This window comes from Agrobacterium tumefaciens str. B6, assembly GCF_001541315.1.
GTDB lineage: Bacteria > Pseudomonadota > Alphaproteobacteria > Rhizobiales > Rhizobiaceae > Agrobacterium > Agrobacterium radiobacter.
Genome location: NZ_LMVK01000034.1, coordinates 1 through 57,671 on the forward strand (window position 1 = coordinate 1; position 57,671 = coordinate 57,671).

The 57,671-nt window shown below is 60.1% G+C and carries 48 protein-coding genes, 1 other RNA gene and 3 pseudogenes (1 of these 52 running past the window's edge); 17 read left to right on the forward strand and 35 right to left on the reverse strand.

All coding sequences use genetic code 11. The features are described from left to right. Positions 1-137: 137 nt before the first annotated feature. The 7 genes and pseudogenes from ASB65_RS19145 to ASB65_RS19175 all read right to left on the reverse strand — a co-directional run. Positions 138-884, reverse strand: a pseudogene (locus tag ASB65_RS19145) (SDR family oxidoreductase); the annotation flags it as partial. Between the two features lie 89 nt (positions 885-973). Then, the gene (locus ASB65_RS19150) at positions 974-2,518 is read right to left on the reverse strand and encodes a Do family serine endopeptidase (RefSeq protein WP_003507542.1); all 1,545 of its coding nucleotides are present in this window, start codon (positions 2,516-2,518) and stop codon (positions 974-976) included. A gap of 192 nt (positions 2,519-2,710) precedes the next feature. Continuing rightward, a complete protein-coding gene (gene hflC / locus ASB65_RS19155; protein ID WP_003507540.1) occupies positions 2,711-3,634 on the reverse strand; it encodes a protease modulator HflC in 924 nt (307 codons plus the stop codon). Position 3,635: 1 nt separating this feature from the next. After that, positions 3,636-4,754 (reverse strand): FtsH protease activity modulator HflK, encoded by a 1,119-nt coding sequence (hflK, locus tag ASB65_RS19160; RefSeq protein ID WP_003507538.1) that lies wholly within the window; start codon positions 4,752-4,754, stop codon positions 3,636-3,638. 143 nt (positions 4,755-4,897) lie between these two features. Then, a complete protein-coding gene (locus ASB65_RS19165; protein WP_003507536.1) occupies positions 4,898-5,425 on the reverse strand; it encodes a dihydrofolate reductase in 528 nt (175 codons plus the stop codon). Next, a complete protein-coding gene (locus ASB65_RS19170) occupies positions 5,422-6,216 on the reverse strand; it encodes a thymidylate synthase (RefSeq protein WP_003507534.1) in 795 nt (264 codons plus the stop codon). The genes ASB65_RS19165 and ASB65_RS19170 overlap by 4 nt, the downstream gene beginning before the upstream one ends. A 92-nt stretch (positions 6,217-6,308) precedes the next feature. Beyond that, positions 6,309-6,617 (reverse strand): DUF2853 family protein, encoded by a 309-nt coding sequence (locus tag ASB65_RS19175; RefSeq protein ID WP_003507532.1) that lies wholly within the window; start codon positions 6,615-6,617, stop codon positions 6,309-6,311. A 142-nt stretch (positions 6,618-6,759) separates the two neighbouring features. Between ASB65_RS19175 and ssrA the strand changes: the two genes are divergently transcribed. From ssrA to ASB65_RS19195, 4 genes are all read left to right on the forward strand, one after another. Next, positions 6,760-7,132: a transfer-messenger RNA gene (ssrA, locus tag ASB65_RS19180) on the forward strand. A gap of 229 nt (positions 7,133-7,361) precedes the next feature. After that, positions 7,362-7,874 carry an SspB family protein gene (locus tag ASB65_RS19185; protein ID WP_060725078.1) on the forward strand — a complete coding sequence of 171 codons (513 nt, stop codon included), beginning with the start codon at positions 7,362-7,364 and terminating at the stop codon, positions 7,872-7,874. A 42-nt stretch (positions 7,875-7,916) separates the two neighbouring features. Next, positions 7,917-8,120 (forward strand): DUF4169 family protein, encoded by a 204-nt coding sequence (locus ASB65_RS19190; protein ID WP_003507529.1) that lies wholly within the window; start codon positions 7,917-7,919, stop codon positions 8,118-8,120. A 113-nt stretch (positions 8,121-8,233) separates the two neighbouring features. Next, positions 8,234-8,443, forward strand: coding sequence for a ribbon-helix-helix domain-containing protein (locus tag ASB65_RS19195; RefSeq protein WP_003507527.1), 210 nt, complete (start codon positions 8,234-8,236; stop codon positions 8,441-8,443). Positions 8,444-8,800: 357 nt separating this feature from the next. Here ASB65_RS19195 and ASB65_RS19200 read toward each other — a convergent pair whose 3' ends face one another. The 4 genes from ASB65_RS19200 to ASB65_RS19215 all read right to left on the reverse strand — a co-directional run bounded on the left by ASB65_RS19200 (position 8,801) and on the right by ASB65_RS19215 (position 18,444). Beyond that, on the reverse strand, positions 8,801-12,514 hold the full coding sequence (locus ASB65_RS19200; RefSeq protein WP_060725079.1) for an AsmA-like C-terminal region-containing protein: 3,714 nt from the start codon (positions 12,512-12,514) through the stop codon (positions 8,801-8,803). Positions 12,515-12,605: 91 nt separating this feature from the next. Beyond that, positions 12,606-14,018 carry an FAD-binding oxidoreductase gene (locus ASB65_RS19205; protein WP_060725080.1) on the reverse strand — a complete coding sequence of 471 codons (1,413 nt, stop codon included), beginning with the start codon at positions 14,016-14,018 and terminating at the stop codon, positions 12,606-12,608. Between the two features lie 134 nt (positions 14,019-14,152). Continuing rightward, the gene (locus ASB65_RS19210; protein ID WP_060725081.1) at positions 14,153-17,299 is read right to left on the reverse strand and encodes an efflux RND transporter permease subunit; all 3,147 of its coding nucleotides are present in this window, start codon (positions 17,297-17,299) and stop codon (positions 14,153-14,155) included. After that, positions 17,296-18,444, reverse strand: coding sequence for an efflux RND transporter periplasmic adaptor subunit (locus ASB65_RS19215; protein WP_060725082.1), 1,149 nt, complete (start codon positions 18,442-18,444; stop codon positions 17,296-17,298). The genes ASB65_RS19210 and ASB65_RS19215 overlap by 4 nt, the downstream gene beginning before the upstream one ends. Positions 18,445-18,668: 224 nt before the next feature. On the opposite strand from ASB65_RS19215, the gene ASB65_RS19220 reads away from it, so the two are divergent. The 5 genes and pseudogenes from ASB65_RS19220 to ASB65_RS19240 all read left to right on the forward strand — a co-directional run bounded on the left by ASB65_RS19220 (position 18,669) and on the right by ASB65_RS19240 (position 23,746). Next, the gene (locus tag ASB65_RS19220; RefSeq protein WP_003507518.1) at positions 18,669-19,079 is read left to right on the forward strand and encodes a carboxymuconolactone decarboxylase family protein; all 411 of its coding nucleotides are present in this window, start codon (positions 18,669-18,671) and stop codon (positions 19,077-19,079) included. 100 nt (positions 19,080-19,179) lie between these two features. Continuing rightward, complete coding sequence (locus ASB65_RS19225; RefSeq protein WP_060725253.1) at positions 19,180-21,654, forward strand: ATP-dependent helicase; 2,475 nt, start codon at positions 19,180-19,182, stop codon at positions 21,652-21,654. Positions 21,655-21,758: 104 nt separating this feature from the next. After that, a pseudogene (locus tag ASB65_RS19230) lies at positions 21,759-22,570 on the forward strand (glycosyltransferase family 25 protein). A gap of 271 nt (positions 22,571-22,841) precedes the next feature. After that, positions 22,842-23,324: a DMT family transporter gene (locus tag ASB65_RS19235; RefSeq protein ID WP_004430816.1), complete on the forward strand. Its 483-nt coding sequence runs from the start codon at positions 22,842-22,844 to the stop codon at positions 23,322-23,324. Beyond that, complete coding sequence (locus ASB65_RS19240) at positions 23,321-23,746, forward strand: DMT family transporter (protein WP_060725083.1); 426 nt, start codon at positions 23,321-23,323, stop codon at positions 23,744-23,746. The genes ASB65_RS19235 and ASB65_RS19240 overlap by 4 nt, the downstream gene beginning before the upstream one ends. 63 nt (positions 23,747-23,809) lie before the next feature. Here the strand turns inward: ASB65_RS19240 and ASB65_RS19245 are convergent, their stop codons facing one another. Further along, a complete protein-coding gene (locus ASB65_RS19245) occupies positions 23,810-25,081 on the reverse strand; it encodes a DUF2778 domain-containing protein (RefSeq protein ID WP_060725084.1) in 1,272 nt (423 codons plus the stop codon). A 456-nt stretch (positions 25,082-25,537) separates the two neighbouring features. Here ASB65_RS19245 and pncA point away from each other — a divergent pair, with 456 nt between their 5' ends. Then, positions 25,538-26,164, forward strand: coding sequence for a bifunctional nicotinamidase/pyrazinamidase (pncA, locus tag ASB65_RS19250; protein ID WP_004430808.1), 627 nt, complete (start codon positions 25,538-25,540; stop codon positions 26,162-26,164). 151 nt (positions 26,165-26,315) lie between these two features. On the opposite strand, the gene ASB65_RS19255 is transcribed toward pncA, so the two are convergent. Beyond that, positions 26,316-26,552 (reverse strand): DUF2164 domain-containing protein, encoded by a 237-nt coding sequence (locus tag ASB65_RS19255; RefSeq protein ID WP_060725085.1) that lies wholly within the window; start codon positions 26,550-26,552, stop codon positions 26,316-26,318. A 179-nt stretch (positions 26,553-26,731) separates the two neighbouring features. On the opposite strand from ASB65_RS19255, the gene ASB65_RS19260 reads away from it, so the two are divergent. Together ASB65_RS19260 and ASB65_RS19265 are read left to right on the forward strand one after the other, a co-directional pair. After that, complete coding sequence (locus ASB65_RS19260; RefSeq protein ID WP_060725086.1) at positions 26,732-27,451, forward strand: AzlC family ABC transporter permease; 720 nt, start codon at positions 26,732-26,734, stop codon at positions 27,449-27,451. Further along, the gene (locus ASB65_RS19265) at positions 27,448-27,762 is read left to right on the forward strand and encodes an AzlD family protein (protein ID WP_060725087.1); all 315 of its coding nucleotides are present in this window, start codon (positions 27,448-27,450) and stop codon (positions 27,760-27,762) included. The genes ASB65_RS19260 and ASB65_RS19265 overlap by 4 nt, the downstream gene beginning before the upstream one ends. On the opposite strand, the gene ASB65_RS19270 is transcribed toward ASB65_RS19265, so the two are convergent. Next, a complete protein-coding gene (locus ASB65_RS19270; protein WP_060725088.1) occupies positions 27,759-29,600 on the reverse strand; it encodes an aminopeptidase P family protein in 1,842 nt (613 codons plus the stop codon). The two genes, ASB65_RS19265 and ASB65_RS19270, sit on opposite strands and share 4 nt — an antisense overlap. A gap of 293 nt (positions 29,601-29,893) precedes the next feature. On the opposite strand from ASB65_RS19270, the gene ASB65_RS28765 reads away from it, so the two are divergent. Beyond that, positions 29,894-30,067, forward strand: coding sequence for a hypothetical protein (locus ASB65_RS28765; RefSeq protein ID WP_003522343.1), 174 nt, complete (start codon positions 29,894-29,896; stop codon positions 30,065-30,067). Positions 30,068-30,216: 149 nt separating this feature from the next. Here the strand turns inward: ASB65_RS28765 and ASB65_RS19280 are convergent, their stop codons facing one another. The 3 genes from ASB65_RS19280 to ASB65_RS19290 all read right to left on the reverse strand — a co-directional run bounded on the left by ASB65_RS19280 (position 30,217) and on the right by ASB65_RS19290 (position 32,221). Next, on the reverse strand, positions 30,217-31,095 hold the full coding sequence (locus tag ASB65_RS19280) for a 50S ribosomal protein L11 methyltransferase (RefSeq protein ID WP_004430796.1): 879 nt from the start codon (positions 31,093-31,095) through the stop codon (positions 30,217-30,219). A gap of 80 nt (positions 31,096-31,175) precedes the next feature. Next, positions 31,176-31,784: a cytochrome oxidase assembly protein Sco gene (sco, locus tag ASB65_RS19285; RefSeq protein ID WP_004430794.1), complete on the reverse strand. Its 609-nt coding sequence runs from the start codon at positions 31,782-31,784 to the stop codon at positions 31,176-31,178. Between the two features lie 140 nt (positions 31,785-31,924). Continuing rightward, the gene (locus ASB65_RS19290; RefSeq protein WP_223564867.1) at positions 31,925-32,221 is read right to left on the reverse strand and encodes a hypothetical protein; all 297 of its coding nucleotides are present in this window, start codon (positions 32,219-32,221) and stop codon (positions 31,925-31,927) included. 87 nt (positions 32,222-32,308) lie between these two features. On the opposite strand from ASB65_RS19290, the gene ASB65_RS19295 reads away from it, so the two are divergent. Then, the gene (locus tag ASB65_RS19295) at positions 32,309-32,776 is read left to right on the forward strand and encodes a chemotaxis protein CheW (protein ID WP_004430791.1); all 468 of its coding nucleotides are present in this window, start codon (positions 32,309-32,311) and stop codon (positions 32,774-32,776) included. Positions 32,777-32,812: 36 nt separating this feature from the next. On the opposite strand, the gene ASB65_RS19300 is transcribed toward ASB65_RS19295, so the two are convergent. The 3 genes from ASB65_RS19300 to gcvA are packed head-to-tail and all read right to left on the reverse strand — an operon-like array spanning position 32,813 to position 34,905. Next, positions 32,813-33,304, reverse strand: a complete 492-nt coding sequence (locus ASB65_RS19300) for a CreA family protein (RefSeq protein ID WP_020809653.1) — start codon at positions 33,302-33,304, stop codon at positions 32,813-32,815. A 46-nt stretch (positions 33,305-33,350) separates the two neighbouring features. Beyond that, positions 33,351-33,959: a 3'-5' exonuclease gene (locus ASB65_RS19305; RefSeq protein WP_004430786.1), complete on the reverse strand. Its 609-nt coding sequence runs from the start codon at positions 33,957-33,959 to the stop codon at positions 33,351-33,353. Between the two features lie 43 nt (positions 33,960-34,002). Continuing rightward, the gene (gcvA, locus tag ASB65_RS19310; protein WP_060725089.1) at positions 34,003-34,905 is read right to left on the reverse strand and encodes a transcriptional regulator GcvA; all 903 of its coding nucleotides are present in this window, start codon (positions 34,903-34,905) and stop codon (positions 34,003-34,005) included. A 197-nt stretch (positions 34,906-35,102) separates the two neighbouring features. Here gcvA and ASB65_RS19315 point away from each other — a divergent pair, with 197 nt between their 5' ends. Both ASB65_RS19315 and ASB65_RS19320 read left to right on the forward strand, forming a co-directional pair. Beyond that, positions 35,103-36,032 carry a DMT family transporter gene (locus ASB65_RS19315; protein ID WP_060725254.1) on the forward strand — a complete coding sequence of 310 codons (930 nt, stop codon included), beginning with the start codon at positions 35,103-35,105 and terminating at the stop codon, positions 36,030-36,032. A 180-nt stretch (positions 36,033-36,212) separates the two neighbouring features. Further along, positions 36,213-36,746 (forward strand): GNAT family N-acetyltransferase, encoded by a 534-nt coding sequence (locus ASB65_RS19320; protein WP_060725090.1) that lies wholly within the window; start codon positions 36,213-36,215, stop codon positions 36,744-36,746. 6 nt (positions 36,747-36,752) lie between these two features. Here ASB65_RS19320 and ASB65_RS19325 read toward each other — a convergent pair whose 3' ends face one another. The 9 genes and pseudogenes from ASB65_RS19325 to ASB65_RS19365 form a co-directional block, all read right to left on the reverse strand. Continuing rightward, positions 36,753-37,646, reverse strand: coding sequence for an aminoglycoside phosphotransferase family protein (locus ASB65_RS19325; RefSeq protein WP_060725091.1), 894 nt, complete (start codon positions 37,644-37,646; stop codon positions 36,753-36,755). A 64-nt stretch (positions 37,647-37,710) separates the two neighbouring features. After that, positions 37,711-39,884, reverse strand: a pseudogene (gene ligA / locus ASB65_RS19330) (NAD-dependent DNA ligase LigA). 116 nt (positions 39,885-40,000) lie between these two features. Then, complete coding sequence (gene recN / locus ASB65_RS19335) at positions 40,001-41,674, reverse strand: DNA repair protein RecN (RefSeq protein WP_020809660.1); 1,674 nt, start codon at positions 41,672-41,674, stop codon at positions 40,001-40,003. A gap of 16 nt (positions 41,675-41,690) precedes the next feature. After that, the gene (locus ASB65_RS19340) at positions 41,691-42,557 is read right to left on the reverse strand and encodes an outer membrane protein assembly factor BamD (protein WP_060725092.1); all 867 of its coding nucleotides are present in this window, start codon (positions 42,555-42,557) and stop codon (positions 41,691-41,693) included. 233 nt (positions 42,558-42,790) lie between these two features. Continuing rightward, positions 42,791-43,750, reverse strand: coding sequence for a UDP-3-O-acyl-N-acetylglucosamine deacetylase (lpxC, locus tag ASB65_RS19345; RefSeq protein ID WP_004430769.1), 960 nt, complete (start codon positions 43,748-43,750; stop codon positions 42,791-42,793). 271 nt (positions 43,751-44,021) lie between these two features. Further along, on the reverse strand, positions 44,022-45,779 hold the full coding sequence (gene ftsZ / locus ASB65_RS19350; RefSeq protein ID WP_060725093.1) for a cell division protein FtsZ: 1,758 nt from the start codon (positions 45,777-45,779) through the stop codon (positions 44,022-44,024). A 91-nt stretch (positions 45,780-45,870) separates the two neighbouring features. After that, the gene (gene ftsA / locus ASB65_RS19355) at positions 45,871-47,202 is read right to left on the reverse strand and encodes a cell division protein FtsA (RefSeq protein WP_004442783.1); all 1,332 of its coding nucleotides are present in this window, start codon (positions 47,200-47,202) and stop codon (positions 45,871-45,873) included. Then, the gene (locus ASB65_RS19360; protein WP_004430763.1) at positions 47,199-48,131 is read right to left on the reverse strand and encodes a cell division protein FtsQ/DivIB; all 933 of its coding nucleotides are present in this window, start codon (positions 48,129-48,131) and stop codon (positions 47,199-47,201) included. Before ASB65_RS19360 ends, ftsA begins: the two co-directional genes overlap by 4 nt. After that, positions 48,119-49,045: a D-alanine--D-alanine ligase gene (locus ASB65_RS19365; protein WP_004430761.1), complete on the reverse strand. Its 927-nt coding sequence runs from the start codon at positions 49,043-49,045 to the stop codon at positions 48,119-48,121. The genes ASB65_RS19360 and ASB65_RS19365 overlap by 13 nt, the downstream gene beginning before the upstream one ends. A 544-nt stretch (positions 49,046-49,589) precedes the next feature. On the opposite strand from ASB65_RS19365, the gene ASB65_RS19370 reads away from it, so the two are divergent. Then, complete coding sequence (locus tag ASB65_RS19370; RefSeq protein WP_060725094.1) at positions 49,590-50,894, forward strand: MFS transporter; 1,305 nt, start codon at positions 49,590-49,592, stop codon at positions 50,892-50,894. Positions 50,895-50,966: 72 nt separating this feature from the next. On the opposite strand, the gene ASB65_RS19375 is transcribed toward ASB65_RS19370, so the two are convergent. The 6 genes from ASB65_RS19375 to murD form a co-directional block, all read right to left on the reverse strand. Next, positions 50,967-51,770 carry a GGDEF domain-containing protein gene (locus tag ASB65_RS19375; RefSeq protein WP_060725095.1) on the reverse strand — a complete coding sequence of 268 codons (804 nt, stop codon included), beginning with the start codon at positions 51,768-51,770 and terminating at the stop codon, positions 50,967-50,969. Between the two features lie 151 nt (positions 51,771-51,921). After that, entirely contained in the window at positions 51,922-52,887 is a 966-nt protein-coding gene (gene murB / locus ASB65_RS19380; RefSeq protein ID WP_004430753.1) for a UDP-N-acetylmuramate dehydrogenase, read from the reverse strand. After that, positions 52,884-54,299: a UDP-N-acetylmuramate--L-alanine ligase gene (gene murC / locus ASB65_RS19385; protein WP_004430751.1), complete on the reverse strand. Its 1,416-nt coding sequence runs from the start codon at positions 54,297-54,299 to the stop codon at positions 52,884-52,886. The genes murB and murC overlap by 4 nt, the downstream gene beginning before the upstream one ends. Next, positions 54,296-55,432, reverse strand: coding sequence for an undecaprenyldiphospho-muramoylpentapeptide beta-N-acetylglucosaminyltransferase (gene murG, locus ASB65_RS19390; protein WP_004430750.1), 1,137 nt, complete (start codon positions 55,430-55,432; stop codon positions 54,296-54,298). Before murG ends, murC begins: the two co-directional genes overlap by 4 nt. Positions 55,433-55,438: 6 nt before the next feature. Further along, positions 55,439-56,593: a putative lipid II flippase FtsW gene (ftsW, locus tag ASB65_RS19395; protein ID WP_004430748.1), complete on the reverse strand. Its 1,155-nt coding sequence runs from the start codon at positions 56,591-56,593 to the stop codon at positions 55,439-55,441. Positions 56,594-56,598: 5 nt separating this feature from the next. Beyond that, positions 56,599-57,671: the 3' portion of a UDP-N-acetylmuramoyl-L-alanine--D-glutamate ligase gene (gene murD, locus ASB65_RS19400; RefSeq protein ID WP_060725096.1), read on the reverse strand. 337 nt of this gene lie beyond the right edge of the window; the window shows 1,073 of its 1,410 coding nt (coding positions 338-1,410); its start codon lies off the right edge, out of view; it ends in the stop codon at positions 56,599-56,601.

The following is a 57,671-nucleotide window of genomic DNA, read 5'->3' on the forward strand; positions in this document are numbered from 1 at the left end:
GGTTCCCCTCCCCGCGTTCTGCACCCCCCGCTGCTCAGGTGAGGCACGCAGCCGCTTCGCCCCCCCTAGGGCACAGACACCAGGCCGGTGGGGAGGGGGCGGCGCAAAAAGCCCCCCCCCCGCCAGCCCGAACATCCCTTCACCGCCGCATTACCGCCATCGGCAAACAACGCCGCTCCGGCGACGAAGCTCGCCATGGGGCTCGCGAGGAAAAGCGCTGCCTGCGCGATTTCCTGCGGCTCAGCGATACGTTTCATCGCATGCAGGCCAGCGGCCCATTCCTTCTGCGCCGCATCGCCGGCGGCCGGTGTATCGACCCCGCCGGGCAGCAGCGCATTGGCACGAATACCGCTGATGGCATAATCGGCGGTAATGCCTTTCACCAGCCCCATCAACGCCGCCTTCGCCGCGCCGTAAGCCGCCATGCCCGGTATGCCGACGCTGGTGCCGACGAAGCTTGAGGTGAAGACGATGGACCCGCCACCGCGCGTCACCATCAAGGGTATCTGGTAACGCGCTCCCAGAAAAGCGGAGGTAAGATTGACGTTGAGTACATCATCCCATTCCGCAGGCGAAATCTCCGCCAGCGGCTTCATGGCCCCCACCGCACCGGCATTATTGACGGCGATATCGAGGCCACCGAACACGCTCACGGCCGCCTCTGCCAGCCGGGAATGGGTTTCGGCAAGACCGGCATCACCCGCAACCGCGTGGACGCGGCCGCCGGTCTCACGAATGTCGGCGGCAACCTCCTGCAGCGCCTTTTCGCCGCGCGCATTGAGAACGACCGCCGCGCCGTGAGCGGCAAACAGCATCGCCGTCGCCCGGCCGATGCCGGATGACGCACCGGTGATGATGGCAACCTTGTTTTCAAGCAATTTCATATCCTTGGCCTCCGTTTGATGGAGCCCAAGGATTAGAGAGCGGCCGAAATGACAGCCACCCGATTCCTGACGGATCGGACGAAAAGCGTTTATTCCAGCGGCAGCGCCACAACGCGCAGATTGCCCTGGGCATCGGCCACCATCATATGCGCATTCTTGCGGCCTTCGGATTTCAGGCCGTTGACGCGCACCAGCACATCGCCCGGAACCTCCATGAAGTCCTGCCCGACCTCGACGATGATATCGCCGGCCTTCATGCCCTTCTGTTCGGCGGGCGAGCCCGGATCGACGCTGGCGACAAGCACGCCTTCCACGCTTTCGGCGATGCCCTTTTCGGTGCGCAGCTCGTTGCTCAGCACCACGAGATTCATGCCGAGCACGCTCTGCGGTGCTTCACGCACTTCCGGCGTCTGGTCCTGCGCCTGATCGTCGGTGCCGCCATCATCTTCCGGTGCGACCACGCCGCCATCGCCGTCTTCGCTCTGTTGGTCCTCGGCCGAGGCCTTCTCATCCGTCGCATCCTGCAACTGGCCGAGCTTGACCTTGACGGTCTCCTCCTTGCCATCACGCAGGATCACCACATCGACGTCCTTGCCGACAGGGCTTTCCGCCACGATCCGCAAAAGGTCGCGCATCTCGTGAATATCCTTGCCGTCGAATTTCAGCACGACATCGCCGGCCTGGATCGGGCCATTTTCCACCGGTCCGCCCTTGGCGACGCCGGAGATAAGCGCACCCTTGGCGCTGTCCATGCCGAGGCTTGCCGCCACATCGTCGGTGACGGGCTGGACACGAACACCGAGCCAGCCGCGGCGCGTCTCACCGAATTCGATGAGCTGCTGGACGATATTCTGGGCAAGCTCCGTCGGCACGGCGAATCCGATACCGATCGAACCGCCGCTCGGCGAAATGATCGCCGTATTGATGCCGATCACCTCACCCTTCATGTTGAAGAGCGGACCGCCGGAATTACCCTTGTTGATGGCCGCATCCGTCTGGATGAAATTGTCATAGGGACCGGCATTGATATTACGCCCGCGCGCGGAAATGACACCGACCGTCAGCGATCCGCCAAGGCCGAAGGGATTGCCGATGGCCATCACCCAGTCGCCGATGCGCATGCTGCGCGAATCGCCGAACTTGACGGCCTTCAACGGCGTTTTCGGCTCCACCTTCAAGACGGAAAGATCGGTTTTCGTATCGGTGCCGACCAGCGTCGCCTTGAGCTTCGAACCGTTAGGGAAAATCACCTCGATGGCGTCGGCGCCCTCGATGACGTGGTTGTTGGTGACGACGTAACCGGCCGGATCGATCACGAAACCGGACCCCAGCGAATTAACCTTTTCACCGCCTTCCGGCTTCTGGCTGTCGAAATAATCCTTGAAGAATTCCTGGAAGGGCGAACCCTCCGGCAGTTTCGGCGGAACCGGGCCCTTGCCGTCGGTCTTGACGTTCTGCGAGGTGGAAATATTCACCACCGCGTCGAGAAGCGGCTCAGCAAGATCAGCCACCGATTCCGGCCCATGGCTCTGCGCCAATGCCGCAACCGGTGCCGTAAGGCTACCCGCCACAAGCGCGATGCCCGCGATTGCGGCGATGCTGCTGCGAAAAGGCGAAAGAAGGGTCACGGCCATAAGCGTCCTCGCGTTTCAAATAGTCCTGCCCTGCATATATCGGCAAAGCATAAGGCGGAATGATGAAGTGTAAAAATACCTTTTCGTGAACAGGCGGGGGACGCCTTGCCCGTAGTCACAGCTTTGGCACGAAAACGGACCAAAAAGAAAGGGCCGGTAAAAACCGGCCCTCCAAAATCATTTTATCCGTTATCAGTTCGCCGGTGCCGGCGCAGGTGCGGCAGGCGCCGTGGACGGAGCACCGTCGATGTTGTTGAAATAACGGAAGAAGGTAGAGTCCGGAGACAGAACCAGCGTCGTGCCTGTTCCGCTCAGTGAGCTGGAATAGGCGGCCATCGAGCGATAGAACTCGAAGAAGCTCGGGTCGCGCTGGAAAGCTTCACCGAACACCTTGTTACGCTCCGCATCGCCTTCACCGCGCAGCACTTCGGACTGACGACGCGCGTCGGATTCGAATTCCACGACCTGACGGTCGGCGATAGCGCGGCGACGCTGCGCTTCTTCGTTACCACGGGCGCGGATCAGTTCGGCTTCGGCCAGACGTTCCGACTTCATGCGCTCGAAGGTCTGCTGCGAGACTTCCTGCGTCAGGTCGGTACGACGAATGCGCACGTCAACGATGCTGATGCCGAGCGATTCCGCATCGGGCCGCAGATCGTCACGCACTTCCTGCATCATCGATGCACGTGCATCCGAGAGCGCGGATTCGAAGCCACGCAGACCGTAGACCCGGCGCAGCGATGCGTCGAGACGGGTGCGCAGGCGCGATTCCGCCGACATCTGGTCACCCGAGACCGTCTGCCGGAAGCGGCGTGCATCCGTGATGCGATAGACCACGAAGGCATCAACCTCGTAGAACTTGCCGCCGGAGACCTGAACACGGATATTGTCGTGATCAAAGCGCAGCGCGCGGTTTTCGACATATTGTACGCGGTCGGCGTCCATGAAGGCGAAGGGCAGCTTGAAATAGAGGCCCGGCGCGGTTTTGACATCCTGGATTTCACCGAAGCGAACGACGATGGCCTGCTGGCGCTCGTTGACGACGAAGATCGACGAATAACCGAGGAAAAGCACGACGGCGAGGCCGACGAGAATGGCCGTAAGACGGTTGCCCATATTAGTTGCCTCCCTGCTGTGCCGCGCCCGGATTGCCGCGCATGATCTCGTTCAGAGGCAGATAAGGCACCACACCCTGTTTTTCGTCGATGATGACCTTGTTGGAGCCCTTCAGGACCTGTTCCATCGTTTCCAGGAACATGCGCTGACGGGTTACATCAGGCGCGGTGCGATACTGGTCGTAGATGGAGATGAAACGCTGCGCTTCACCCTGTGCCTCGTTGACGACACGCGACTTGTAGGCGTTCGCTTCTTCGAGGATCTGCGCGGCCTGACCGCGGGCGGCACCGAGCTTCTGGTTGGCGTATTGGTTGGCTTCCTGAACGAAGCGGTCTTCGTCCTGTTCGGCGCGCTGCACTTCATCGAAGGCGTCGGCCACTTCGCGCGGCGGTGCCGCGTCTTCAATAGCCACCGCATTGATGGAGATGCCGGCGCCATAACCGTCCATCGTGGACTGGATGATGGTGCGCACATCCGCTGCGATCGCCTGACGGTTATCGCGGAAGATGTCCTGTGCCGGACGACGGCCGACGACTTCGCGCATGGCGCTTTCGGAAACCTGCTGCAGGGTTTCAGCCGGGCTGTCGACGTTGAAGAGGTAGGATTTCGGATCGGAGACCGTATAGAGCACCGAGAACTGCACGTTGACGATGTTCTGGTCGCCGGTCAGCATCACGCCGCTCGCTGAAGACGACGAAGCGCGCGAACCGATATTCTGCTGCTGCTCGGTCACCTTGACAATTTCCACCGTCTCGATCGGCCACAGATGGAAATGCAGGCCCGGCATCGAAATTTCATCCTTCGGACGCCCGAAACGCAGCTCCACGCCGCGCTCGTCCGGCTGGACGGTGTAGATGGACTGGATGCCGAGGAAAACCAGAACGACGAGAACAACGATCGCAACCGCGCCGCCGTTGAAGCCGCCCGGCAGGACATTCCTGAAACGGTCCTGACTGCGCCGGATGATCTCTTCCAGATCGGGCGGGCCGCCATTACCGCCGCCACCGCCGCGAGGCCGGTTAGGCCCCTGCCCCCATGGGCCGCCACCGCCGCCCTGGTTGTTTCCGCCACCGCCGCCGCCCCAAGGGCCGCCGCCGCCATTCTGATTGCTCCAGGGCATCAATACCTCTTTATAAAAGCCTCTCCCGATTCCGTTCGAAAGCGATTGCTCGCGTGCGGCGGGAATATCGACCCGTTATAAGAAGGAGAAGCGTCCGTTTCAACGCAGAGGTGGTAACTAAATACCCAATCGGGGTAAATAGTTCACTTTGACGCGGCTCTGCGCACATAAGTGGTGAACAGAACGGGATAATTGTCCCTTTCCCCTGCGGGAGCGGGGGTTTCCTCGGTTTTCTCAAAAACGCCGGGATCGATTTCCGGAAAAAAAGTGTCTCCATCCAGCTTTACCGCCACATGGGTGACGGAAAGTTGATCGGCAAAGGGCATGGCCTGACGGTAAATCTCGCCGCCGCCGGCCACGAAAACCTCATCCACACCCAGTTCCGCAGCCTTGGTTTTTGCAAGCTTCATGGCCTCGTCCAGCGACGAGACGACATCAACGCCTGCAGGCCGATAGTCGGCATTGCGGCTGACGATGATATGCGGACGGCCCGGCAGGGGGCGCTCGCCGACGGATAAAAATGTCTTGCGGCCCATGATGAGCGGCTTGCCCATTGTCATCGCCTTGAAGCGCTTGAGGTCAGTGGAAAGCTTCCACGGCATGTCGAGGTCGCGGCCGATGACGCCGTTTTCGGACACCGCGACGATGATGGTGACGCGCGGCTCACTCATACCGCGATCGGCGCCTTGATGCTTGAATCGGCCTCGTAATTCTCAAGCGTAAAGTCTTCGAACTTAAAGCCGAAAAGGTCCTTCACATCAGGGTTGAGGCGCATCGTCGGCAAGGCCTTGGGTGTGCGCGTCATCTGCAGCTGCGCCTGTTCGAAATGGTTGGCATAGATATGCGCATCGCCGAGCGTATGGACGAAATCCCCCGGCTTCAGCCCCGTCACCTGCGCCACCATCAGCGTCAGGAGCGCATAGGAGGCGATATTGAACGGCACGCCGAGGAAAATATCCGCCGAGCGCTGGTAAAGCTGGCAGGAGAGCTTGCCGTCGGAAACATAGAACTGGAACAGGCAATGGCAGGGCGGCAGCGCCATCTCGTCCACCAGCGCGGGGTTCCAGGCCGAAACGATGTGGCGGCGAGAATTGGGATTGGTTTTCAGGGCCTCGATCAGAAGCGCGATCTGGTCGATATGGCGTCCGTCAGGCGCCGGCCAGGAGCGCCACTGTGCACCATAGACGGGGCCGAGATCGCCATTCTCGTCAGCCCATTCATCCCAGATGGAAACGCCGTTTTCCTTGAGATAGGCAATATTGGTATCGCCCTTCAGGAACCACAGGAGTTCATGGATGATCGAGCGCAGATGCAGCTTCTTGGTGGTGAGAACCGGAAAACCTTGCGCAAGGTCGAAACGCATCTGGTAACCGAAAACCGAGCGCGTGCCCGTGCCGGTGCGGTCTCCACGGTCGGAGCCGGTTTCCATCACATGCCGGAGAAGATCGAGATATTGTTTCATGCGTTCTGCCGCCGATTCCCTGATATCGAGGGAATATAATAGCACAGGGCGGCAGAACCAATCACCTAATGCGGGCTTATCCCCGGATCAAATCAAAGCGACTGAAGCTTACCCAGTTCCTTGGCGACCAGGTAATAGAAAGTCACGCGCGACTTGGAGCGGTCGGCGGCCATGGCCTTGGCGACGGCATCGATCGCCTGATCGGCCGCACCGTCGGTAACGCCGAGCTTCTTGCCGCACCAGCTCGCCTTCACGCGCGCAAGCTCTTCCGGATCGGAAGCGGACACCAGCGAGGAATCCCGGTTGCGCAGGGCAATGCCGAGATGCTTGACGATCTTGCCGACAATGGCTTCGTCGGCTGCTGCGTCGTATTTCTTCACATCTGCGAGATAGTCAGTCATGTCCACTCCTTCGTGTGTCCCCGGCCCGGTGTTGCTTCTGGTGACCGGTTGCAGGGAGAATGGGACAGCAATCCCTCGTCGTCAAGAATTGTCTAAAGTGCGGGCCGCAATCACGAAACCTTTTCATGGAATTGTCATCACCCCCCTTTTCTCGGGCGGGCGAAACGCCTATATGAGCCTTGCTGGGGCAACCCGGCTATGGCGATAAACGGTCGGTGTAATAAACCTATTGGACCCGGGGGCGGTACCCGGCGCCTCCACCAAAAACCGGCGGGCTTTTCAAGATGAAGGCCGGCTTTTGATGGGGGCGAAATAGGATCGACAAGGGCGTAAAGATCGAACTTTTGCTCGGCATGATACCGCCGTTATCGGGTCACAAGTGTAGTTGCAAATGACAACAACGCTAAGGAATATGCTCTCGCTGCCTAATGGCGGTGCGGGAATTCCGCTCTAAGTCCTCACGGTTAGCCCCGTGAGGCGGGGTTCGGAGGTACCTGGCAACAGAAACCTCCACCTTCTCCATTTTGCCTGAATTGATTATATGATAGCTGACTTGCGAACGGCGTAGGCTTTTCCGTTGCTGCCGTTCAGGACATTGCGTATACTTGGGCAACGCGTGAGCGTCAGGATCGGAAATGATCCCGGCTCAAGGATTACGCGAAGATTCAAAGTGTTACAGCGTCCTTGGCGCGCGAGCCGCGCCGCACATGAAAAGACGTTCGAATAAGGGAAAGACAGGACCGCATGGGGCAGGATCATATCCGTTACGACATTCTCGCACAGGATGCCCTTCGCGGCGTTATTCGTAAGGTTTTGGGTGAAGTGGCCGCAACCAGCCGCCTGCCCGGCGACCACCATTTCTTCATTACATTCCTGACCGGCGCGCCGGGCGTGCGGATTTCCCAGCACCTCAAGGCGAAATATGCCGAACAGATGACCATCGTCATCCAGCACCAGTTCTGGGACCTCAAAGTAACCGAAACCGGCTTTGAAATCGGCCTCTCCTTCTCCGATACGCCGGAAAAGCTGGTCATTCCCTATAATGCCATCAGAGGTTTCTACGATCCTTCCGTCAATTTCGAACTCGAATTCGACGTGCCTCTGGCCGAAGAAGAAGAATTGGAAGAAGCCGAAATCACCGCTTATCCCGTTTCCCACGAGGCAAAGCCGGCTGCTGCTTCCGAAACGCCCAAGGCCGGCGAGGAAAAGAAGGAAGGCTCTGTCGTTTCGCTGGATGCCTTCCGCAAGAAGCAATAACGGCTTACCCCGAGCGTACGAAACCCGAGGAGACATATCCCCATGGCGGCCGATATCGTCAATCTACGTCAGTTTCGGAAACAGAAAGCCCGTAGCGAAAAAGAAAAGCAGGCGGAGCAGAACCGCCTGTCCTTCGGCCGCGCCAAGGCGGAAAAAAATCTCACATCAGCCCTGAACGAAAAAGCCGAAAAGGCGCTCGATCAGGGGCGGCTCGAAAAACCCGATGACGGGGTCGGCAAAGACTGACAAGCCGACGGACCGCCGCGGATTTCGGGACTATCGGAAAAGAATCGCAAAACAGGGACTTGCCGGGGAGATATGATTCAGACCTCCAACCGGATCCACCGGAGACCGATCTGATGATCCGCAAGCACTCCGCGACGTTGCACGGCCACCGCACCAGCATTTCACTCGAGGATGCCTTCTGGGACGAGTTGAAAATCATTGCGGACAGACGCAAGATCAGTTTCGCGGCCCTGCTTGCCGAAATAGATGACAACCGCGCCGCCGACAGCAATCTGTCCTCGTCGCTGCGGGTTTATGTGCTGAACTGGCTGAAAAACCGCTGAGATTTTCCGGCGTTCAGTAAAGACACGCAATCGATCACGACCTGCGACGCCTCTATCCGGACTTGTCCCCCGGACTACAAAAAATACTGCCGAAAACTCGTAACGCCGTGAAAGCATTCATTAAACATTGGCGGCCTAGTCTGCGCTGCAAGGCATTTCCCGTATTGCGTAGCCTTGCTTTCAAATACTGTTTCCAGACCTTTCCCATCCACCACGAGGCGTTCCGGGGCTCCCCCCGTTAGGGAACGAGTTTGCCGTGAGATTCTCGGCTCATGCTCGAGGATGATGCAACGTTCCGGGACAGGTTTCCGCACTTTCGCAATATGAAGGCCGATCAGCCTTACCCTGCCCGCAAGCTTACGGCGTGGCAGGAGCGTTTTCCGGCGCCAGTTGCCGGATGGCGTTTTCCGTCGGAGGCACCACCAGAACCGGCGCGGATTGCCGCTCGGGTACCGGCTGTTGCCCCTGTTCCTGCTGCTGTTGTTGCAACCGCTCCTGCTGTTCCTTTTCCTGGCGCAGACGTTCTTCGGCTGCCGCCTTCAGACGCGCCTCTTCGTCAGCCCTGGCCTTGGCTTCCGCCTCCGCCCGCTCCTTCTCGGCCTGCCGCTCGGCCGCCTGAGAGCGATAAAGCGCGACTTCGCGGCGCAGGCGCTGCTTTTCAAGAACACTCGCCTGCATGGCCTCCACCCGGCGGCGTTCCTTTTCGAAAGCCCTGAGCGAAAGGTAATTGCTGAGCGCTGAAACATCGGTCGTCAAAGCCGGCGCGGCAAGCGGACCGTTATAGTTGAGACGCACCGATGGCTCGGCCCCTGCGACCGTTTCGGTACCGGGATTGAACAGAAGATCGAGGTCGCCATTCACGGTCGAAGCCGCAAGATCAACCGTCGCGTCGGCCGTCAGCGTTACGGGATCGATCCCCGCACGCAGATTCTGGAAATGAAGCGCGCCGCCATTCAGCGAGAACGGCAAGGCCACATCGCCAAGCCCGATTTCACCCTGCCACAGGCTCTGGTCCACCAGCGGCCGCACCTTGGGCGCGTCGATCGGCTGCTGCAAACCATCAGCCGCCTGCAGGATCGGCGGGAAGGCGCCGGGATTAAGCCCCTTCAGCACAAGCCCGCTGGCCCTAATTTCACCCGATCCACCCGCTGATTTCAGCATTTCACCGACACTTTTGCCCGTCGATTCGGCCGTGAGGTCAACGGCCACCCGGCCTGTCGCAACCGGCCCGTTGGCATTGGCCCAAAGGATCGGCTCCGGATTGGCATCGGTCACCGCGATCTTGGTGCGGAAAATGCCCGCACCTTCGCCAGTCGACATGGCAAGCCGCCCCGTCAGCTTACCGCCCATGAAGGTGCCGGCAACATCATCGAGCGACAGACTGCCCGCATCATGCGTGACCCTTGCCGAAACACCGGTGACTGTACCAAAGGGACCGGCCTCGAAGCTTTCCGCTTTCAAGGCGAGCGAAGCCTTAAGCTGCGGGAAGGCTGGCATGGCCAGAGGCTTGGCATTGAGCGCTCCGGTTTCCGGATCAATCACCGGCCCATAGATCGCATCCCCCAGCCAGGCGAGATCGACGGTTCTGACGGAGAGATCACCGTCTACAGGATGGGGGGCGGCACGCTGGAATGTCAGATTGCCCGAGAAAGGATTTCCGCCCGCCTGCCCGCCGATCGAGGAGAGTGCGATCTTTTGCCCGTCCACCGCCACTTTCGCATTGGCCTTCAGCGCCATGCCGCCGCCAAGCTGCGGCAGGCCGACAGCGTTCATGATGAGGTATGGCTCGATGTCAGCGCTTTCGAGCGCCACATCGGCGCTGCCCTCGCCGAAATTGGCGGCCGAGACAGCAAAGGAACCGTTCATCGAAAAATGCGTCCGTTCCGTCGAGAAGCGCAGTTCCGTCTGGGCGGGCGAGCCGAGGGTGCCGTTGAGCTTGACCGAGAGAAGTCCTTCGCCATCCGCATCAAAGGGCAGCGGATCGAGCCCCGCCTGCCCGAACAGGATTGCGGTCGACTGGTTCTTCAGGACGGCTTCCAGCGACATGGCCGTATCATCGGTGATCGACAGGAAATCCGGCATCTTGGCAACGGCCGAGAGCCGGCTGCCATTGACGGTGCCGGAGACGGCGACGTTGGCCCCGCCGTTTTCGCTATTGACCGAAACATCCATGGCAAGGTCGGAATTGGCGTACCATGGCGCACTCGCCGCCAGACGGCTGAGGAATGGATGGTTTGGCAATTTCTGCTGCAGCATGGTGAAGAACGGCTGCATATCCGCGGCATGCAGGTTCACCGTGCCCTTGCCGGCATATTTCAGCAGCGAACCCTGCAATTGCCCTCTGGCCTTCACCTCCGCGCCCGCAATATCGCCGGCCGTCATGTTTTCAAGCGAGAGAATCCCGCCGGCCATGGTGAAGGCGGTTTCGACGTGATTGGCGGTCACACCGGCCATGTTGAACCGGTCGGCCTTGAATTTTGCGGTAATGCGGTGGTCGAGGACGGAACTGCCGACCTGATCGCCAAGCGCCAGACTGCCGAGCGCCCTCAGCGCATCGAGATCGATTTCGTTGCCCGACAGATCAATGGAGAGATTGGAAGTCTTGCCGTCGGAACGCCGCTCCAGCTCGCCCTTCAGCGAGGCATCGCCGATCGCAAGCTCCAGATTGTCGAAACGCTGATTGAGCGTCGTCAGTGAAACATCGGCGGAAAAACCGGCGGCATTGAGCTGGCGGATCGCCGGATCGACGGAACCGGAAAGCCAGTTCGCCAGCCCCGAAGGCTGGTTGGAGGCGAGCAGCAGATTGCCGTTGAAAGCGGGGCCGCCAAGCAGCGTCAGCGATCCCTTGGCTTCAAGCTGGGTCCTGCCCGGCAGCGTCGCCACGGCATTCACCACCTGCCAGCCACTGCCTTCCGGGCGCACATCCAGCCGGATGTCGCGGATGGTCGTATCGTCGGAAACGAGTGCGGGAAGGCTGATGCTCGCTTTGCCCGGCACCGGCGGAACCGGGATGCGGGCCACCATGGCCGCAAAGGCTTCAATGCGCTGGCGAACCGAGGCGGTGGGCTGGCGTGAGGTCTTGCCCGTTTGCACGACAGGCGGCGCGAAGCGGGCGACATCTATCTGCTGGCCGTCGGCCGTCAGCAGGAACTCTGGCTTGGCGCCGGTATCGAGCGTCGCCTCGCCCGTCACGACATAAGGATTTTCGCTGCCACCGAGTTCCATGCGGTAACTCGGGATACGCACGCTTTCATTGGTCAGTTCAAAACTGCCGCGGGTGCGCGGCGAAGAAAACAGCGATTGGCCCGCCTGCTGCTTCTGCTTTTCATCCTCACGGAAACTGAAGGAGAAAGAACCGCTATAAGCGGGCTTTCCCGCCGTTGCAGCAATCGCACCATCGAGATCGACCTCAACCGGATGCTCATCCGGCACCACGCGGACCCTGAGGCCCATGCGGCCGGCGGCATAATCCGGCTCGCTGCTGGAGAGCGAGAACGACCCCGGATGCCCGTCAATGGCGGCGCGCCCTTCGGCCTTCCACGGCCCGGCCAGCGAATTAGCGGACATGTCGGCGTTGAGACCGGTCACCACGCGATTGCGGCCGGATTGCTCGTCGATGAATTCGATCTGCCCGCCTTCGATCTGCACGCTTTCCAGAACCACGGTGCGGGCGGGAATTTCCGCCCGGCTGCCGCGCATCCAGTCCAGCGTGCCATCTTTCAGCAGCCTGATCTTCGCCTTGGGCTCCTCGATGCGCATGTCGAAGATGCGGGCCTCGCCCGAAAGGAAAGGCGCAAGCTCGGCATCCATGGAAAAACGCGCGACCTGAATGAGCGGCGATCCATCCGCATCCGTTCCGGCGCGCACATCATGCAGCGTTACCGAGGGGAAAGGCAGGATGCGGGCCTCAACGCGGCCATGCACAACCACCTTCTTGCCGAGAATACGGCTTGCCTGATCTTCAAAATCGCGGCGAAAATCCGTCCAGTCGACGAAATAGGGAATAAGCAGCGCCGAGAACAGCACCACGGCCAGCAGTCCGCCCAGAAAAACCAGAATACGCCCGAGCACTGACCTGCATCTCCCTTCGCGAACGCTGCAAACCTATTCTTTTCTGCCTTAACGGCAAGCAGCCTTTTGTACCAATCAATTGTGAGGATGATCAGACAAGCCGGAACAACTTGCCCGGATTGAAGATATTATCCGGATCGAGCGACGTTTTGATGGCGCGCATCACATCCAGTGCATTGCCGGCCTCTTCGGCAAGAAAACTCATCTTGCCCTGGCCGATGCCGTGTTCGCCGGTGCAGGTGCCGTCCATGGCAATGGCGCGGCGGTTGAGACGGGCGACAAAGGCTTCGGTTTTCGCGACGCTTTCGGCATCCTTGCCATCAAACAGAATAAGGACGTGGAAGTTCCCGTCGCCCGCATGACCGACGATCGGCGCGAGAAAACCGTTCTCCTCAATATCCCGCTGCGTTTCCACCACGCAGTCAGCGAGGCGCGAAATCGGCACGCAGACATCGGTGGACAGCCCATCGAGATGCGGTGCGAGCGCCCGCGACGCCCAATAGGCGTCATGACGCGCTTTCCAGAGCTTGTTGCGCTCGGCGGCATCGCTCGTCCAGCGGAAGTCGACGCCGCCGCATTCCGCCGCGATCTCGGCAAACTGCTGCGATTGCAGCGCCGCCGTCTCCTCGGTGCCATGGAACTCCACGAAAAGCGTCGGCTTCTCCGCGTAGTTCAGGCCGGAATAGGCGTTGCAAGCCCGCACCTGCACCTCGTCAAGCAATTCGATGCGGGCAACCGGAACGCCCATCTGGATCGTCATGATGACGGCATCGCAGGCCGCCTTGATCGTGTCGAAGATGCAGACACCGCCGGCGATCTTTTCCGGAATGCCCTGAAGCCGCAGCGTCACGGACGTGATGACGCCGAGCGTCCCCTCGGCCCCCACGAAAAGCCGCGTCAGGTCGTAACCGGCGGAGGACTTGCGGGCGCGGCGAGCGGTGCGGATTTCCTCGCCATTGGCGACAACAGCCGTAACGGCAAGCACATTGTCTTTCATCGTGCCATAACGAACGGCATTGGTGCCTGAGGCCCGCGTCGAGGCCATGCCGCCGATCGAGGCATTGGCGCCCGGATCGATCGGGAAGAACAGGCCGGTATCGCGCAGATAGACGTTGAGGTCCTCACGCGTCACGCCCGGCTCCACCGTCACGTCAAGATCTTCGGCATTCACCTCAATGATGCGATTCATCCGGCTGAAATCGATGCAGATTCCGCCGTTGGGCGCATTGACCTGCCCTTCAAGTGAAGACCCCGTTCCGAAGGGAATGACCGGCACCTTGTATTGGGCGCAAGCCTTCACCACAGCCTTCACATCATCGGCGCTTTCGGCAAAAACCACGCCATCCGGCGCCTGCAGGGTCAAATAGGTGGTGGTGTGGCCATGCTGCTCGCGGAACGCCTGGCCCGTCTGGACCTTGTCACCCAACTGCTGCTTCAGCACCGCGAGCGCAGACGCAATGCCCTCTTCATTCCGCTCACCCGCCACAACGTCTTTCAGCGCCATCATCCGTCTCCACCGCAACATCTGCCCGTAACGGATTCGAGCCGTTACGAAATTCCGTCAGGTGGTATGGGATAAGGTTAACGCTTTGTCCAGCATCGCGATTGCGCCGCATGCGGTTTGGCGACAACCCCACCTTATTCCGCTGCGAGCAACGGCTTGTCCTCCTCCAGCGCCTTGCGGCGGGCGGCAAGTTCAAGCTCGCGATGGAGGAGGATTTCCTCATCCGCCTGCGGCTTGGCAAAGCGGGCGATGAGCAGATAGGAGACCGGCGTGATATAAAGCGTCACCAGCGTCGCAAAGCCAAGACCGCCGACAATGACCCAGCCGAGCGCAATGCGTGCTTCCGCACCTGCCCCCTGCGCCAGCACCAGCGGCACGCCGCCCAGAATTGTGGCGATCATCGTCATCATGACAGGGCGCAGGCGGATGCTGGTGGCCTTTTCAATGGCTTCCCGAACGGTCGCGCCCTGATCGCGCAGATGATTGGCGAATTCCACGATCAGGATGCCGTTCTTGGCCATCACGCCAACAAGCAGCACAAGACCGATCTGACTATAGACGTTGAGGCTCGATCCGGTGACCAGCAGCGCGATGACGGCGCAGGCAAGGCCGAGCGGCACCGTCGTCATGATGATAACCGAACTCAACACGCTTTCGAACTGCGCGGCCAGCACGAGGAAGATGATGGCGATGGCGAAACCGAAGGTCAGCAACATGCCGCTGGAGTTCTCCTCAAGCGTCGCCGCCTCGCCGAGCGGCAGCAGACGGGCGCCGGGCGGCAGGACGGATTGCGAAAGCTCGTTCACCTTCTCCAGCGCCTGACCGAGCGAAACACCGTCCTTCAGATTGGCCGTGAAGCCGACGGAGGGAAGCTGCTGCTCGCGATTGAGCTGCGGCGCGACCGCATTTTCCTTCAGCGAAGCAATGACCGACATCGGCACGATCTTGCCGTCGCCCGTTTTCAGGAAGACATTTTCAAGATCGGTCGGATCATTGATCGGCCGGGTGGAAGACAGGAGCCGCACCGGGATTGCATCGCCATCCACGAAAACGTCAACGACCGAGCGTCCTTCCAGCAGCGACTGCATGGCGCGTGACAGCCCGGTGATATCGATGCCGAGATCGGAAGCGCGCTCGCGGTCGATGGAAACGGAAAGCTGCGCCTGATTGGGCTCATTGTCGAAACGCGGCGTATCGAACAGGCCGCTTTCCTCCATGGAAAGCAGCAGTTTCTGCGTCGCCGCCGTCAGCGCCGCATAGTTGCTGCCAACCATCGCCATCTGCAAACCGTTACCGGCGCCACGAATACGCAGGCTGTTCGGCTGCATCGCACTGCCGCGCAGCGCCGGCACCTTGTTGGCGGCGGACGTGACGTCAGCGGCGATCTGATTCTGGGTGCGCTCGCGGTCGGCCCAAGGGGCGAGCGTCAGCACCATGAAACCGGTATTGGACGAACCGTTCATGCCCGTGATGGAATAGATATTGCGGATTTCCCCGCTGTCGCGCAGCGGTTGCAGATTTTCCTCGATGCGCTGCAGCTGGTCGCGGGTATATTCAAGGCTGACGCCCTGCGGCGCGGTAACCCGCATCATGATCGAGGCACGGTCCTCGCGCGGCGTCAGCTCGTTCTGGATCATGCCGAAGGCAATCCACGACAGACCCGAAAAGATCAGCGCCACGATAATGACGATCAGCGGATTGTTCAGGCAGGCGGAAAGCGTCGACTTGTAGGTGGAGGCAAAGACATTGCCAAACCAGGCGAGCGGTCCCGTCTGTTCCTTCAACCCCTCCTTCAGCATGCGGGAAGCCAGCATCGGGCAGAGCGTCAGCGCCACGATGGAGGACAAGCCCACGGCGAAGGCCAGCACGAAACCGAATTCGCGGAACAGGCCGCCAAGCTGGCCCGGCAGGAAGGAGAGCGGAATGAAGACGGCGGCTAGCGTTGCCGTCGTTGCGATGACCGCGAAGAAGACTTCCTGCGTGCCGAGAACGGCAGCGGCGCGCGGCCCCATGCCTTCCGCCCGGCGGCGCACGATATTTTCCAGCACCACGATGGCGTCATCGACCACCAGGCCGGTCGCCAGAACGATGGCGAGCAGCGTCAGAATATTCACCGAGAAGCCGACCATGTAGATGGCGACAATGGTGCCGATCAGCGCCACCGGCATGGTGATCGCCGGAATGAGGGTGGCCCGCCAGTCGCGCAGGAAGAGATAAAGCACGACGACGACGATGATCGCCGAAAGACCGAGCGCCAGCTCGACCTCGTGCAGCGCGCCTTCGATGAAGACCGCGTCATCGCTGGTGACGACGATGCGTGTGCCTTCTGGCAGATTGGCCGACATGGCATCGACGGCGGCCTTCACGCCGGTGGAAATATTGAGCGTGTTGGACTGCGCCTGACGGATGACGCCAAGACCGACACCCTGCACGCCATTGGAGCGCAGCGAGGTGGATTCGTCATCCGCACCGAGCATGACGGTTGCTACGTCGCGAAGGCGGATATTGTTCTTGATGAGAAGGTTGGAAAAATCCTCGGGCTTCGTCAGGCTCGCCGTGGCGCGCACGACGATGTCCTGCGTCGTGCTTTTCAGCGATCCTGCCGGCACGTCGAGTGCCGCGCTGGCCAGCGCGTTGGAAACATCGGTCACGGTCAGACCACGGCTGGCGAGTGCTGCCTGATTGAGATCGACGCGAAAAACCTTTTCCTGATCGCCATAAAGCTCGACATCGGCAACGCCGTCGACAGCAGCCAGGCGGTCGATGATCTCGTCATCCACCAGCTTGGTCAGATCTTCCATGCTGAGCGTCGACGAGGTGACGGCAAGGCGCATGATCGGCTGGCTGTCGGAATCCGCCTTGATGATCTGCGGCTCGTCGGCATCGTCGGGCAGCTGATTGGTGACGCGGCCAATGGCGTCACGCACATCGTTGGCCGCAACGGCCATGTCGACATTGTCGCCAAATTCCATCGTCACGCGGCTGGTGCCGAATTGCGAGTTGGAAGCGATGGATTTGATGCCGCTGACACGCGCCACCGCACCTTCGATGGTCTGCGTCACTTCCTGGTCGATCGTCTCAGGCGCAGCACCTTCATAGGTGGTCCTGACGCTGACCGACGGCCGGTCGACGTCAGGCAATTCGCGCACCTCGACGCCAACCAGAGCGGCGAGGCCAGCCACGACCAGCAGCGTGTTGAGGACCGCCGCCAGGATAGGCCGGCGCACGAACAATGCGGTGAAAGCGAGCTTGGAATCCTGACCGGAAGGCGACTGCGTCATTGGCTGGCGACCTCCTCCGGCTTCGGCTGTTCGCCGACGCGGACGGCACCGCCTTCACGCACGCGCTGAAGGCCCTCGATCACGACTGGCTCGCCTTCCGCCAGTTCCGCCTTGACGAGAACCGCATCAGGGTTGCGCTGCACGATCTGCACCCGCACCTTGTTCGATTTGTTGTCGGTGACGCGCCAGACATAGGAGCCTTCCGCATCCCACTGCACGGCCAGAGGATCGACCGAAGCATAGGTCTCCCCGGCAAAACGCATGGTAACGCCGAAGGACATGCCGGCCCTCAGTTCGTCCTTCTCGTTACCGAACTTCGCCCGGATGCGGATCGTGCGGCTTGCTTCATCGACACGGTTGTCTACAGCTTCGATTTCACCCTTGAAGGTTTCGCCGGGACGCGAAATGGAGGTCGCCTCCACCGGCATTCCGACCTTGATCACGGTTGCAAACCGCTCGGGTGCCCAGAAATTGACGAGAATTTCCGACCGGTCGTCGATGCTGACGATGGTTGACTGCGTGGTGACGTTGTCGCCAATATTGGCGGCGACGATACCGGCCACACCCTCAATCGGCGCGACGATGTCGCGGCGCCTGAGATTGAGTTCGGCAGTGCTGAGCGCCAGCTTGGCGGATTCTTCGGCAATCTGCGCATCCATCACATCGAGGCGGGAAACGGATTTCAGGTTCTTGTAGGAACTGGATTTTTCAATCGCGCTGCGCAGCGCGACCTGCGCCTTGTCGCGTTCGATCACCTGCTCTTCGTCATCAAGCCGCGCAAGCACCTGCCCCTTCACGACACGCGCGCCGGCGGCCGTGCGGATTTCTGAAAGCGTGCCCGATGTCTGCGGCATGACGACGACTGACTGGATCGCCTGGCCGTTGCCGATGGCGTTCAGCCGATCATTGACCGTGCCCTTTTTCACCGGAGCCGTCACCACCAGGGTGGCGTTGCCGTTGCGCCGCGAACCACCATTCTGGCCTGTGGGCGAACCGGCCGCTGCGACCTCTATCGCGCCTGCCGGCGTTTTGCCGAGCCCCATGCTGGCGAGCACATTGCGGGCTTCGGGCGAATAAAAGCCCCAGAGACAGAGCCCTGCCCCCACCACGGCCAGACTGACACCCACCTGTTTCCAGACCCGCATATAGTTCTCCGGTTGATCATCGCAGCATAAAGCAGCCCCTGAAGCGCAGGCTTCGGGACATCAGCAGTATTCCCCCTCGTTTAAAACGAGGCAACGCACAAATCCGTTTCTTACGTAATTGTAATTTGTGATGGATTCTCGTCGAGCACACGACGAAGGCCATTTTTATCGCAAATATTCTTCAGCGCGGTAATCTGCCCCCAGGAAAAGAGCCGGAGGAAGCCATGAGCACCGTAACGAAAGTACAAAATCCCGAAGCCGATCCGCGCGTCAAGGCGGTATTTGACGACATCCGCACCACCCGCAAGTCGGACTTCATCAATAATATGTGGCTCTACCTCGCCTTCGATCCTGATCTTCTGGAAAAGACATGGGCCGAGGTCAAGGCGGTGATGGCGACACCTTCCGCGCTCGACCCCGTGGTCAAGGAAATGCTTTACATCGCGGTGTCCGTCACCAATGGCTGCTCCTATTGCGCCCATTCCCACACGGCCGCCGCCAAAGCCAAGGGCATGACCGGCGAGCAGCACGCCGATCTCCTGCGGGTCATCGCGCTTGCCGCCAAGACCAACCAGCTTGCGGTGGCGCTGCAAGTCCCGGTGGATGCCGCTTTTGATGCCGACAGGCAGGCATGATGCAAAAAATGCCTTGGAATAGGCGTTTTGACTGACGATACCGGAATAAAAGCAGAACGCGGTTCTGGCCTTTATATCCCGAATCACTACATTGGGCCGCATGAGCAACAGTTTCGACGATATGCCGTTCTTCGATGAAGAACCCGTGACGCCGCGCAGGGCGACGAATAATGCAGGCGCAGAAAGCGCCGGCGGGCTCGGCATTGCCGCCCGCGCGATGGCTGCGCGCGATCAGACGCGTGCCGCGCCCGATTATCTTTCCGGCCTCAACCCGGAACAGCGCGACGCCGTGGAAACGCTTGACGGACCCGTTCTTGTCCTTGCGGGCGCCGGCACCGGCAAGACCCGCGTTCTGACGACCCGCATCGCCCATATTCTCGCAACCGGCCGTGCTTATCCCAGCCAGATCCTTGCCGTGACCTTCACCAACAAGGCGGCCCGCGAGATGAAGGAACGTATCGGCGTTCTGGTCGGCGGCGCTGTCGAGGGCATGCCCTGGCTTGGCACCTTCCACTCCATCGGCGTCAAGCTTCTGCGCCGCCATGCCGAACTCGTCGGCCTGAAGTCGGATTTCACCATTCTCGATACGGACGACGTGGTGCGGCTGATCAAGCAGCTCATTCAGGCCGAAGGTCTCGATGACAAGCGCTGGCCGGCAAAGCAGTTTGCCGGCATGATCGACGGCTGGAAGAACAAGGGGCTGACGCCGCCGGATATTCCGGAGGGTGACAGCCGCGCTTTCGCCAATGGCAAGGGTCGCGAACTTTACACCGCCTATCAGAACCGGCTGAAAACACTGAACGCCTGCGACTTCGGCGATCTTCTGATGCACCCGATCAGCATCTTCCGCCGCCACACGGATATTCTGAAGGAGTATCACCAGAAGTTCCGTTACATTCTGGTGGACGAATATCAGGACACCAATACGGCGCAATATATGTGGCTGCGGCTTCTCGCGCAGCGCTCCAAGGACGAGCCGCAGAACGTCTGCTGCGTGGGTGACGATGACCAGTCGATCTATGGCTGGCGCGGCGCGGAAGTGGACAATATCCTCCGCTTCGACAAGGATTTTCCCGGCGCCAAGGTCATCAAGCTCGAACGCAACTATCGCTCCACCGAGCATATTCTCGGCGCAGCCGGGCATCTGATCGCCCATAATGAGGGCCGTCTCGGCAAGACGCTGTTCACCGAACGCAGCAGCCCTGACGATGAAAAAGTCGTGGTGCATGCCGCCTGGGATTCCGAGGAGGAAGCCCGCGCGGTCGGCGAGGAAATCGAACAGCTTCAGCGCAAGAACCACAAGCTGAACGACATGGCGATCCTCGTTCGCGCCTCCTTCCAGATGCGCGAATTCGAAGACCGTTTCGTGACGCTCGGCCTCAATTACCGCGTCATCGGCGGCCCACGCTTTTATGAGCGCCTCGAAATCCGCGACGCCATGGCCTATTTCCGCCTCGTCTGCCAGCCGGCCGACGATCTGGCCTTCGAGCGGATCGTCAATACGCCGAAGCGCGGCCTCGGCGATACGACCATCCGCAACCTCCACGACTATGCCCGCGCCCGTGATATTCCGATGCTGGCGGCAGCCGCCGATATCATCGAGACCGACGAGTTGAAACCGAAGGCGCGCAAGGCGCTGTTCGATGTGGTGCAGGATTTCCGCCGCTGGCAGGGCCTCCTGGAAAACACCGAACACACCACGCTTGCAGAGCAGATCCTCGACGAAAGCGGCTATACCGCCATGTGGCAGGCCGACAAGACGGCCGAAGCGCCCGGACGGCTGGAAAACCTCAAGGAACTCATCCGCTCGATGGAGGCCTTTGAGAGCATGCGCGGCTTCCTCGAGCATGTGGCGCTCGTCATGGATGCCGAGCAGAACGAAAATCTCGATGCCGTCTCCATCATGACGCTGCATTCCGCCAAGGGCCTGGAATTCGACACCGTCTTCCTGCCCGGCTGGGAAGACGGCCTGTTCCCGCACCAGCGGGCTCTGGACGAAGGTGGTCGCTCCGGTCTGGAGGAAGAACGCCGCCTCGCCTATGTCGGCATCACACGCGCCAAGAAGCTCTGCCATATCTGGTTCGTCTCGAACCGGCGCATTCACGGGCTGTGGCAATCCACCCTGCCCTCGCGGTTCCTTGATGAACTGCCGCCGGCCCATGTGGATGTCGCCGCATCCGACAGCAATTACGGCGGTTATGGCGGACGCGGCGGCTACGGCCAGTCGCGCTTCGACAAGGCCGACCCCTTCACCAACAACTATTCCACCCCCGGCTGGAAGCGCGCGCAGCAGAACCGCAGCGACGCCACCCGCGACAATTGGGGCACCCGCTCCGGCCATGCGGTGGAACGCATCGGTTACGGCGAAAGCGGCCCGCGCACCCGTACGATAGAGGGCGAGCTGGTGGCGAAATCCGTCGCGGACAAGCCGTCGAAATTCTTTGTCGGCGACCGCGTTTTCCACCTCAAATTCGGCAACGGCAATATTTCCGCCATCGAAGGCAACAAGCTGACGATCGACTTCGATCGCGCCGGACAGAAGCGCGTGCTGGATGGATTTGTGGAAAAGGTTTGATTCGACAACTATGAGTGCCCGCAGACCGCTTTTTCCGTAGCCCACGTCATGCCGTTGCAATAAAGGAGTTGCAATGGGGATGTGAAAACCGGGTGAGGACTGCTTTGCATATATTACCGAAAAGCCAGCGCAAGCTTGCGGTTTTCCTGATCAACATGGACAGCGCCACCAAACGCCTCGCGGATATGAACGCCCGCCTTGACGCCATGGGGCTGAAGGCGGAGCGCGTCCCCGGCGTCAATGGCAGGGAACTGAATTACCCGATCCCGGAATTCAGCGAGATTTCCTACATGCTCATGCATGGCCGCCGCACCTCGCCGCCGGAAATCGGCTGTTATCTCAGCCATGTCGCCTGCGCCCAAAAATTCACGGAAGGCGACGCCGATATCGCGCTCATCCTTGAGGATGACGTGGTCTTCGATGATGATTTTCTCAACGCCATCGATGAGGCGGTGCTGAACGGCGGCGACTGGGATCTGCTGAGGCTGACAACGGTCAGCAATGGCCGGAAATTTCCGTTCCGCCCGCTTTCAATGGTCGTTCGCTCGCCATTGCGATCACGCGGGAAAAAGGGTCGGGAGCCTATCTCGTCAACCGCCGCGCCGGAAAATGGATATCGAAACTGATCCCCATGCGGCTCGCCTATGACATCGCATTCGATCTGGAATATCTCGCGGGCCTCAAGACGGCGTTCATCTCCCCGCTTTGCGCCACGCAAGATGCGGACGGAGAAAGCCAGATCCAGAACAATCTGCGCATCTACCGCCTCCCGCGCTGGCGTTATTTCACCGTACTGCCCTATCGCGCCTTTCTGGAAACCAGTCGTTTCCTGCTGCGCGGCATCCGCTTCGTCATGGCGAAGGCGAAGGTGGCTATGGGAGGCGGCAAGGGCAAGACCGCTCCAGCCAGTCATTGAATTATCTATCTTACACTTCGCCGGGCGTGAATCCGACAAGATAGACGGCCGCGACCACGGCTGCGAGAAGGAAAATCGAAACGACGAAAATCGTCATCCGGTTCAATGGTTTGCGCGTCGTTTTCTTCATGGTGGAATAATGCGCGGCAGGGTGGCTTGTTCCGCAACGCACAGGATAATGCCGCGTGAAACATCAAAGCGGCGCAATTCGATTCCGCTTCAGGCACATATCGGCAAAAGCTCGGGTTCCTCTCCAGCTTCCCGGCCCGCCATGACAGACACGACGCATCCACGCCTCAACCCGCTGCATCTCGCCGCCGCCTTCGCCAGCGGTTGCCTTTTGACATTGATGGTGCATTTCAACGGTCAGCTTGCCCATTACGGCAATGCGCTGTTTTCCTCCTGGACAGCGCATGGAACCGGCACGGTGGCCGCCCTGATCTATCTCGCCATCATGCGCCCGAAGAAAGACGCAGCAGCGCCGGCAAAACCAAAAGCGCCGCTCTGGGCCTATTGCGGCGGGGTGGTGGGTGCCGCCATCGTCATCCTCACCTCCACCGCCGTCAATTCGCCGCTGGCGCTTTCCGGCACCATTGCGCTGGGGCTTGGCGGACAGGTGATCTTCAGCCTCCTGGCTGATCTTTTCGGCCTCTTCGGCCTGCCCAGAAGGAAGCCGGACCTGCGGGACATGGCCGCGGTGGCGCTGATCCTGTGCGGCAGCGCGCTTATCATCCTTGTGGGGAGAACGGCATGATACTCTGGATCGCCATGGCCTTTACCGGCGGCGTCTTCGTGGCGCTGAGCCGCCAGATCAACGGCCGCCTCAGCCTGTCGAACTCGCCGCTCATCGCCTCCTTCTGGAACCATATCGTCGGTTTTGGTGTGCTGACCGTCATCGGCCTTATTGTCGGCGGCCTCATTCCGCCGGGCGCGGCCGATGCGCCATGGCTCGCCTTTATCGGCGGCCCGATCGGCGTCGTCTTCATCGCTTCGGGAAGCTGGCTCATACCGCGCATCGGTGCGGTCAATACCGCCCTTCTGGTCATCAGCGGCCAGATGGTTTCAGGCGTGGTTCTTGATCTTTTCAGCGATCGTCCGCCGAAAATCTGGGCAAGCGCACTTGGGATTCTGCTGATCCTGGCCGGCATGGTGCTGACACAGCGGCGCGGTCGCTAAAGCATTTTCAGTAAAAATGCGCAGCGGTTTTACGTCCGGAAAATGCGTAGAACTTAAGAAAGCTCAGGAGTCGCTGCCGCGCGAGAACATGCCGATCAGGGTCTTGCCGCCGCTTTTACCGCCGCTGCTGGCAAGTGTCGGCCGGTTACCGTTCAGTTTCGGCACCACCACCATGCGCTTGACTTCGCCGCGTTTGAAGGCCGCAAGGAAGCGCGAATAATCGCGGAACACCACGCAGCCGTTCGATTCACCGCGTTTTGCCAGCATGTAGGTGTGCGCCAGAAGACCGTCGCGGCCGTGCGGGTTGACGCCGCTTTCCGGCGTCAGACGAATGGCTTCGACTCCGTGGAACCGCGCCTCGCGCATCGTCAGACGATAGCTGGAGGGCGGCGTCGAACCGCGCATTCTCACATGCACATAATCGGGGTTGTCGCGCATCTTGCCGATGCCGGAATGCGCCTCCAGCTTCTCGCCGTTCGGCATATGCACGACACCGGAGGAAATATCGTAGATCGCCGTGCCGTTGCCGCGATCCGGCCACGGAACCGCATCCATCTTGCTGGGCTCGCGTATCGGATTATCAGGCTTTGCAAAGGCGAGCATGGCGCCGGTGCTCTGCTTGGGCGGCGCAGGTGCGCGCAGGGGAACCGGCGCATCAAAAGCAGGCGCCGAAGCAACCTCGACCTTGGAAGGTGTGGCAGGGCGCGGTGACGGCTCGACCGCCTGAGCCGTCGCGACTTCAGGACGGAAACTCGGCAGCGGCACATCATCGGGCAGCAGGCTGCTTGCTTCTTCCTCGATCTGCGGCCGCGCCAGCGCCACTTCAAATGCCGGATGCTGCGGAACGGCGCTCTGATAGGCGACCTCGGAGGTGCGTCCAAGCGCCGAATCGACGATTGCCGAAGGCTTGAGCGCGGCAAGTTCCTTAACGGTCGCCTGCCCTTTCGCGTTCGCTGCCGCGCCGAAGCGCTCGCCGAATTCCTTCGCACCAATCTCGGGCATGATGCCGGCAAGGCGAACAGCCTTCTGCTGGCCGTGGCTATGGTCGCTCAAACGGGAAAACTTGCGGATGTGAATATCTCGCGCGGCCGTGCGAACAATCGCCGTCTCAGCCGAATCGAGCCTCGTCACCAGGGTCTTTTCAAACTGTCCGACACCATGCGAGGCAGCGGCCATGCTATGCAGCGAGGCAAAGGCTGCGACTGCGAAAAGGCTGGCAAAAACGCCGCCGCCGAGAAGCGCGGACATCCGTCCGAGCGAAGAGGATTTGCCTCTCTTGGCGGAAGACGAACCGGTAAAGCCGGCACCATTATAGGCCGCAGCAGAAAACGCCATGATACTCGTTACTCGAACCGTTCACGCATACCCGGCCGACGCCGGAGGGATTTTGGGACATCCGAAGAGCGGGCAGACACCACGCCGGTTTCGGAATTGACTGGCTCGAAGCATGACGAATTATGGTAACCAAAGTGTTTACGAGTCCCTGCAAAAATATTTCGTTAAGGTCTGCGCATTGTAAGGTGAAGGCAAAACAATGACTTGCGCGGGTACTGCGTGCATCCGCACTGCATCGTCCCGGGAAATACCCCTTAAAGGAGCGTCATCGGCCTAAAAATTTCCGTCGCCGCATTGTCAGGTAAATTCCGACTTGGCCGGAAATTTGCTGCAAATGCGGCAGGACTGCGACAGGGCAAGTCCCTGCCGGAAACACCCATGCTTACCGGAGAAATCGAAAGGGGCTTGATCCGCCAAAGCCGGCTTGGCATCCTGCCCTCAAAAGGGAGGCACATCATGAAGGCGCTGCTGCTCATCGATATCCAGAACGGGTTTTGCCCGGGCGGCAATCTGGCCGTTGCCGATGGCGACAGGGTCGTGCCCATCGCCAATGCCCTGATCGACAATGGCGGCTACGATCTCATCGTCGCCTCGCAGGACTGGCACCCGGAAAATCATGGCAGCTTCGCCTCGCAGCATCCCGGCAAGAAACCTTTCGACATGGGCGAACTCTCCGGCAAACCGCAGATGATGTGGCCGGACCATTGCGTGCAGGGTACACCGGATGCGGAATTCCACCCTGATCTCAAGACGGAAACCTTCGATTACATCCAGCAGAAGGGCGAAAACCCCGCCGTCGACAGCTATTCCGCCTTTCGCGACAATGATCAGGGCGCGACGACGGGACTGGCCGACTATCTGAACCGCCAGGGTATCACGCAACTTGACGTCTGCGGCCTCGCCACCGATTACTGCGTCAGCTTTTCGGTGCTCGATGCCCTCGACATGCTGCCTGATGTGCAGGTGCGTTTCATCGAGGATGCCAGCCGCGGCATCGATCCGCAGGGCATCAAGGCCGCGATTACCACCATGCGGGAAAAGGGCGCAATCGTTCTCAAAAGCCGCGACATTCTGCGGGACTGAAGAACACTGGGCTTACCACTCTCCTCATCCCTGTGCCCGTCACAGGAATCCAGCCGACGCGCGTCTGTGCGGCGAGAGAGTCTTTCCAGCCCAAGGACTTGGGCTGGCTGGATCCCGGTGACGAGCACAGGGATGAGGAAGGAGAGTGCCGTTACCGCGGCTTCGGTTTCTCCAGAACGTCGATATCGCCTGCTGCATCCTCAAGGCGTCTCAGGATCGCGGCATGCGCATCCCTGAGCACCTCATTATAAAAAACATGCCCCAGCTCCTCTGCCAGAAAGTCGACGAAGATCTCCGCCTGCAGATGGCCGATCTCGGTTTCGGTCTCACGGGCAAGATAATCCCTGATACGTGCGGCCAGCGCGGCCTTTTCCTGCTTTTCCAGCATCGATCTTCCATCGTCTGACTGTTGAGGTGCACGAGAAGACGGCGGTGAAGCCGGCCCGGCACCGGCCATATGGGGCGATACCGTAACGGAAGCTTCAAGTTAATCAATCGATCCATTCATGCAATTCGTTTGCCAGCCGGACGGGACGGCGATAGAGCGGCGGCAAGGAGTTTCCAGACATGTTCAATGCAGATTTTCGCGAGGGATTGAAGAGCGGTTTCCCGATCGCCCTCTCCGCCGCCCCCTTCGGTGCGCTGTTCGGCGCCGTCGCAGTCGATAACGGGCTGAGCGTCACCGAAGCCACGATCATGAGCGGCACCGTCTATGCGGGTGCAAGCCAGCTCGTTGGTATCGAACTGTTCGGCCAGAAGGTTGCCCCCTGGCTGATCGTTCTTTCCGTCTTCGCCGTCAATTTTCGCCATATCCTCTATTCGGCCGCCATTGCCCGGATGATCTCGAACTGGTCATTCCTGCAAAAAGCCGCTGGTTTCTTCGTGCTGGTGGATCCGCAATTCGCCGAATCGGTCAGGAAATATGAAAATACCGGCACGGTCGGCTTTTCCTGGTACATGGGCTTTGCCGCGCCCGTTTATGTGCTGTGGCTGGCCATGACCATTCTCGGCGCATCGCTCGGCAATATGGTCGGCGATCCGAAAGCAATTGGCCTCGATGTGCTGCTGCCGATCTATTTCATGGGCATGGTGCTGAGCTTCCGCCAGCGGGAGAATTTCTACCCTGTCATGCTGGCAAGCGCGGTTGGCGCAACGGTTGCCTATCACATCGTCGGCTCCCCGTGGCATGTGAGCCTCGGCGCGGTCGCCGGAATTCTCGTTGCGGTCCTTTATCCGCCGAAACCGAACGGCGCATCGAATTCTGAAAACGGGGTGGAAACGCCATGAGCGACATGCTGCACGCCGATCCGCTGATCCTGATCGCGCTCGCCGCCATCGCCCCCTACCTCACCCGCATCGGCGGCTATGTTCTGATGACGCGGATGAAATCCATCCCGCCACGCATGGAGGCGGGGCTGAACGCCGTTCCCGTGGCGGTTTTGACCACGCTCGTCGCACCCGCCTTTTTTGAAGGCGGATACGAGGTCAAGATCGGCATGGTGGCCGCCCTGCTGGTCTGCCTGCGGTTTCCCGGCCTCACGATGCTGGCCGTCGGCTGGGCCATCGTCATCGCCATCAGGCATTTCGGGCTGCTTTAAGCGACCCGCTCCAATGGCTTCGTTGCGGCAACGAGCCACGCCTTAACCTCCTCGTCGGTGATCAAGGGAGAAAGCTTCTCCAGAACCCCGGCGTGATAGGCGTTCAACCAGTCGAGTTCTTCGTCGGTCAGGAGAGCGGTGACCACCAGCCTGCGGTCGATAGGGCACCATGTCAGCGTCTCGAAGGAGAACATCGGCTGGTCGCCGCCGGAGACCTCTTCCGCCTCGCGCACATAGATGAGGTTCTCGATGCGGATGCCAAAAGCGCCGGGCCGGTAATAGCCCGGCTCGTTCGACAGGATCATGCCGGACAGCAGTTCCTGCGTCGAAAGCCTTGAGATACGCTGCGGCCCCTCATGCACCGAAAGATAGGAGCCGACGCCGTGGCCGGTGCCATGGGCGTAATCCGCTCCCGCCTTCCAGAGCGCGATGCGCGCCAGCGGATCGAGATCGCAACCGCGCGTTCCCTTGGGAAACCGTGCGGTACTGATGCCGATCATGCCTTTCAGCACCAGTGTGAAGAAACGCTTCTGCTCTTCCGGAACGGCGCCGATCGCAATCGTGCGGGTGATGTCAGTGGTGCCGTTGACATATTGCGCACCGGAATCGACGAGGAACATCTCCCCATCCGCAAGTGTGCGGTCCGTATCTGTCGTGACGCGGTAATGGATGATGGCGGCATGTTCGCCGGCACCTGAAATCGTGTCGAAAGATACGTCCTTGAGCGGGTTTTGCAGCCCCTGCCCCACCTTGACCCGAGCGGCCTCGAGCGCCCTGACGGCGGCAATTTCGGTGACGCTGCCGGGCTGCTGGCGGTCCAGCCAGCAGAGATATTCGACCATGGCCGCCCCATCCTGCACATGAGCGGCTGCCGAGCCGGCCAGTTCCGCCCTGTTCTTGCGCGCGCGCGGCAAGCGGACAGGATCAGCCTCCTCGATTAGGGTGCCGCCCGCCGCGGCAATCGCGCCGGTCAGCGCCACCGGCGTCAGATCGGCATCGACCATAACCCGGCCCTTGGCGCTAGCAATGGCGTGCAGGCGGTCGGCGATTTTCGAAGGCGGTAATTGTGTCGCGAGCTGCGCCAGATAGGCCTCGGTCTCAATGCCGGTCTTGCGCTTGTCGAGAAAAATATCCGCCCTGCCATCCGCATAGATGATGGCGCGCGCGAGCGGATGCGGCGTATGCGGCACGTCGTTGCCGCGAACGTTGAAAATCCAGGCAATGGACGACGGATCGGTAACCAGCAGGGCATCTGCGCCCTTTGCCGAGACCGTTTCCGCCAGCGAGGCGATCTTTTCTTTCGCCAGCTTGCCGGTAAAGGCCTCGGGCTGGATAACGACGGGCTCCAGCGGCTCGGATGGACGGTCCTGCCACAGGGCATCAAGCGGGTTCTTTTCCAGGAGAACGACCGAGCCGCCCTTACCGGCAAGCACCTTTTCCAGCCGCTTCAACTCCGCGCCGGTGTGCAGCCACGGATCGATGCCGAGCCGGAAACCCTGTGGGGCATGTTCGGCAAGCCAGACGGAGGGCGGCGCGCCAACCAGATCGCCGCCGCTGAAGACCGATTGATCGACCTGCGACTTCAGCTGCGTCGTATAACGGCCATCGACAAAAACCACCGCCTCCGTGCGCGTCACCAGCGCAATGCCGGCGGAACCGGTAAAGCCGGTCAGCCATGAGAGGCGCTCGGCGCACTCAGGCACATATTCTCCCTGATATTCATCGGCGCGCGGCACCAGAAAACCGTCGATGCCGAGGGCGTCGAAACCGGCGCGCAGCGCCTCGACACGGGCCTTGCCGAATTGGGGCGCGGATTTGTTTTCGAAGGTCTGGAACATGAGCGTCTTTCGGGAACTGTCATGAGAAAAACTGGACGGTCGCGCCATCAAATCATTGGCGCGCAACGACAATGCCATGCGGACAAAGCCGGTTTCAAGCCATATATGACAGATGGGATTGCGACGATAAATTGTGCATGTTTCGCGAAATAAGTAATACTCAAGGCAATATGTCATGCGAAAAACGCATATCTACCCTGAGATATCCCCTCTAACCAAACAAAAACACATCGCTTATCTTCAGGGCAACACAGCGAGAGAGACACTCTCATGGCAAACAAGGATTTGAAGCAATGGCAAAATCTTTCCTCCGCACCGCCTTCGATCGCGTCGTTGAAGCACGCGAGCGTCAGGTCAGCCGCCACGTCAACGCCGCCCTTCTGAACCTCGACGACAAGTCGCTGGAAGCGCTCGGCATGAACCGCGCCGATCTGCGTCGCAAGGCAAAGTCCAGCTACGTATTCTGATAGTGTCCGGTGCGGAGATTCTCCCTCCGCCGCGCCGAACAGGAATACGTCGACCCGCTTGAGCAAACTCCTCCCATCTGCTCGCGGGTTTCCAGGCGGCGCGAAAGCGCCGCCTTTTCTTTTACCCCGAAAGGGATGCTGGGGAAGCTTCAGTCCTTGCGCAGGTGCAGCGTCACCCAGCCATTACGCCAGATCGTGCGGACATGGGAAAGCCGCGCGCCATTATAGGCGGAAAGCACTTTCCAGCGCTGTGACGCCAGAATGCCCGACAGGATGACGGTGCCGCCGGGCGCCAGATGCGTGACGAGCTGCGGTGCCATCTTGATAAGCGGCCGCGCCAGAATATTGGCAATGATGAGATCGAACGGGCCATGCTTGCGGAAAGCGTCCGAGTGGAAACCCGGCGCGGTCTCCAGCGCAAGCCCGGAGACGATACCGTTCAGCCGCACATTCTCCTTCGCCACCTTCACCGCGATGGGATCGATGTCGGTTGCAAGCACGGGAATAGGACGCATCTTGCGTACAGCAATCGCCAGAACGCCGCTGCCGGTGCCGAGATCCAGCGCATTGCGCACCGTCCTCGCCCGCAGAACTTCCTCGATCATCTCAAGGCAACCTGCCGTCGTGCCATGATGGCCCGTGCCGAAAGCCTGCCCCGCCTCGATTTCGATTGCCAGATCGTTCGCCTGCACCTTATCGCGATCATGGGCGCCATACACGATGAAGCGCCCTGCCCTGACCGGCTTCAGCCCCTCGAGCGACTTGGCGATCCAGTCAACGTCAGGAACGGTCTCCTTCTCGATGACGAGACCGGGAAAGGCAGGAGCAAGCAGCGCGCTGACCCGCTCGCGGAACTCTTCTTCCTGTTCAGCCATCAGATAGACCGAGGCTTCCCAGATATCGCGCTTTTCATCCACCTCGGTGGTGGCAATCGCGACATCCTCCTCGCCGAAATAGTCCGACATGAGATCGAGGATTTCACCCGCCTGGATTTCGGTCGTGGTGACGTAAAGTCGGATTTCGCTCACGGCGGGCTGCTTTCTCTGGCTAATAGTTCTGTGTCTGCCTTTGCCACAAAACCGCAGTCAGTCCAATAAGCCGCGCGTAATTAAACCTTCGTACCCTTCAGAAGATTCTGAAGTTTCTGCTCGGCGACATCGGGATTTTCCCCATAGGCAATCGTCCCCGCAAAGCGGCCATTGGCATCGAGCAGAATGACGGACGCCGTGTGATCCATGGTGTAATCGCCATTCGGATCCTTCTCGTCCACCGGCACCTTCTTGGCATAGATGCGGTAGCCCTTCAGCGTCTCGGCAATCTTGTCGGCCGGGCCGGTGATGCCGGTGATCCGCTTCGAGACGTTGGAGACATATTGCTGCATGATCTCAGGCGTATCGCGCTCGGGATCGACGGAGACGAAATAGGCCTGAAGCTTGTCGCCGGCCGGGTCCACCTTCTCCATCCAGCCGTTCAGCTCGAACAGGGTTGTGGGGCAGACCTCCGGGCAATGGGTGAAACCAAAGAACAGCGCAGTAGGCTTGCCCTGAAAGGCTTTTTCGGTAATCGGCTGGCCGGTTTGCGCCGTCAGTTCGAACGGCACGCCATAGGCCGTCTCCACCATCTGCTCCCGGGTTTTCGTCATTTCGATCGTCAACCAGCTGACGACACCGGCGAGAACGAGCACGACGGCCCACAATACGATGCGAATATTTCTCATTTTCCAATCCTACCCCGAAAGCCGGCAGCATGTCGCAGGCCTTGGCAGACAGATAACGAAAGGCGGTGGCGACGGCAAATCAACTGGGCGTATTTGAGCCGACCGCGCTGATTTGTCACAAATCCGCAGCCGGAAAAACGTCAGAGGCACCAGGCGATGCCGCTCTGCACCGTAGACAGGAAAATATCCGTGCCGTGCCGCACCCAGCCGTCAAAGGCAAGAAGCACGATGGCAAGCGAGGCCACAGCGGCAAGACTTGCCAGAATAAACTTCAGCGGATGGGAAACGAGCGCGTTCATATGCCTATCATAACCTGTTTGCGTGGGCGCGAAAACCGCCAAAATACTGGGTTTTGCCGGCAGGCGCGGGGCAATTGTTAGGGAAAGTTTAAAATCTTGCTGTGCATTATGACCATAGCGGTTTTTAAGCCTCGACATGATGTCTCCCGGTCCATTCTCCGGCCACCGCATAAAGCTCAATCCTGCGCGGGCCTGTTAGAGAGCCATCAGAGGAAACCTGCCGTCATGTCCAACGCCATCAAGCAATCCGGCGCATATCTCGAAATCGTTTCCTTCCATCTGAGCGATCAGGAATTCTGCATCGACATCATGGCGATCCGCGAAATCCGCGGCTGGGCGCCGGTTACCCCGATGCCGCACACCCCGCCCTATGTTCTCGGCCTCATCAACCTGCGCGGCGCGGTCATTCCCGTCATCGACATGGCCGGCCGCCTTGGCATGAAAATGACCGAACCCTCCGAACGCTCCGCCATCATCGTCACCGATATCGGCGGCAAGCTGGTTGGCCTTCTGGTGGAGCAGGTCTCCGACATGATGACCATCCGCTCCGAAGACCTGCAGCCCGCGCCCGACATCATTCCGGAAGAGCAGCGCAGCTTCTGCCGCGGCATCGTCGCGCTGGAAAAGAGCATGGTCTGCTTCCTCAACCTCGACACGGTCATTGCCGACGAGCTGGCGCGCGAAGCAGCCTGATCCAGGCATCTATAACGCAATTGCGGGGGGCGAGCCTTACGGCTTGCCCTTTTGCCATGTGACCTGCTGGTTATAGAGCGGCACCGTGGAAATCGCCATCTTGGCCGAACCGTCAGTCAGCTCCCGTGCATGCACCAGATAGATAAGCGTGTCATTGGCCTTATCATAGACGCGGCTGACGACGAGCTTCTTCCAGACCAGCGACATGCCCTGCCGGAATACTTCTTCCCCGCCCTTCGAGAGATCGATATCGCCGATCTCCACCGGCCCCGTCTGGCTGCAGGAAATGGCGTTGTTGGATGGGTCTTCAAACCAGTTGCCGTTCTTCAGCCGGTCGATGACGCCGCGCTCGAAATAGGTGACGTGGCAGGTCACGCCCTTGATCTTCGGATCGGCAATCGCCTCGATGACGATGTCGTTGCCGATCCAGTCGACGCCAACCTCACCCACGACCTGCGAATGCGCGGCAGTGACCGGAAGCAATGCCAGAAAGCCCGCAAACAAACCCGACAGAGTTTTCGTCGTCATCGCATCTTCTCCGTTACGCTGCTTCAAACATAAGTGCGCGGAACGGTTACGCAACCCGGGAGACGGCGCGTTTTTTCATGCTGCAGGGCTGGTAACCGGTGGAGGTGAGACGGCCTGCGACCATGCCGATCTTTTCCGGCAAGTCGCGAACATGGGTGACGCGCAGCGCCTTGGCCGCCGCAATCGACGCTGCCGCGCAGACAACGGCATCTTCGGCGGCATTATGGTGCACGAAACGCAGCTGGAGGTGATGGGCAATGACATTCAGCTTGTGCGATTCCAGCTGCGGCCAGACGTGCCGGGCGATCTTGACGCTGCACAGATAAGAAAGATCCGGATAGGACTGCCGGTACTTGTCGAACGACGCCCGCATGACGCTGAAATCGAAGGCGGCATTATGGGCGATCATCGTCGCACCGTGGAAGTCGTCGATGAACTCCTCCATCACCTCAGGGAATTCCGGCGCGTCCTCAACATCGGCAGGCCGAATCCCGTGTACGGCGATGTTGAAGGGCGAAAATCGCATGTCCTTCGGCCGGATGAGACGCTCCTCGACGCGAACGATCTCGCCGCCCTCTATCCACGCAAGTCCGACGGAGCAGGCGCTGCCCCGCTCCTCATTGGCGGTCTCGAAATCGATGGCGATGGTTTTCAAGAGTGATTCCCGTTGTTTCATTCCGGCATAAACCGGATTGACCTCAAAGAGAACCGGCCTCGGCTGAACGCGCTTCCGAAAGCATCCAGTCGATGAGTGTGACCAGATCGGGATTATCGAGCATACGCCTGGGATAAACGAGGAAATAGGCAAGCGTGCTGGCCATGTCCTTGCCGAAGGGGGCGATCAATGCGCCTTCCGCAAGCTCGCGGGAAACGAGCGAACGCCGGGTCAGCGCAATGCCGTGCCCGGCCTTGGCCGCATCCAGCGCGCCATTGCTGTCGATGAAGACGGTACCACCGGAGGCGTCGACATCACGCGCGCCCGCCGCTTCCAGCCAGCGCCGCCATTCATTGCGGTTTTCATCATGCAGCAGGGGAACGGACTTCAGATCACCCGCCTCCTGAAGCGGCCCGTATTTTTCAAGAAGCTGCGGCGAGCAGACCGGCAGCGTGCTGTCATCGATAAAGCGGATACTCTCAAGCCCTTCATACCGGCCAAAACCATGCCGCACCGCCAGATCGACGTCGTCCCTTGAAAAATCCACCAATCGGTTCGTCACGCTGATGCGGACATCCACATGCGGGTGTCGCTGCTGGAAGGCCGGCAATCGCGGCATCAGCCATTGCACGGCGAAAGTCGGGGTGCAGCTGAGCGTCAGAACGGTGATCTCAGATCGCGCCGTCAGTTCCGCCGTCGCCTCGCGCATCATCCGGAAGGCAGTGCGAAGCGCGCCGTAATAACGTTCCCCTTCACGCGTCAGCTGGATGCTGCGCGGTTTGCGGGAAAAAAGCTGCACACCAAGCCGCGCCTCCAGCTCCCGGATTTGCAGGCTAACCGCGCCGGGCGTGACATTCAGCTCATTGGAGGCAAGCGTGACGCTGCGATACCGCGCTGCGGCCTCGAAGGCCTGCAGTCCTTTCAGAGAAGGAAGTTCGGCTGCCATGATTTAGCTCACCTCAATTATCGCACGAGAAACAATCGTTTGAAAACACCATAAAACAGGGAGTAAATAGATGCAACAAGACCTGAAATGCAGTGAAAGCCATCCAACTTCGATTCGAGCTAAACTCAACCGATATCGGGTGGATGGCGGCGGTCCCGTCTGCGATCATGTCGGTGCTCATGCTTTGGGAGATGATGATGGCGATACAGAAACAGATGGATGCCCGCGAATGGGCGATGCTTGTCGCGCTTTCGCTCCTGTGGGGCGGATCGTTCTTTTTCATCGGTGTCGCGGTCAAGGAATTGCCGCCGGTCACCATCGTTACGCTGCGGGTCACCCTTGCCGCCACAGCGCTTCTAATCGTCTGCCGCATCATGGGCCTTCGCCTGCCGCGCGAAGGGGCGGTGTGGCGTGCATTTTTCGGCATGGGCCTGCTGAATAACATCATTCCCTTCTGCCTGATTGTCTGGGGCCAGACCCATATTGCCAGCGGGCTTGCCTCGATCCTCAATGCCACGACGCCCCTCTTCACCGTCATCGTCGCGCACTTTCTGACCGCCGACGAGAAGATGACCGGCAACAAGCTCACTGGCGTGCTGATCGGCTTTGCCGGCGTGGCTACCATGATCGGCCCGGCCGCCTTTACCGGCTCATCTGGTCTCTGGGGCCAGATCGCCATTCTTGGCGCCGCCGTCTCCTATGCCTTTGCCGGCATTTTCGGCCGCCGCTTCAAGGCCATGGGCGTGCCGCCGCTGATGACCGCCACCGGCCAGATTTCCTCTTCAACGCTGATGCTGATCCCGGCCGCCCTTCTCATCGATAAGCCTTGGACACTCGCCATGCCGAGCCTTGGCACCTGGGGCGCGCTGATCGGCATCGCCCTGCTGTCGACGGCGCTCGCCTATCTCATCTTCTTCCGTATTCTTGCCAGCGCCGGCGCCACCAACCTTGCCCTCGTCACTTTCCTCATCCCGGTCAGCGCCATCCTGCTCGGTTCGCTGCTGCTCGGCGAGCAACTGGAAATGAAGCACTTCGCCGGCATGGCAATGATCGCCGCCGGTCTTGCAGCGATTGACGGCAGGTTGCCGGCAAAACTCAGAAGCCTGCTGCGCAACGCCCCGGCTTGACAGAGCTACACGGCAAAAGCATTCTGCGCGCATGATCGCGAAACAGAACACCACCCGTCGCCATACCATCACCGGCCACCCGGCAGGGGAAGGTATGTCGTCGCGTTAAGCGATCCATTTCCACCCTGCCATTAGAGCAGGGTTCGCAAGCCTGCTCCCATACGCCCCAAGGAGACAGGCATGCAGAACGTGAAATTTGCCGATAATGAAGATGATCAGTTCCAGTTACGCGACATCCTCCTGCGCGCACCGCGCCTGGATGATGCCGAAGCCCTGACCGAACTGTTCAACCTGCCGGGCGTCCGTCACGGCACGCTACGGCAACCTTTCCAGTCTGTGGAAAAGACCAGAAAGGCAATGGAGAACCGCGGTCCGAACGATATTTCGATCATAGGCGAATGGCGCGGAAAGATCGTCGCCAATGGCGGGTTGTTTCGCAGGGCAGGACGACAGGCCCATATCGCCGACCTGGCGATCAGCGTTCACGACGATCTCGCGGGAAAAGGGGTGGGGTCGCACCTTCTTGGCACGCTGATCGACACAGCGGATAACTGGCACGATATCCGCCGCATCGAGCTCAACGTCTTCACGGACAATCTCCCGGCAATCCGGCTCTACGAGAAATTCGGTTTCGAGCGCGAGGGCACCCTGCGCAACGATGCCTATCGTGATGGAAAATACGTCGATGCCCATGTGATGGCACGACTTCGATAGGCGCTTTCAGCGTAGAAGGTGATCCGCAAACACTTCCCGAATGGTCCGCCGCGACCATTCGGCCATTCTTTCGTTCCGCCCGCGCTCGGCATCCAGCACGATCAACGCCTTCCACAGCGCCCAGCCGCGCCCGCGCTGCCATGTGGCATCATCAAGCTCCAGCGCCTGACGAAAAACGGCACGGCTTTCGGCATTGAGCACATTCCAGGCGAGAATGAGATCGGAAGATGGATCGCCGACGCCGGAACTGCCAAAATCGATGACGGCTGAAAGGCGGCCGTTCTGCACCAGCAGATTGCCCTCGGCAATGTCGCCATGCACCCAGACACCCTGCCCCTGCCAGCGGCTGGAAAGCGCCAGCTGCCAGATCTCCATGGCCAGCGCATGATCCACCTCATCGGCAAGGCGTGCTGCCGAGGCCCGCGCCTCCCCGTCATAGACCGAGAGGGACCCGCCGCGATGAAAGTTATGCGCGCCCGCGCGTGGGCCATCCGAAGCATCCACGCCGTGCAATGTTTTCAAAAACGCGGCGACATCAATGGCGACAGTCGAAAGATCGACGCGCCCCAGATGCCGTGCCAGAGGTTCGCCTTCAAGCCAGCGGTAGACGGACCAGCAGAACGGATAGTCCTCTCCCGGCTTTCCCAGCACCAATGGTGCAGGGATCGGAAAAGGCAGGAGCGGCGCAAGCGCCGGCAGCCACCGGTGCTCCTTTTCCACCTGTGCAACATAACGGGCGGCACTCGGCATGCGGATCAGCATATCGTCACCGAGACGAAAACTGCGATTATCCCAGCCGCTCAGTTCGACCGGCCGGACATCGAGATCAGCCCATTGCGGAAACTGGCTGGTGACCAGCGCCCGGACCTGCTGTGGGGTGACGACAATACGGTCATCCATACTGTGCTCTCCGTCTCAGGCGCAAAGCTTTAGCGGCAAAGGACAACATCGCCATGACGGCGCATCAGCCGCCGATCAGCGCCAGCCACTCGTCCTCGTCCATGGTCTGCACGCCCAGTTCAGCCGCCTTGGCAAGCTTGGAACCGGCCCCCGGCCCTGCCACCAGAATATCGGTCTTTTTCGAGACGGAACCGGCCACCTTGGCGCCGAGGCTTTCGGCCCGGGCCTTCGCCTCATCGCGGGTGAACTTTTCCAGCGAGCCCGTAAACACGACCGTCTTGCCTGCCACCGGGCTGCCTTCCGTCGAGGGCTTCTCGGCCTCCTTCGGGCGAAGCTCCCGTATCAGCCGGTCGATGACATCCAGATTGCGTGGTTCCTTGTAGAACTCGATGATCGCGCGGGCCACCACCTCGCCAATGCCGTCGATGCTGTTGAGTTCGGCCCAGGCATCGCTCGCCGGATCGGCCGCCGCCTTCATGCTCTCTTCGAAATGTTCGTAAGTGCCATAGGATCGCGCCAGAAGCTTCGCCGTGGTCTCGCCCACATGACGAATACCGAGCGCGAAGATCAGCCGGTGCAGATCGATCTCGCGGCGGGCGGCGATGGCCTCGAACAGCTTCCTGACGCTGACCTTACCGAAGCCGTCGATATTCTCGAGCTTGGTGAGGTGAGAGCCTTCCTGCCGCGCCTTCAGCGTGAAAATATCAGGCGCGGTCTTGATCGAGAGCGCCGGATCGTCGCTTTCGAAGAAGAAGTCTATCTGCTTGGTGCCGAGCCCTTCGATATCGAAGGCATTGCGCGAGACGAAATGTTTCAGGTGCTCCCCCGCCTCCGCCCGGCCACAAAACCGCCGGTGCAACGTGTGACCGAGTCGAGCTTGCCGGTCTTTTCATTGCGCTCCCGCACCGCATGGCTGCCGCAGACCGGACATTTCTCCGGGAAGGCATATTTCGCCGCCTCGGCGGGGCGCTTCTCCAACAGTACATCCAGAACCTGCGGAATGACATCGCCGGCGCGTTGCACAATGACCGTGTCGCCAATGCGGATATCGTGATCCTCCGGGCGGATGCGCTCGCCGCTATTGCCGATACCTTCGATATAATCGGCATTATGCAGTGTCGCATTGGTGACGACGACACCGCCGACGGTGATCGGGGTAAGTCTGGCAACCGGCGTCAGCGCCCCGGTGCGTCCCACCTGGATTTCAATATTCTCAACCGTGGTAAAGGCCTGTTCGGCCGGAAACTTGTGCGCGGTCGCCCAGCGCGGGCTGCGCGAGCGGAAGCCCAGTCTCTCCTGAAGGTCGAGCCGGTCGACCTTATAGACCACACCGTCGATATCGTAGTCGAGATCGGGCCGGGCGACGCCGATTTCATTATAATGTTCAAGCAATTGCTCGGCCGAAGTGAATCGCTTCATCAGCGGATTGACCGGAAAACCCCAGTCCCGGAACTTCTCGACGATGCCATATTGCGTGTCGGCAATCCGCGCCGGCTGGCCGCCATTCGAGACCTCGCCAAGCGCATAGGCAAAGAACCTGAGCTTGCGTTTCGCTGTCACATTGGCGTCGAGCTGGCGCAGCGAACCGGATGCCGTGTTGCGCGGGTTCACATAGGTCTGCTTGCCTTCGGCCTCCATCTGGGCGTTGAGCGCCATGAAGTCGCTCTTGGCCATATAGACCTCACCACGAACCTCCACCACATCGGGCGCGTCCGAAGGCAGCTCGTTCGGGATTTCCTTGATGGTCCTGATATTGGCGGTGACGTTTTCGCCCGTCGTGCCGTCACCACGCGTCGCCGCGGTCTTCAGCCTGCGGTTCTCGTAGCGGATCGACATGGAAAGCCCGTCGATCTTCGGCTCGGCGGTAAAGGCGATGGAGTCATCAGACAGATGCCCGAGGAAGCGATAGACGGAACTGACGAAATCGCGCAGATCCTCTTCCGAAAACGTATTGTCGAGCGACAGCATCGGCCGCGCATGCACGATGGGCGCAAAGGTTGGAAGCGGCGCAAAGCCGACTTTCTTCGATGGGCTATCGGCCCGCACCAGCGCTGGAAAAGCCGTCTCGATGGCATCGTTGCGCCGCTTCAGCGCATCATAATCGGCGTCCGAAATCTCCGGCGCGTCCTTGCCGTGATAAAGGGCGTCATGGCGAGCAAGCTCGGCCGCCAGAAATGCGAGCTCGGAAGAGGCTTCAAGCTCGGTGAGGTTTTTGACGGATTTCTGGTCTTTCGACATGACGGCCTCTTTTCGGAATTACCGAACGCTTTTAGCCGAAATAACAGACATTAAAAACAGTTTTGCCGCTGGACTCACAACGCCGAAAGGCGCTCCAACGGCATTGTCGCGAACGATCAGTCCTTGGCGGCAAGCAGACGAGCGGCCGCAGCCCTCGCCTCGTCCGTTACCGATGCGCCGGCGAGCATGCGGGCGATCTCTTCGGTGCGGTGTTTCGGCTCCATGGTGGCCACGCGCGTGGCGATGCGCTCGCTGCCGTCGCCGGATGGGCCTTTGGAAATGAGGAGATGAGTGGCAGCCCGTGCGGCCACCTGCGGCGCATGGGTGACGGACAGGACCTGCACGGTTTTCGACAGGCGGCGCAGCCGCTGGCCGATGGCATCCGCCACAGCGCCGCCAACGCCCGTATCGATTTCGTCGAACACCAGCGTCGGCGCCGATCCGCGATCGGCGAGCGCCACTTTCAACGCCAGCAGGAAACGGGACAGTTCGCCGCCCGAGGCCACCTTCATGATCGGACCGGGGCGCGTGCCCGGATTGGTCTGGACGTGAAACTCCACCGTATCGATACCGTCAGCCGTCGCCTGCTCGGGATCGGAGGTCACCTCGACGGTAAACCGCGCCCGCTCGAGCTTCAGCGCCGGAAGCTCGGCCATGACAGCGTTGGAAAGCGCTTCCGCCGCATTGCGGCGTTTGTCGGAAAGCGATTGGGCGGCACGGTCAAAATCGGCCTTTACGACGCCGAGATTGGCCTCGAGCTTGCCGAGTTTTTCTTCACCGGCATCGAGATCGGCGAGATCGGCCACCATTTTTTCGGCAAGAGCCGGAAGGTCAGGCACGGCGACATTATATTTGCGGCCGGCGGCGCGCAGCGCAAAAAGGCGCTCTTCCACCCGCTCCAGCTCGCGCGGATCGAATTCGGTGCGGCGCAGCGCCGCTTCCACTTCCATCTGCGCATTGGAAAGGCTGTCCAGTGCTGCATCCAGCAATTGCACGGTGTCTTCAAGCAGGCCGGGAGCCTCGTGGCTCTTGCGCTCGAGCCGGCGCATCATGGATGCAATGACAGGCACGGGAGAGGCATTGCCGTTCAGGAATTCGCTGGCCTCGGCAATATCGCCGGCGATGCGTTCGGATTTCTGCATCACCGCCCGGCGCTCGGCCAGTTCTTCCTCTTCACCGTCACGCGGCGAGAGCGTTTCCAGTTCCTCAACGGAAGAGCGCAGGTAATCCGCCTCGCGCGCCGCCGCCTCCACCTTGGCGCGGTGCGTCTTCAGAGCCCGGTCAGCATCTTTCCAGGTGCGGTAGAGGCCCTGAACAGCGCGAGCCTCATCGCTCAGCCCGGCAAAGGCATCCAGCAGCGTCCGGTGTGCATCGGTGTCGACAAGCGCGCGATCATCATGCTGGCCGTGGATTTCGACCAGGAATTGACCGAGCTGGCGCATCATCTGCACGCTGATGGCCTGATCGTTGATATAGGCCTTGGTGCGCCCGTCGGAGGATTGCACCCGGCGGAAAATCAGGTCGCCATCGTCATCGAGACCGTTTTCGCGCAGGAGAAGCCGTGTCGGGTGATTGTTCGGGACCTCGAAAGTGGCCGTAACCTGCCCCTTCTCTTCACCGTGGCGCACAAGGCCGCCATCGCCACGGCCGCCAAGCGCCAGCGAGAGACTATCGAGAAGAATGGATTTGCCTGCACCCGTCTCGCCCGTCAACACGGAAAGGCCTGCCTCGAAACCGAGGTCAAGCCTTTCGATCAGAACGATATCGCGAATCGAGAGCTGGACCAGCATGGCCTATGCCCCGGTCTCAGGCGCCGATAAGCTTCTTGCCGGCGCGCGAAATCCAGGACCCCTTGTTTTCACGCGGCTCCAGCCCCTGACCCTTCAGCAGCTTGTAGGAATCCGCATACCATTGGCTATCAGGATAGTTGTTGCCGAGAACGGCGGCCGCCGTCTGCGCTTCGTCCACCAGGCCCATAGCGTAATAGGCTTCGGTCAGACGCGCCAGCGCTTCCTCGATCTGGTTGGTGTTCTGGTACTGCTCGACGACGATGCGGAAACGCGAAACGGCGGCGAGATATTCCTTGCGCTCAAGGTAATAACGACCGACCTGCATTTCACGGCCGGCGAGCTGGTCGCGGGCGAAACGGATCTTGGCCTGCGCGTCAGCGACATATTCCGAATCGGGATAGTCATTGACGACCTTGTTCATCGCCTCGACGGTGCGCTGTGCTGCGCGCTGATCCTGCGTCACGTCGGAAATCTGCTTCGAATAGGCAAGGCCGATCATGTACTGAACATAAGCGGCGTCCTTCGAGCGCGGATATTGCCGCAGGAAGCGGCTGCCGTTCGTGATGGCCACATCGTTCTTGTTGGTGCGCGTGGCAATGAAGGTCTGCATGACAAGCGCCTTCTGGCCCCATTCGGTAAAGGGATATTGCTTGTCGATCGCCTCGAACTTGCGCGAGGCCTCCGTCATGTTGCCGGCATTCATGTTGGCAAGCCCCTGCTTGTACAGAACGTCAGGCGGATCGGTCTCGACGCCGAGCTTGGTAATGTCGATATCCGGATCGGACTGGCAGGCCGTGACGACGACACTCGCGCCGACCAACATCAACGAAACGGCGATCCCCCGCATCGTACCCTTCATTGCACCAGACCCTACATGCTTCATTCGACAGTTCCCACTTCCCGCGCAAATACATAAGCATCGGCTTTGCACTGGCGTTCTAGCCATAAAAGCATCCGCAGGGCAACGCAATGATGACGCATTAACGCATTTTTATGGCATCGACCCATGCAATCGCATGAATATCAGACGATATAACGCAACTTCTTGTTCGCATCACGAAAAAGCCGCCCCAAGGGGAGCGGCTTTTTCTGTCAATTGATAGCCTGCGAAGGAACTCAAGCAGACCAGGGTGCGAATTCCGGCATGTTGACCGCAACGAATTCGCGGGCGCGCACCATCTGGTTGCGGGCAGCCGGAGCCTCGACGATCTCGTAAGCGGTGCGGTCGCTCAGCAGGGCCTTCAGCGCATTCGCATTGACCTTGTGGCCGCCGCGATAAGAGCGGTAACAGCCGATGAACTGCGCGCCGGCAAGCGCCAGGTCGCCCACGGCGTCCAGCGTCTTGTGACGGACGAATTCGTCCTTGGCGTAACGCAGGCCTTCCATGTTGATGACGCTGTTGTCGTCGGAGATGACGACCGAGTTCTCAAGCGAGGAACCGAGCGCATAACCGGCGGCCCACAGACGCTCCACGTCACGCATGAAGCCGAAGGTGCGGGCGCGCGACAGTTCATTCTTGAACGTATCCGCCGTCAGGTCGCCCTTCCAGGACTGCTTGCCGATCAGCGGCGTGTCGAAATCGATGTCGACTTCAAAACGCGTGCCGTCATAGGGACGGAACTCCGCCCAGGAGGCACCCGAATCGATGCGCACCGGCTTGGTGACGCGGATGTAACGGCGCTTCACGCCCAGGTTCTTGATGCCAACAGATTCGATCGCCTCGATGAAAGGTGCGGAGCTGCCATCCATGATCGGCGCTTCCGGACCGTCAACCTCAACGACGAGGTTGTCGAGGCCCATGGCGTAGATGGCAGCCATGACGTGCTCGATCGTCGCTACCGACTGGGAGAGCGAACGGCCGAGCACGGTGCACAGATCGGTATTGCCGACATTGGCCGAAACCGCCTTAAGCTCTGTAACACTGCCATTATCGTGAAGGCGGTGAAAGACGACGCCCGTTCCGGCTTCTGCAGGCTGGAAGGTCATCGAGACCGGATTGCCGGAATGCACGCCAATGCCTTTAAGCTGAACAGCATGTGCGATAGTTGTCTGAAATCCGAGCAGTCCGATAGTCATGCGTCTATGCCTTTTTTGCAAACCGCGCTGCTTCAGCCAGCGCCGTTCAAGTTTTTCAAGCCGGTTTTTAACGACCGGAAAAGTCAATCTGTTCCTTCACCCAGCCTCATACATACGCACATGTAGGTGCCACGACAAATCACTGTTCGTTTCGGATTGTTACATGCGTAAACCATTGAAAACGCGAATTAATTTAGTATTAACAACGTAAAATAAACAAAACGCCCGGATCGTGTGATCCGGGCGTTTCAAGAGGCTTATGGAATCGCCTTTAGTTCGACTGGCGGCGCAGGAAGGCCGGGATTTCCAGCTGGTCATCGTCGTGATGGCTGGACGAGGCAGGCGTTGCACGGCCGTGGTCGTCAAGCTGGCCACGACGCGGTGCGGAGAGGCTTGCTTCCGGCGAAAGCGGTGCGCGGCGCTGCTGCGGAGCCATGCTCGGCGCATCCATCATGTCGGAAGGAACTTCTTCCTCTTCACGGCGACCAAGCGAGTTGGTGATGCGCTTCAGAAGACCCATCGGGCCACGCTCTTCCTGTGCGGCAGGAGCGGCATGGGTGCGGTGGTCCAGCTCGGCCTTCACGACCGGCGGGAAGTCTTCGACCTTCGGCATGCGAACCGGCTCAGGCTGACGGGCAACCGGCGCGGGTTCCTGGTAGACAGGAGCCTGCGGCTGCTGCATCCGCGGAGCCTGAGCGGCAACCTGTTCCGGAGCGTGATAGACCGGCGCCTGCGCAACCGGTGCCGGAGCGGCCTGCTGAACCGGCTGGGCCGGACGGAGGGCAGCCGGTGCTTCAGCCGGGGAAGATGCGAACAGCTTGCTCTGCGGACGGAAATCCTGGGCGGGCTGCTGGTGTGCGGCGAAACCGAGTTCACGTTCCATTTCGGCTTCCGCCGAACGGATGGTCTGGGCGACCGGGTCTACGGCCTTCTGTGCCTGCGAGACTGCTGCAGGCTGTACTGCGGCCGGTGCGGGAGCAACGGCCGCGGAAGGACGGATAAGCGGCTTGGCAACAGCAGCTGCGGCGCGCATCTCGGCAATGTTCTGTTCGCCAACGCCAGCAACGCGGTCAATGCCGGTTGCGACGACGGAGACGCGGATGAGGCCTTCAAGCGCTTCGTCGAAGGTTGCGCCGAGGATGATGTTGGCATCCGGATCGACTTCTTCGCGGATACGGGTCGCCGCTTCGTCGACTTCGAAGAGGGTGAGGTCGCGACCACCGGTGATGGAGATCAGGAGGCCCTGCGCGCCCTTCATCGAGGTTTCGTCGAGCAGCGGGTTAGCGATCGCCGCTTCCGCAGCCTGCATTGCGCGGCCCGGACCGGAAGCTTCGCCGGTGCCCATCATTGCGCGGCCCATTTCGCGCATGACCGAACGGACGTCGGCGAAGTCGAGGTTGATAAGACCTTCCTTCACCATCAGATCGGTAATGCAGGCAACGCCGGAGTAAAGAACCTGGTCGGCCATGGCGAAGGCGTCCGCAAAGGTCGTCTTGTCATTGGCAATACGGAAAAGGTTCTGGTTCGGAATGACGATCAGCGTATCGACGGACTTCTGCAGTTCCTCGATGCCCTGTTCGGCAAGACGCATGCGGCGGCCGCCTTCGAAGTGGAAAGGCTTGGTGACGACGCCGACCGTCAGGATGCCCTTGTTGCGCGCAGCCTGTGCGACGACCGGGGCAGCACCCGTGCCGGTGCCGCCGCCCATGCCGGCGGTGACGAAGCACATGTGGGTACCGTTCAGGTGATCGATGATCTCGTCGATGCACTCTTCAGCAGCCGCGCGGCCGACTTCCGGCTGGGAGCCGGCGCCGAGGCCTTCGGTGACGTTGACGCCGAGCTGAATGACCCTGTCTGCCTTCGTCATGGTCAACGCCTGAGCATCCGTGTTGGCGACGACGAAGTCGACGCCCTGGAGGCCGGCCGTGATCATGTTGTTGACAGCGTTACCACCACCGCCACCGACACCGAAGACGGTGATGCGTGGCTTCAGCTCTGTGATATCAGGCTTCTGCAGCTGTATCGTCATTTTAACATTCCTTCTTTCTCTGGCCGCATCGCCCCGCTGGCCGATTCTTGAAACTCAACTCTGAAACCTCCGGCTTGCGCCACGAGGCCACTCAAAAACTCTCTTTCAGCCATTGCCCCACCCGGGCTATCCGGCCGCTACCGTTCCCAAACGGCGAGAACATTCCGCCTTGCGCCGCATGAATTTCGATGTCCGCCACCTGCGGGTAGATCATCAGTCCGCAGGCGGTTGAAAATGCCGGTCCCTTCGCCGCCACCGGAAGACCGGCAACCCCCATGGGGCGGCCGATGCGAACGTTGCGGGCGAGAATGCGCCGTGCCGTTTCCGGCAGCCCCGTCAGCTGGCTTGCGCCGCCGGTCAGGACAACGCGCTTGCCGACGATGGGACTGAAGCCGGACTTCTGGATACGATCACGGATCAATTCCAGCGTCTCTTCGATACGCGCCCGCACGATGCGGGTTACAAGTGCTCTTGAAACTTGCGATGGTTGATCGCGATCATCTTCGCCAATCGGCGGGATCGAAATCATGTCGCGCTCATCCGCGCCATTCAGCAAAGCCGAACCATGCACCACCTTCAGTCTCTCCGCATCTTCGATTCGTGTCGAGAGGCCTCGTGCAAGATCTGTCGTAACGTGATGGCCGCCAAGGCCGATCGCGTCGGTGTGAATGAGACGGCCTTCGGCGAAAACCGAGATCGTCGTGGTGCCGCCACCCATGTCGATGGCCGCGCAGCCAAGCTCGACTTCATCGTCCACCAGAGCGGCAAGACCGCTGGCATAGGGCGTCGCCACCATGCCTTCGACGGAAAGATGCGCGCGGTTGACGCAAAGCTCGAGGTTCTTCAGCGCCGTGCGTTCGACAGTCACGACATGCATGTCAACGCCGAGGAGATCGCCATACATCGAAAGCGGATCACGAATGCCGCGCTCGCCATCCAGCGAATAGCCCGTCGGCAGAGAATGCAGGATCGCCCGGTCCTGACGCATGGACTGCTGGCTTGCCGCCACCAGAACCTTGCGCAGGTCGCTTGCTTCCACTTCCTGACCGCCGAGATCAATGCTCGCGGTATAGATATCGCTTGCCAGTCTTCCAGCCGAAACATTGACGATCAGGCTGTCGACGGTAAGTCCCGCCATACGCTCGGCCGCATCGACCGAAAGACGGATCACACCTTCGAGCGCGTCGAGATCGGCGATGACGCCGGATTTCACGCCGCGCGAACGTTGGTGGCCAATGCCGATGATTTCCACCTTGTGGGTACGGCCAGGCAAGATTTCACTCTCTTGACGCGGCGTCAGCCGGCCGATCATGCACACGACCTTGGTCGAACCGATGTCCAGCACCGAAACGATGTGGCTGCGCTTGGAAGAAAGCGGCTTCAGACGAGGCAGGCCGAAATGGGAAGAACCGAAAAAGCTCATGTGTTCTTCTCCGCTTTCTTGAGAGCCTTGGTGCGCGCGTCGACAGCAGCCTGACGGCGCTCCGTCGCACCTTCGGTCAGCTGGATCGTGGTGCGATCCGCCAGTCTGAGATCGACTGCGGCGACATCTCGCGACAGGACCTTTTCTTCGAGATCAAGCCGCGCCAGCAATTGCAGCGCCTGCGGCAGGTTTTCTTCCGGCAGCTTGACGACGATGCCGTTGTCGAGGTGCAGATCCCAGCGGCGGCCGGCAATGCGTACATAGGCGCGAACGCGGTTGCGGATTTCCGGCCAGTCGGCCAGCTGCTCGACGAAACCGGCAGCGCCCGTTTCCGCGTCGCGTCCAACGAACAGCGGCAGGGAAGCGAATTTATTGTCACGCAGCGGCGCGATGACGCTGCCGCTCTTTTCGATCAGCGACAGTTCCGAGCCATGCTGCCAGATGCCGAAGGCCTGGCGTTCTTTCAGGCGAACCTCGATCGTCTTCGGGTAGACCTTGCGGATATCCACGTCTTCCACCCAGGGAAGCTGCACGAGCTTGCGGCGCGCCGCATCGATGTCGAGTGCAATCAGCGAGGTGCTGCCATCAAGGCCGAGAAGCTGGAAGACATCGATTTCGGAGGTCTGCAGATTGCCGGAGACCTTCACGTCCTCAACGGCGAAACCCGCAGCAGAGGTCGTCGCCTGCGTAACGATATTTGTGTGGCCGCCGAGCGACATGCCATAAAGGCCAGTCACCGCGTAGAAGGCGACGGCCGAAATCGTGCCGGTATGGGCGGGAATGTGGATGCGTCCGGTCGCAAGGCTGACGCAGAAGCGCACAACACGACGCAGCGGGCGCGGCAGCACCATGCGGTCGTCGGCATTTGCCGTCGCTGCGAATTGCTCGCGCTTTTTTGCCGTCGACTTTTTGCCGGTCACCGCAAACACGAAGCGTCCTCCACCATCCAGCTGACAAGGTTACCAAAGGAGCGGCCAGCATGGGCCGCCATTTCCGGCACCAGGGAGGTCGGCGTCATGCCCGGCTGCGTATTCACTTCAAGCCAGATAACTTCGCCATCTTCTGAGAAGCGGTCGTCGTAACGAAAGTCTGAACGGCTTACGCCACGGCACCCGATCGCCCGATGCGCCATAACCGCCAGTGTTTGAATTTTTTGGTAAATTTTCGGTGAAATTTCTGCCGGAATGACATGTTTCGAGCCACCAGCAGCGTATTTAGCGTCAAAATCATAGAAATTGTGACCGAGCGGCACCACTTCGGTGACGCCAAGCGCCTCGCCGTCGAGCACGCCGCAGGTCAATTCGCGGCCATGGATGTAGCGCTCGACCATCACCTGATCGCCATAACGCCATTCCGACGAAGTGAGGATTTGCGGCGGATGCGACTGGTCTTCCTTGACGATGACAACGCCGAAGCTCGAACCTTCACGCACCGGCTTCACCACATAGGGTGGAGCAAGCGGATGTTCGCTGGTGAAATCGAAGCGGTTCATGACGCGCTCGGCAGCAACCGGCACCCCGGCAGCCGCAGCGACTTTCTTCGCCTGCGCCTTGTCCATGGCGAGTGCGGAAGCCAGCACGCCGGAATGTGTATAGGGAATGGCCAGATATTCGAGAATACCCTGAATGGTGCCGTCTTCACCGAAGGGACCGTGCAGCGCATTAAAGGCGACATCCGGGCGCAGCTCATCGAGCACGGCCGCGACATCGCGCCCCACATCGACCCGGGTGACCTTGTAGCCCTCGCCCTCAAGCGCGAGCGCGCAGGCATTGCCCGACGACAGGCTGACTGGCCGCTCCGACGAAAACCCACCCAAAAGAACAGCTACGTGCTTGCCGCCCATCGATACCTCTGACACCAACTCTCCGTTACGAACCACGCTCCGAACCGACCGAATTTGAAGAACGGTGATTCTGGCACATGACCCTTGAGATCAGTTAAACGCCATTAAGGTTAATGAATCGTTTACTTTCGTTAACCACCGCGCCCAACGTGCCGAGTTCCGTTAAAGAATCAGCACCGATCCGGATTCCCTCCTTGGAATCAGAGAGTTGCATGGATTGCAACATGCAGGTTTTCAATGATCGGAAATAAAATCGCACGAGCGCAACTGCTGCTCCGCGATAAAGGCAAGATCGAAACGTTAACGGACGGGATTATTCCCCAGGGAAAATTATCTGGCGTTTCAGCGTTTTAAAACCGCAGCCTGAATCAGTCTCTCAATCGCCGAAGCGCATCCGGCAGCACGCAGCCGAGCCTGTCGCATTCATCAATCACATTATTTGCATTATTTCTTTTTTAGCATTCCATAGGAACAAAAATTGCGTTAACGCAGACATCGCCTCCCAAGGCATGACATTGCAATCATCCAAAATGGAAACAATACCATGACCGACGCGATATCTCCGGTATCGCCGACCGCTGACAATTCGAACGCTGTAAAGACAAATTCGCCTGCACGAGTTCTCACTGCCAGCCTGGTCGGCACGACCATCGAGTTTTTCGATTTTTACGTTTACGCCACGGCCGCAGTGCTCGTGTTCCCCGCCTTGTTCTTTCCGAACAATGACCCGATGACGGCGCTTCTGGCGTCCTTCGCCACCTTCTCCATCGCCTTTTTTGCCCGTCCGCTGGGTGCTGTGGTCTTCGGTCACTATGGTGACCGCGTCGGCCGCAAGACGACACTTGTCGCCGCGCTACTGACCATGGGTGTATCGACCGTCGTGATCGGCCTCCTGCCCTCCTATGAGACCGCCGGCGTCCTTGCACCGCTGTTGCTGGCGCTGTGCCGCTTCGGCCAGGGCTTTGGCCTTGGCGGCGAATGGGGCGGCGCCGTCCTGCTCGCCACGGAAAACGCGCCTCCCGGCAAGCGCAGCTGGTACGGCATGTTCCCGCAGCTCGGCGCCCCTGTCGGCCTGTTCCTCTCCTCCGGCGTGTTCTGGATCCTGCTGCACTTCATGTCGCAGGAAGCGCTGCTCAGCTGGGGCTGGCGCATTCCCTTCGTCGCTTCGATCATTCTGATCGCGGTCGGCATGTGGGTTCGCCTGTCGATCACCGAGACACCCGACTTCCAGAAAGCGATCGAAAAGGAAGAACGTGTGGCCGTTCCGGTCGCGGAACTGTTCCGCAACCACAAGCGCAGCCTCGTGCTCGGCACCTTCGTGGCGCTGGCCACCTTTGTGCTCTTCTACATCGGCACCGCCTATCTGCTGTCCTATAACGTCAAGGTCCTGAAAATCCCGTTCCTTGACGCGCTGGAAGTGCAGATTCTCGGCTCCATCGTTTTCGGCATCTTCATCCCGATCGCCGGCAAGCTCGCCGAAAAATTCGGCCGTCGTGAAATTCTGATCATTACGACGGTGCTGATCGGCCTGTTCTCCTTCCTGCTGCCCGGCCTGATGACCGGTAGCGAAGGCTCCATCTTCGTCTTCGCGGCTCTGGCCATGATGCTGATGGGCATGACCTACGGCCTGATCGGAACGGCGCTCGCAGCCCCCTTCCCGACCCGGGTGCGCTACACCGGCTCGTCGATCACCTTCAACATGGCCGGCATCTTCGGCGCATCGCTGGCGCCTTACATCGCCACATGGCTGCAGGTGAATTACGGCATGGGTTATGTCGGCTACTACCTGTGCGTCTCCGCCCTCATCACGCTGGCCTGCATTCTGCTTTCCCGCAAGGACGAAGTCTGAGCCAAGCGCAGCCCAACAGGAAAAGCCGCGAAACCGGGTTTCGCGGCTTTTTCCATTCTACAATGGCAAATCCTATGCGACGGTCTGGCGGCTGACCTTCTGGCCGGCAAAACAGATGCGATTGCGCCCCGATCGTTTCGCGTCGTAAAGCGCCATATCGGCATTGTGCATGACTTTCTCGAAAATCTCCCAATTCGCCCGGAAAGCCACACCCATAGAGACGGCGGTCCTGATCCGCATGCCCTGGAAATCCACCGGTGTCGCCACGATCCTCGCACGCGCCTTTTCGCAGAGCTCCAGAAAATCCTGCGGAGCCAGCTCCTGCACAACGACGAATTCTTCTCCACCCAGGCGCGCGATATAGGCGGTTTCATCGAAACAATCGCGGATCATGGCGGCGACACTGGAAATAACCATATCGCCAGCCAGATGGCCGTATCTGTCATTCACCGATTTGAAGCGGTCGATATCAACGAAGGCGACGCAATATTGCGTATCGAGACGGGCGCAGTTGGCGTAAAGCCCCAGCCTGTTGTTGAGGCCGGTCAGCGCGTCGGTGTGGCTGAGATGCAGAAACCGCTCATGCGACTGGGCAAGCAGCTTCACTTCGCGCGCATTGATCCAGCCGATGATCAGAGCCAGGGTAAACGCGATCGTTGCCGACAGGGTCGTGCCGAGCATCAGCCCATTCGCAAGGTCGGTCACCAGCCCTAACAGCGAAAGAATGAAGAGCCCAGCCGTATCGATCACGACGGCGATAATGGTGACCAGAACCGCCACACGCAGCGCAAACTCGAGCGGTTCCAGCCGCTGGCGGCCTTCAGGCGTCGCAACCGAAAAACTTATGCTTTGGATCAGTTTATGCCAGAGACCCAACTTAACCCCCAACGGGTTTGGATGTCGCGTGAATTAAAATTGCCTAAAATACCAAAAAGCTGGATAATGAACCCAGCTATTCTTGTCACCTAATAATAAAACATAAGTATTGACCGGGCGTTACCATAAACACCCGGCCGAAAAGGAAGCATCAGCTCCCTAGAAACGGTTCCACCTCACGGCCCGGCATGAAAAGCCCTAGCCGCTTGATTTCCCACTCCAGCCGGATGCCCGACTTCTCGAACACGCGCTTGCGGATGGTCTCACCCAGATATTCCAGATCGTAGCCGGTCGCATGGCCGGTATTGATCATGAAATTGCAATGCAGTGATGACATCTGCGCGCCGCCGATGACCAGACCGCGGCCGCCCGCCTCATCGATGAGTTCCCATGCGGAATGACCTTCGGGATTCTTGAAGGTCGAACCACCAGTCTGCTCACGGATCGGCTGAACTGTTTCGCGATGGTGACGCACGGCGTCCATATCGGCGCGGATTTTCGCCTTGTCTTCCGGATAACCCTCGAACAATGCGCCGGTGAAGATCAGGCCCTTGTCGGCGCCGGAATGGCGGTAGCTGTAGCCCATATCGGCATTGGACAGCACATGCTGTTTGCCCTGACGGTCAACCGCATAGACTTCCACCACGCGCTCGCGCGTCTCACCGCCGTTTGCGCCCGCATTCATACGCAGCGCACCGCCGATGGAGCCGGGAATGCCGTAATAGAAATGGAAGCCGCCAATGCCGTTATCCATGGCCATGGCCGCAATATGCTTGTCCGGGCAGATCGCACCGGCCTTGATGCGGTTTTCGCCGGCAAGCTCCACCTGGCCGAAACCCTTGGCCGACAGACGGACGACAACGCCCGGGATGCCGCCATCGCGCACCAGAAGGTTGGAGCCGACGCCGACCACCGTCAGCGGCACGTCTTCCGGCAGAATTTTCAGGAAGGCAATCAGATCATCGGTATCGTGCGGCTGGAACATGACTTCCGCCAGACCGCCGGCTCTGAACCACGTCACGCGGTCCATGGGCGCATCCGGTGTCAGACGTCCCCTCAGTTCGTTTACCCCGTCGCCGAGCCTCCCCAGCAATTTAACCCCATCGACCTGTCTCATTCAGACTTTCCTGATATGCTCTTCAATTCCGAAGGCAGCGCTGCTGCCCATTGCGTGATATTTCCAGCCCCCAAGAGAACCACGAAATCACCCGGATTCGCAATGCCTGCAACCACTGAGGCGAGATCTTCCCGTTTCTCAAGAAAACGGGCGTCACGATGGCCGGCGGCCTTGATGGCCGAAACCAGCGCTTCCGAACTTGCGCCTTCGATCGGATCTTCGCCCGCAGCATAAACCGGGGCAAGAAGAATCGTATCCGCATCGTTGAAACAATGCGCGAAATCGTCAAACAGGCTGGAAAGGCGGCTGTAGCGGTGCGGCTGATGCACCGCGATGATACGGCCATTGCAGGCTTCCCGCGCCGCCGCCAGCACAGCCTTGATCTCGACCGGGTGATGGCCGTAATCGTCGAAGACCTGTACGCCATTGGCTTCGCCCGTCAGCGTGAAACGCCGCTTGACGCCTGCGAAGGAGGCGAGACCCTTCTTGATGTCAGCTTCCGAAATACCGAGACGATTGGCGACGGCAATCGCGGCCGTCGCGTTCGAAACATTGTGTCGGCCGGGCATCGGCAGGACGAGATCCTTGAAGGAGAATATCTTGCCGGTACGACGACGGCGGATTTCCACGTCGAAAACCGAGCGTGTGCCATCGATGCGCACATTCGAAAAACGCACGTCGGCCTGCGGGTTTTCACCGTATGTGATGACCTTGCGATCCTCGATGCGGCCGACCAGCGCCTGCACTTCCGGGTGGTCAAGGCACATGACGCCGAAGCCGTAGAACGGCACGTTCTCGACGAACTGGCGGAACGCCGCGCGCACAGCATCAAAATTGCCGTAATGGTCCAGATGCTCCGGATCGATATTCGTAATGACGGCCACGTCGGCCGGCAGCTTCAGGAAGGTGCCGTCGGATTCGTCGGCTTCCACCACCATCCACTCGCCCTCGCCCATACGCGCATTGGTGCCATAAGCATTGATGATGCCGCCATTGATGACGGTCGGGTCGAGATTGCCGGCTTCCAACAGGGTCGCGACCATCGAGGTGGTCGTCGTCTTGCCGTGGGTGCCGCCAATGGCGATGGCGTTACGGAAACGCATCAGCTCGGCCAGCATTTCGGCACGGCGAACGATCGGCAGGTGTTTTTCCCGCGCGGCGATGAGTTCCGGATTGTTCTTCTTGATGGCGGTGGAAACGACCACGACCTCGGCGTCACCGAGATTGTCCGCCGTATGGCCGACGAACACCTCGATGCCCTTGTCGCGCAGACGCTGCACATTGGCGCTGTCGGCCTGATCCGACCCCTGAACGCGGTGGCCGAGATTGTGAAGCACTTCGGCAATGCCGCTCATGCCGATCCCGCCTATGCCGATGAAATGGACAAGGCCTATGGCTTTCGGCATCTTCATGCCCCAACTCCTTCATTCTTCTTCTTGAATTCCTGTACGGACTGGCCGGAGGCAATGGCCTCCACCAAATCGGCCAGCACATCCGCCGCATGCGGTTTACCCGTTGCCTTGGCCGCCGCTGCCGTTGCCGAAAGACGATCCGGTTCCGAAAGCGCCGAGGACAGGAGGCCGGAGAGCTTCTGCGGCGACAATTCCGCCTGCTTGATGACGCTAGCCCCGCCCGCCGCCGAAAGTGCTGCCGCATTGGCGGCCTGATCGTGATCCAGCGCATGCGGATAAGGCACGAGGATCGACGGGCGGCCGATCACCGACAGCTCCGATACCGTCGAAGCGCCCGAGCGGCTGATCACCAGATCGGCCTCGCCGATGCGCGACGCCATGTCGCCGAAGAAGGGCGAAACGTCAGCCTTTACGCCAAGCTTCTGGTAGGAGGCGATGACGCTGTCCTTGTCTTCAGGACGCGCCTGCTGGGTGACGACGATGCGCTTGCGCTGCTCGTCTTTCAGCAGGCAGATAGCCGCAGGCACCGCGCTCGAAAAGAACTGCGCGCCCTGGCTGCCGCCGAACACGACAAGCTGAAAAGTTTCACCCGTCTGCGACGGGGTATAGGGAATTTCAGAAGCCGCCAGCACCGCCGGGCGCACCGGATTGCCGGTCGCCACCGTCTTGTCGGAATATTGGCCATTGGCGGGCGGCAGGAAGCCGCCGGCGATCGCCTTCACACGGCCTGCCAGCGCCTTGTTAGCGCGACCCATCACAGCATTCTGCTCATGAATGATGGAAGGCACGCCAAGGCCGGTGGAAGCCAGAAGCGGCGGCACGGTGGGATAACCACCGAAACCGACAACCGCGACCGGCTTCAGTTTCGCCACCAGCCGGCGCGCCGCACGCAGACCAACCCAGAGCTTCCAGAGCGAACGCGCCACGGAAATCGGGTTTTTCGAACCGATGGTGGCAGACGGCACCACATGGATTTCATCCGCCGGGAACTTGCCCGCATAACGCTCGGCGCGGCTGTCGGTGACGAGATGCACCTGATAACCGCGCGCCTTCAGCGTATGCGCGAGCGCCTCCGCCGGAAAAACATGGCCGCCGGTTCCCCCGGCGGCAAGAAGAACAATACCCTTGCTCATGATCGTTTACTCCGCGGGAACGCCGGAACCGACGCGGAAGAAACTCCGCTCCTGCGCCCGCTTTTCGGGTCTGTGGCGTGTCAGCGCCAGAAGGAAGCCGGCGGTCACGCAGATCGCCATCATCGACGAACCACCATAGGAAATCAGCGGCAGAGTCATGCCCTTGGCGGGCATCAACTCGAGATTAACGCCGATATTGATCATCGACTGCATGCCAATCTGCAGCACGAGACCGGCGACGGCAAAACGGCAGAAATCGTCCTTCTCCTTGAAGGCGTGCGACAGGCCGCGCAGCACGATGAAGGCGAAGATCGCAACGAGGAACATGCAGAAAACGATACCGAATTCTTCCGCCGCCACCGAGAAGATGAAGTCGGTATGGCTGTCGGGAATGATGCGCTTGACGATGCCTTCACCCGGTCCGCGACCGAACCAGTCACCGCGAATGATCGCTTCGCGTGCGGTATCGACCTGAAACGTATCGCCCTCACCCGTCCAGAACCGGTCGATACGACCGGCGACGTGCGGCAACATGAGATAGGCGGTCACAATGCCGCCGACGCCAAGGCCGCCGAGCATGATGATCCAGAACCACGGCACGCCGGCCATGAAGAACATGCCGCCCCAGACCACGGATGTCAGAATTGTCTGGCCGAAGTCCGGCTGCGCGATCAGGAGTGCCGCCACGATGCCGAAAGTGATGATGGCGAAGAGATTGCCCGGAATTTCCGGATGGCGCGCCCGCTCGGCAAAGAGCCATGCGCAGACGATGACGAAGGCCGGCTTCATGAATTCCGACGGCTGGATCGAGAAGGTGCCGATGGAAATCCAGCGCCGTGCACCCTTGACCTCGATGCCGAAGAACAGCGCGAAGATCATCATCAGCAGCGAGGCGATCAGCATGATGACCGCCACACGGCGCACCTGGCGCGGTGACAGGAAGGAAAGGCCGACCATGATCGCCAGCGACGGCACCATGAACATCGCCTGACGCTCGACGAAAAAGAAGCTGTTGAGGCCGATACGTTCGGCAACCGCAGGCGATGCCGCAAAGGACAACATCAGGCCGATGCCCATCAGCGCGATGAACGCCGCCAGAAAGAAACGGTCGATGGTCCAGAACCATTCCGCGACCGGACCTCGATCAACTCGGCTTACCATGGCCTTCAGCCCCCTTTTCCAGAGTCAACCAGCATCGTCATGCCATCGAGCGCCGCGACCTGCGCGACGAACGAATCACCTCTGATTTCAAAGTTCTTATATTGATCGAAGCTTGCGCAAGCCGGGGACAACATCACGATATTGCCGGCCGTCGCATCTTTTTCCGCATCCGCCGCCGCATGCTGCACGGCTTTGTCCAGCGTGCCGGATATTTCGTATGGCACCGCCTCGCCGAGCGTTGCGGCAAATTCCGCCGCAGCCTCGCCGATCAGATAGGCCTTGGCGATGCGCGGAAACAGCGGCGAAAGACTGGTAATGCCGCCCGCTTTCGGCAGACCGCCGGCGATCCAGTAGATACGGTCGAAACTCGAAAGCGCTGGCGCTGCCGCATCGGCATTGGTCGCCTTGCTGTCGTTGACGAAAGTGACATTGCCGCGCCGGCCGACCGGCTGCATGCGATGTTTGAGGCCGGGGAAGGATTTGAGACCGGCGCGGATTTCCTCTTCCGAAACACCCACGGCAAGGCAGGCGGCAATTGCGGCCGCCGCATTCTGCGCATTGTGGCTTCCACGAAGAGTCTGGATACCGTCGAGATCGACCAGCAGTGAGAAGGTGCCGCCATGCGCCCGCAGGATGTGGCTGCCTTCGGCATAAAGACCTTCGGAAACAACATTGCGTTTCGAAATGCGCTCGACCTTCACGCCGGCACGCTCGATGCGGTCGGCAATCAGCGTCGAATGGCTGTCATCCACACCGACGATAGCCGTTTGACTACCCGCCACCAGCCGTTCTTTGACGTCGGCATAATGCTGCATCGTGCCATGCCGATCGAGATGGTCAGGCGTGAGGTTAAGCAGAATGCCGGCAGTCGGATTGATCGTCGGCGCCAGATCGATCTGGTAGGACGAGCACTCGACCACGTAAAAGCGCTGCGCCTTCGGCGGATCGAGGCTCAGCACCGCCGTGCCGATATTGCCGCCGAGCTGCGTATCGCGGCCCGAAGCCTTGAGAATATGCGCGATCAGCGCCGTCGTCGTCGACTTGCCGTTGGTGCCGGTGATGGCGATGAAAGGGCAAT

Bases quoted from the DNA above. Each gene is read 5' to 3' on its own strand.
- ASB65_RS19150 (WP_003507542.1), bottom strand. From the start codon at position 2,518: ATGGCCGTGACCCTTCTTTCGCCTTTTCGCAGCAGCATCGCCGCAATC.
- hflC (WP_003507540.1), bottom strand. From the start codon at position 3,634: ATGGGCAACCGTCTTACGGCCATTCTCGTCGGCCTCGCCGTCGTGCTT.
- hflK (WP_003507538.1), bottom strand. From the start codon at position 4,754: ATGCCCTGGAGCAATCAGAATGGCGGCGGCGGCCCTTGGGGCGGCGGC.
- ASB65_RS19165 (WP_003507536.1), bottom strand. From the start codon at position 5,425: ATGAGTGAGCCGCGCGTCACCATCATCGTCGCGGTGTCCGAAAACGGC.
- ASB65_RS19170 (WP_003507534.1), bottom strand. From the start codon at position 6,216: ATGAAACAATATCTCGATCTTCTCCGGCATGTGATGGAAACCGGCTCC.
- ASB65_RS19175 (WP_003507532.1), bottom strand. From the start codon at position 6,617: ATGACTGACTATCTCGCAGATGTGAAGAAATACGACGCAGCAGCCGAC.
- ASB65_RS19185 (WP_060725078.1), top strand. From the start codon at position 7,362: ATGGGGCAGGATCATATCCGTTACGACATTCTCGCACAGGATGCCCTT.
- ASB65_RS19190 (WP_003507529.1), top strand. From the start codon at position 7,917: ATGGCGGCCGATATCGTCAATCTACGTCAGTTTCGGAAACAGAAAGCC.
- ASB65_RS19195 (WP_003507527.1), top strand. From the start codon at position 8,234: ATGATCCGCAAGCACTCCGCGACGTTGCACGGCCACCGCACCAGCATT.
- ASB65_RS19205 (WP_060725080.1), bottom strand. From the start codon at position 14,018: ATGGCGCTGAAAGACGTTGTGGCGGGTGAGCGGAATGAAGAGGGCATT.
- ASB65_RS19210 (WP_060725081.1), bottom strand. From the start codon at position 17,299: ATGACGCAGTCGCCTTCCGGTCAGGATTCCAAGCTCGCTTTCACCGCA.
- ASB65_RS19215 (WP_060725082.1), bottom strand. From the start codon at position 18,444: ATGCGGGTCTGGAAACAGGTGGGTGTCAGTCTGGCCGTGGTGGGGGCA.
- ASB65_RS19220 (WP_003507518.1), top strand. From the start codon at position 18,669: ATGAGCACCGTAACGAAAGTACAAAATCCCGAAGCCGATCCGCGCGTC.
- ASB65_RS19225 (WP_060725253.1), top strand. From the start codon at position 19,180: ATGAGCAACAGTTTCGACGATATGCCGTTCTTCGATGAAGAACCCGTG.
- ASB65_RS19235 (WP_004430816.1), top strand. From the start codon at position 22,842: ATGACAGACACGACGCATCCACGCCTCAACCCGCTGCATCTCGCCGCC.
- ASB65_RS19240 (WP_060725083.1), top strand. From the start codon at position 23,321: ATGATACTCTGGATCGCCATGGCCTTTACCGGCGGCGTCTTCGTGGCG.
- ASB65_RS19245 (WP_060725084.1), bottom strand. From the start codon at position 25,081: ATGGCGTTTTCTGCTGCGGCCTATAATGGTGCCGGCTTTACCGGTTCG.
- pncA (WP_004430808.1), top strand. From the start codon at position 25,538: ATGAAGGCGCTGCTGCTCATCGATATCCAGAACGGGTTTTGCCCGGGC.
- ASB65_RS19255 (WP_060725085.1), bottom strand. From the start codon at position 26,552: ATGCTGGAAAAGCAGGAAAAGGCCGCGCTGGCCGCACGTATCAGGGAT.
- ASB65_RS19260 (WP_060725086.1), top strand. From the start codon at position 26,732: ATGTTCAATGCAGATTTTCGCGAGGGATTGAAGAGCGGTTTCCCGATC.
- ASB65_RS19265 (WP_060725087.1), top strand. From the start codon at position 27,448: ATGAGCGACATGCTGCACGCCGATCCGCTGATCCTGATCGCGCTCGCC.
- ASB65_RS19270 (WP_060725088.1), bottom strand. From the start codon at position 29,600: ATGTTCCAGACCTTCGAAAACAAATCCGCGCCCCAATTCGGCAAGGCC.
- ASB65_RS28765 (WP_003522343.1), top strand. From the start codon at position 29,894: ATGGCAAAATCTTTCCTCCGCACCGCCTTCGATCGCGTCGTTGAAGCA.
- sco (WP_004430794.1), bottom strand. From the start codon at position 31,784: ATGAGAAATATTCGCATCGTATTGTGGGCCGTCGTGCTCGTTCTCGCC.
- ASB65_RS19290 (WP_223564867.1), bottom strand. From the start codon at position 32,221: ATGTCGAGGCTTAAAAACCGCTATGGTCATAATGCACAGCAAGATTTT.
- ASB65_RS19295 (WP_004430791.1), top strand. From the start codon at position 32,309: ATGTCCAACGCCATCAAGCAATCCGGCGCATATCTCGAAATCGTTTCC.
- ASB65_RS19300 (WP_020809653.1), bottom strand. From the start codon at position 33,304: ATGACGACGAAAACTCTGTCGGGTTTGTTTGCGGGCTTTCTGGCATTG.
- gcvA (WP_060725089.1), bottom strand. From the start codon at position 34,905: ATGGCAGCCGAACTTCCTTCTCTGAAAGGACTGCAGGCCTTCGAGGCC.
- ASB65_RS19315 (WP_060725254.1), top strand. From the start codon at position 35,103: ATGGCGATACAGAAACAGATGGATGCCCGCGAATGGGCGATGCTTGTC.
- ASB65_RS19320 (WP_060725090.1), top strand. From the start codon at position 36,213: ATGCAGAACGTGAAATTTGCCGATAATGAAGATGATCAGTTCCAGTTA.
- ASB65_RS19325 (WP_060725091.1), bottom strand. From the start codon at position 37,646: ATGGATGACCGTATTGTCGTCACCCCACAGCAGGTCCGGGCGCTGGTC.
- recN (WP_020809660.1), bottom strand. From the start codon at position 41,674: ATGCTGGTCCAGCTCTCGATTCGCGATATCGTTCTGATCGAAAGGCTT.
- ASB65_RS19340 (WP_060725092.1), bottom strand. From the start codon at position 42,557: ATGAAGCATGTAGGGTCTGGTGCAATGAAGGGTACGATGCGGGGGATC.
- lpxC (WP_004430769.1), bottom strand. From the start codon at position 43,750: ATGACTATCGGACTGCTCGGATTTCAGACAACTATCGCACATGCTGTT.
- ftsZ (WP_060725093.1), bottom strand. From the start codon at position 45,779: ATGACGATACAGCTGCAGAAGCCTGATATCACAGAGCTGAAGCCACGC.
- ftsA (WP_004442783.1), bottom strand. From the start codon at position 47,202: ATGAGCTTTTTCGGTTCTTCCCATTTCGGCCTGCCTCGTCTGAAGCCG.
- ASB65_RS19365 (WP_004430761.1), bottom strand. From the start codon at position 49,045: ATGGGCGGCAAGCACGTAGCTGTTCTTTTGGGTGGGTTTTCGTCGGAG.
- ASB65_RS19370 (WP_060725094.1), top strand. From the start codon at position 49,590: ATGACCGACGCGATATCTCCGGTATCGCCGACCGCTGACAATTCGAAC.
- murB (WP_004430753.1), bottom strand. From the start codon at position 52,887: ATGAGACAGGTCGATGGGGTTAAATTGCTGGGGAGGCTCGGCGACGGG.
- murC (WP_004430751.1), bottom strand. From the start codon at position 54,299: ATGAAGATGCCGAAAGCCATAGGCCTTGTCCATTTCATCGGCATAGGC.
- murG (WP_004430750.1), bottom strand. From the start codon at position 55,432: ATGAGCAAGGGTATTGTTCTTCTTGCCGCCGGGGGAACCGGCGGCCAT.
- ftsW (WP_004430748.1), bottom strand. From the start codon at position 56,593: ATGGTAAGCCGAGTTGATCGAGGTCCGGTCGCGGAATGGTTCTGGACC.